Below are 56,763 nucleotides of genomic sequence, written 5' to 3'. Positions count from 1 at the left end.
GAGAGAAGCCGGTTCTGCTCGGTAAATTCGTCTTCCGTCAGCAATCCCGATTCACGGAGACTGCGGATGCGCTCAAGTTCCTCCGCAAGAAACTGGCGGTGTGCCGCTTGAAGAGGACGTGAGTGGATGTTCGACTTCCTGCTGTTCTTTCTTATGTATAACAAGGTCAGCTGCAATGATGCACAGACCACTAGGAGGACAGCGCCGAACAGAAGTGATTCCGTGAATCCCCAAGTGATTAAAAGGACGAAAATGCCAATAACAGACCAGCTCATCTAGTTCAACCTCCACTGCTTTATGAGTTCATTGTAACTAGATTTCCGGTGGGTGGTAAAGGGTCTAAAGAACTATAATGAATTGGAAGTTTAATAGGGGCGTGAAGTTCGGCGATTATCCGGTTCAGTCCAAGAACTGAGGTATTCAGAAACCATCATTGCAGACGATACTATAGACAGAGAATCAGTCAAATCGGCAACAGGGGGAAATGAATTTGATAGTTGGAAAACAGTGGTTGAAACGGCTCACAGTCCTTGCGGTGCTGGCACTTGTGCTGGCAGCGGTCATTCCGAAGTATGCAGAGGCGGATGTGTTCCGCGATGTGCCGCCGGCCTATGCGGAAGCGGTCCATTACCTGACAGACCAGCAATATACGAACGGCATCGCGCCGAACCTGTTCGGGACGGACAAAGCGATCACGCGCGGCAGTGTCGCAGTCATTCTGGCACGGGCGCTGCAGCTGCCGATGCCTGCCCCGGGCACACGTGAATTCGGCGATGTGCCGTCCCGGGCCGAACAGGCGGTGGCCGCACTGAAAAAAGCCGGAATCATACGCGGCAAGCGGCCCGGATATTTCGGCTTCGATGAGCCGGTGAAACGGGGGGAGATGGCACTCATGCTCAGTCATGAGGGAGCCTATGCACTGACAGGAAGCGGAACCGCAACGGCGTTCCGGGACGTCAGTGCACGTTATGCGGATGCAGTGGCAGGTCTCGTGAAAAGCGGGATCACCAATGGGAAATCGGAGACACGATTCGGGACGGACGATCTGCTGAAGCGCGGCGAATTCGCGGTCTTTATCTACCGGGCTGAAATGGACCGTGTGACGAAAGCGATCCCGAAAACATATTCCGTACTTGCGGACAGGCTGAACAGCGGACAGGTCACTTCCATCAAGCTGATCGGAGACAGCATCTCCGCAGGCATGGGGGCGGATGGCTTCCTGGTGCCTGATGATGGGCGCAAGATCCTTGAAGACGGCGCGGAGGTGTATCGGGAAGCGTCATCCGATGCGGCGTCGTGGGCAAATGCGTTCCGGACTTATGCCAGCCAGTACAAGTTCGGGGAGATCGACTTCTTCAACGCGGGCGTCAGCGGGAAAACCGCAAAGTGGACGCTCGACCGGGCGGATCGGCTTCTCGCATCGAAGGAGGACGTCGTTTTCGTCATGATCGGCACGAACGACCGGCTCAGCAGTACGCTCGGCGAATACGAAACGACGGTCCGGCAGCTGCTGGCAAAGGTTGACGCGCAGTCCGAGCTGATGGTCGTCATGGCGCCGCCGCCTTCCGTCAATGATATCGCCAATTACCGGTTCGCCCCGGAAGGCATCAACAACGTACTGAAGCGGATCAGCCTGGAAAATGGCTACATCTTCATCTCCCATTATGATGCGATGACCGCTTATCTGGAAGAGCATCCGGATACAGCCTATGCGGACCTGATGGAAACAGACACTCCACATCCGACGACACGCGGATACGCGGTCATGTGGGACACGATCCGCACGTCACTCCAATTGAACTGAAAAAGCGCAGCTGCGGGATCTCCCGTCAGCTGCGCTTTTTTACAAGGCGATTTCCAACACGCCGATGACAATCAGCAGTCCGCCTGCGAATGCAGCGGGATACCGGCCGATCCACGTCCGGGCAAGCAGCGTGCCGAACCGGTGGCTGCCCCCGATGGTGATGAACGAGAAGAATCCGACCGACAGAATCGTCCCGATCATCGAACTGCCGCTCACCCCCATTCCGAACCCGGCGGCCAGGCAGTTTGCCGCGAGCACGAAGCCGAGCGGAATCGCTTCCCGGACGGAGATTACACGATTCCCATCGGTATCGGCTGTTTTGGCATCCTCGTATGCTTCCACCTGCCCGAATTTCGGCTGGCACAGCATCCAGACCCCGATGCCGCACAGCAGCAGGCCGCCGATCCAGTCTGCCGCATCCGGTGTGATGAACGCTGCAATCCGGTCACCTGCAAGCATCGATAATCCGGTGACCGCCATCGATATCGCTGCGATCACCAAGTTCGAGACAATCGGGATCCTCGTCTTCTGGACGCCGTATGCCAATCCGATCCCTAAGTTATCCAAGTTGGCTGCAATGCCAAGAAAAATCACGACCAACAGCTGCAGAGCGACCGCCTCCCCGGTGTACCCTTCAGTATATGCAGGCATTGAAAGCCGGACGGGACAATTGCGGACAGTACGTCGCCGGGACCTGCCGATCAGGAGCAGGGGGGGCTCACATCTGTACAGGCGATCACCTGTCAAACGCAGAAATACTTGCCGCTCACTGGATTTATGCATTGCCGACAGTAAGGAAGTTATGATATTCTGAAAATGTGTAATCGGTTACACATGAACGCGATAAAGAACTTACTATAATAGAACAGGTGATGGAATGAGCAAACGGATTGTCGTTGTCGGCAGTTTAAACATGGACATAATCATTTCGGCTGACCGTCTGCCGCAAATCGGCGAGACGATCCTCGGGGAAAAGGTCAGCTATCTGCCGGGAGGCAAAGGTGCAAACCAGGCGGTGAGCTGTTCCCGGCTTGGCGGAGACGTTACGATGGTCGGCGCAGTCGGACAGGATGAATTCGGACACACGCTGCTCAGGCAGATGGAGGCGAACCAGGTGAACACGGAATTCATCGGCTGTACACCCGAAGTGAAGACCGGGATTGCTGACATATTCCACATAAACCACGATAACTGCATCGTCGTCGTGCCGGGCGCGAACTATTCGCTTACACCTGATACGATCACCCCGGAAATCGAACAGGCGATCAAGGAGGCGGATGTTCTGCTGGCCCAGCTTGAGATTCCTCTGGACACTGTGCAGAAAGTGACGGAAATCGCCCATGCGAACGGTGTGAAGACCATTTTGAATCCGGCACCTGCGCAGACTCTGCCGAAGCAGCTGCTCATGAATGTGGACATCCTGACGCCGAATGAGACTGAGTTTGAAATGCTCGCTGAACGCCCGTTTTCGGACGAGCGTGAACTTGCACGCCTGATGGCGGAATGGGAAGCGGCCTATGATCAGACGCTGATCGTCACGCTCGGCGCACATGGCAGTGCATATTTGGAGAACGGTGAACTGATCGTTGTGCCTGCCGAACCGGTTCAGGCAGTTGATACGACAGGGGCAGGCGACACTTACAACGGAGCACTCGCCATAGCGGCTGCGGAGGGACGTCCGCTGGCTGAGATGATCAGCTTTGCTACACGGGCAGCAGCATGTGCTGTCACGAAGTTCGGCGCGCAGGAAGGCATGCCGTACCGGAACGAACTGAATGGAGGGGACGAGTGAATGGAAACCGTAACAGTGAACTACATGGAAGAGCAGCTCGGTGGGTATCTTCGGGAGACCTACAAGCATTTGCACTAGCATCCGGAACTGAGCAAAGAGGAGCACAACACCCAGCTGTTCATCCAGCAGGAGCTTGACCGGATCGGCATCAGCCACCGGGCGATGGCAGGCACGGGGGTCTGTGCGGAAATCACGGGGGCAGCGCCCGGCCGTACGGTCCTCATGCGCTGCGACATCGACGCATTGCCGATCGACGAGGCGACCGGTCTTGACTACAGTTCCATCCACCCGGGGGTCATGCACGCGTGCGGCCATGACGCCCACACAACCATTGGTCTTGCGATCCTGACCGTGCTGAAAGAACGGCAGTCGGAATGGACAGGCACCGTCAAAATCATGTTTCAGCCGACGGAGGAAGCACAGCCGGGCGGCGCGAAGCCGATGATCGAGGAAGGGATTCTCGAAAATCCTGCAGTCGATGCGGCACTCTGCCTGCATACGAACCCGTTCCTCACACCGGGCACTTTCGAAATGAAACCCGGCTACATGCTTGCGAACACGGACAGGGTCTATTTGACGCTGACCGGAAAAGGCGGACATGCGGCGGCACCCCAGCAGGGAATCGATGCGATTGCGATGGCGGGACAGTTCCTGAGTGCAGCCCAGTCGATCGTCTCCCGGCAGATATCGCCGCTCGATCACGCGGTCATCACGTTCGGAACGATCCAGGGCGGTACCGCGTCGAACGTATTGTGCGGTCAGGTCGACATATCAGGCACGGTGCGGACGATCCTGCCGGAAACACAGGATAAGATCGAAGCGCAGCTCGAACGCCTGCTGCAGACGGTCACCGAATTTTGGGGAGGCACGTACGCGTACACGTACAGCAAAGGGTACCCCGCGAGCTGGAACGATCCGGCGCTGACAACCCGTCTGACCCATTCCCTGAACAGCGCATTCGGGGAAACGACCGTTTCTGTCAATGAACACCCGTACATGAGCGGCGACGACTTCTCGATTGTCGCAAACGAGGTGCCGTCGGTCTTCATGTACTGGGGGACCGGATCGCTCGAGAAGGAGAACTTCCCATGGCACAACGCCAATTACCATGTGAATCTGGATTCGTTGAAATACGGTGCGGCAGCCGGACTGCACTGCCTGCTTGAATTATTGAAAGAAGAAGGGGCGGAACGCGTATGAAAAAAGTGATCATCGATGTGGATACAGGAATCGACGATGCAATCGGCATCCTGCTGGCAGAAAAGAGCGGCATGGCGGACATTCTCGGAATTACGACAGTGAACGGCAATACGTCCTTGGAGCAGGCGACTATCAATACACGGAAAATCACATCGCTGCTCGGCCGGGACGATCTGAAAGTTGTCCAGGGGGCGGCCCGTCCGCTGCTGCGTCAGCCGCACTTCGAAGTGAGCGTGCATGGCAATGACGGGATCGGCGGTGCGCTGAAGGAGATGGACGTCGAAATCCGTGATGAAGGGTTCGCACCGGACTTCATCATCGAGCAGGCGGAGCAGCATCCAGGCGAGATCACCGTCATCCTGCTTGCGCCGCTGACGAACATGGCACTGGCCATCCGCAAAGAGCCGAGGCTCAAAGACTGGCTGAAGGAACTCGTCATCATGGGCGGAGCGTTCGACCACCGCGGCAACATCACGCCGACTGCGGAATACAATATGTACATCGATCCGGAGGCTGCGAAGATCGTCGTCCACTCAGGCATCCCGATCACGATGGTCGGTCTCGATGTGACGTCGGACACACTGCTGACAAAAGAGGACGTCGAGCGCATCAAACCCGGACCGGGACGCGACTTCACCGAGGAGGCGACCGTCCATTACATGAACCATTACTTCGATCTGAACGGCCGGCATGCATGCGCCATGCATGATCCGCTCGCCGTCGGTGCGGCCCTCGACCGGACGCTCGTCGAGACGGAGAAATACTATGTCGACATCGAGACGGACAGCGATCTGTGTGACGGCCAGACCGTGTGTGATTTCACCAACTGGCATAAGCAGGAACCGAACGTCGACGTCTGTGTCGGCGCAGACAGCAAGCGGTTCATCGATATGCTTGTCGATACGTTAGGGAAGTGATCGAAAGGGGGTCCGGTGCTTCGCGCGCCGGACCCTTTCCCGTTATACCACAATAGAAAGCAGGAAACCGTATGACACGTTTAACCGCCCCGGCGTTTTCGCTCGCGGGCATCCAATGGCTGCTGTTCATGGTCGTCAATACGGTCGTCGTCCCGCTGTCCATCAGCACGGCGTTCGGTCTGTTCGATGACGCAGCGGCCGGACTCATCCGGACGTCATTTGTGGTCACGGGGCTCGTCAGCCTGTTGCAGGCAAGGTTCGGACATAAGTTCCCGTTGCTGGAAGGGCATGGCGGCATCTGGTGGGGGCTGATGCTCAGCCTGAGCGCAGCCGCGCCTGCCATGGAGCTGTCCTACGTGGAAGTTGGCGGCAGCCTGGCGCTCGGCATGCTGCTCGCCGGCGTGCTGACTATCGTACTCGGAGCGGCCGGCTTCACGTCCGTCCTGCAGAGGATCTTCACACCTGTCGTCCTGGCGATCTATCTGTTCCTGCTGTCCGTCCAGCTGATCCTGTTCTTCTTCAAAGGGATGCTCGGCATCAGTGATGGCGGCAGTCTCGCCATGCCGGAGGGGCTCCTGCCGATTGCGGTGGCAGCAGCTGTCCTGCTGATGGGGATTTCACGCAGGCGGGCCATCGCGAACTTCTCCGTACTGGTCGGTCTGATCGGAGGTTCGGTGCTGTATATGCTGCTGTTCGGAGGTGCCCCGTCCGTCTCCGGCGGCGGGTCGCTGTTCCGGCTGTTCCCGCTCGGCGGGCTGCATGTGCATATCGGCATCATGCTGACCGCCTTCCTGGCCGGGCTCATCAATATGGGCAATTCGCTCGTCGCCATCTCGACTGCCGGCTGGCTGTTCGGGGAGAAGTCGGTGGATGGGCGAATAAAAGCGTCCTACTATGTGACAGGAGCAGGGACGGTGCTCGGCGGGCTGTTCGGTCTCGTGCCGTTCGGACCGTATTCTTCTTCTATCGGGTTCCTGCAGAGCACCCGGATCTTCAACCGCGGGCCGTTCATGCTCGGCAGCCTGCTGTTCGTCGTGCTGGGCCTGATCCCTGCGCTTGGCAGTTACTTCTCAGGCCTGCCCGAGCCGATCGGGGCGGCCGTGCTGTTCGTCGCCTACATCCAGCTGTTCGGAACGGCCGTGCACAAAATCCGGGAGCTGCCGTTCGAGTCGATGTCGTTGTACCGGGTGACGGTTCCGCTGCTGATCGGTGTCAGCATCCTGAACGTACCGCCGGAGACGTTCAGTGATTTCCCTGTTCTCATGCAGCCGCTCGTCAGCAACGGCCTGCTCGTCGGCGTCATGCTGTCTGTCGTGATGGAACTGGGTGCAGGACGCAAGAGGGCGCGCCGTGCATCCGTATAAAAGAAAACGCAGGACACCAAGTATAGGCAACTTGGTGTCCTGCGTTTTTGATTTTCAATCCGATTGCAGGGGAAATCCGCTGCGTCACCCGCCCGTCGACTCTCTGACAGTGAGAGTGACAGGGAACACTTTGTCGCCCGGTATATCCGGCTGTTTTGTGATCAGACCGATCAGCACGTCCATCGCTGTTTTGCCAAGCTCATAGTTTGGCTGCGCAATTGTTGATAACTCCGGAGACACCATCTCGAGCTGGATGCCATCGAACCCGATCACTTTCACATCTTCCGGAACGTTCCTGCCGGCTTCCTTAAGCGCTTTCAGGGCGCCTGCCGCCATCAGATCGTTGCTGGCGAAGACCCCGTCCAGATCAGGATGGACAGCCAGCAGCTGCTGCATCGCCGAATAGCCGCCCCGGACTGTGAAATCGCTGTAGGCGATCAGACCCGGGGTGAACCAATCCGTTCCCGTGCTCACTGTTTCGTAACCGGCTGTCCGCTCCCGTGACGATGTGATCGACAGGGGCCCGCAAATATGGGCGATCTTGCGGCAGCCGCGCTCAAGCAGATGACGCACCGCCATTTCTCCGCCTTCCTTGTTCTCCACAGTCAGAGAGACGACAGAGTCGTTTGAGAATACGTTGTCCAGCAGCACGACCGGGATGCCGGCTTTCCGGAGTCCTGTCAGATGTTCCGGCTGGATCGTATAGGAGGAGATGATCACGCCGTCCGCCTGCTTGTAGATCAGTGTATCGATATAACGCTGCTCTTTCGCAGTGTCATTATCCGTATTGCACAGCATGACAGTGTAGCCATGTTCATTCGCCGCATCTTCAGCCGCCCGGGCGATCTCCGGGAAGAATGGGTTCAGGATATCGGGGACCATAAGTCCGATCGTTGCCGTCTTTTTGCCTGCAAGACTCCGGGCAATCGTATTCGGACGGTAGTTCAGCTTTTCGATCACCTCGGCGATGGCCTGCTGTGCGTCTTTACTTACATAGCCGTTCTTGTTCAGATAGCGGGACACGGTCGCCACCGAGACTCCCGCCAGTTTGCTCACGTCCTTGATAGTCGCCATAGTCAGTGCTCCTCGTATGTTATCGTTTACACAAATATACCAAGTACAGGAATCGCTTGCAATGAAAGATCAATAGTATGTCACATTTTAGTTATTGACGCTCCTAATTCCGGTATGGTAAATTATCTGTAACCGATTACACATTACAAAAAATTCTTTTATAAGAGGAGCTGCTGATGAATATTTTAACGGGACTTCTTGGGTGCCTGGTCATCCTGTTCATAGCATTTTTATTGTCCGATAATAAGCGGAAGATCAATTTGCGCCTCGTCGGAATCGGCGTAGCGATGCAAATCCTGTTCGGGTATCTAGTTTTGAAATCGTCGGGCGGCCGGGCGGTCATCGAAAAGTTCTCCGGCGGTGTCCAGAATATCATCCATTATGGAAACGAAGGGCTCGCATTCGTCTTCGGCAGTCTGGCGGACTCGTCCGCGCCAACAGGTTTCATCTTCGGGATCCGGGTGGCAGCGATGGCGATTTTCGTCACAGCGCTCATTTCGCTGCTGTACCACTTCGGCATCATGCAGTTCTTCGTCAGGATCATTGGCGGGGGGCTGGCCAAACTTCTTGGTACGAGCAAGCCTGAATCGCTGACCGCAGCGTCGAATATCTTCCTCGGCCTGCAGGAGGCGCCGGTCATCATCAAACCGTACATCAAGACGCTGACCCGCTCGGAACTGTTCGCAGTCATGGTCGGCGGACTCGCCTCGGTCGCGGGCGGCACGATGCTTGCCTATGCGGCACTCGGCATCCCGATCAACTACTTGCTGTCCGCGAGTTTCATGGCGGCACCTGCGGGTCTCGTATTTGCGAAGATTCTCATTCCGGAAACGGAAGTGCCGGTCAATGCGATCGATGAAGCACCGGAAGAGCTGATCGGCGAAGGCGGCGTCAAGCCGGGTGCCATCGATGCAGTGACGAAAGGAGCTGCGGAAGGACTGAAGATGGCGGGACTGATCATCGCCATGCTGATCGCCTTCATCTCACTCCTTGCGATGGTCAACGGGATCCTTGGCGGAATCGGAGGCTGGTTCGGCCATCCGGATATCTCTCTCGAAATGATTCTCGGCTACATCTTCTCGCCGCTCGCCTTTGTCATGGGTGTGCCTTGGTCCGAAGCGATGACAGCCGGCAACCTGCTCGGTCAGAAAGTGATTCTAAATGAAATGGTGGCGTTCACGGCATTCCAGCCGATGATCGACGCGCTGTCCGAGAAAACGGTCGCCATCCTGACGTTCTCCCTGTGCGGGTTCGCCAACATCGGTTCCCTCGGCATCCTGATAGCAAGTATGACAGCATTCGCCGACAATCAGCGTGCCGTCGTTGCGAAACTCGGCTTCAAAGCCGTCATCGCCGGAACTCTCGCCAACCTGATGAGCGGAACCATTGCCGGTATGTTCATATAATTACGATTTTGGAAGCACCCGCTGCGCACGGGTGCTTTTTTGGCGTTGAGTTGTGTCTGGATGCCGATATATTCGGCGGAGTGTCCGATACGCTGCGCCAAATGTCCGATACTTCGGGCGAAGCGTCCGATATACACCGCCAAGTGTCCGATAAGTCCGGTGAAATGTCCGATATGCCCCGGGGGAGGGAAGGCTTGCGGGTTTGCTGCGCGGCATGGCCTTTTCATGGCGAACGGGAGCGGCCGCGGGCGGGAGGCACGACAGGAAACGAGCCGCAGGCGAGCACCATTCAGGCATTTGAATTGTGTCCGGATGCCGATACATTCGGCGAAGTGTCCGATGCATCATGCCAAATGTCCGATACCTCGGGCGAAGTGTCCGATATACACCGCCAAGTGTCCGATATACACCGCCAAGTGTCCGATATGTCCAATGATTTGTCCGATACCTCAGAAGCCCACCGAAAAGCCCTGTTGACTGCCAATAACTATTAGTGTAAAATTACACTAAATTGAACTTAAGATTATATTTCGTACCGACGATTGGCCTTTTGTGAGAACTGAACGCCGTATAAGGAGGAACAGTACATGTTCATCGTCCCGTCCATCATTTTCATTAGCATCATCGCCTTCTTCACCTTTGCCACGCTGGGGTTGTTGACACTGAACGGAACGCCCGATCTGGTGCCGTTCGTTGTCCTCGCCGCTCTGTTTGCAAGTTCTGCCGTCATCCTGTTTTCAAAAAATACTTTACAAGCTGGCGGCGCCGGGTCGGCTTCCTCGGCATTGCGGCTGCCGCACTTGCTATCAGCGGCTATGCACCACTTAAAGAGATCCATGCCGACAATCTGCCGGCTGTCGCGGAAGAAGCGAACCTCCTTGAGTATGACCCATTCTCGCCATCCACGAAAGCTGAACATCTGGAGGGCGGGGCGGCGTTCACGCTGGACGGCCGGCTGCCGAGGATGGACGGGGCGACTGCCTACTATCCGATGTACGCGGCGTTTGTGCAGGCGGTCTATTCCGAGGGGAGTTATGAACATTTCACCGGTGACGGCACTGTCCTGACCGAGCATCCCCGATATGCGTACCACCGTCTCATGACCGGTGACCGGGATATCATTTTCGCGCCGGCACCTACAGCGGCCCAGCAGAAACGGGCGGAAGAAGCAGGGTTGGAACTGAAGCTCACGCCTGTCGCAAAGGAAGCGTTCGTCTTCTATGTACCGCGCGGCAACCGTGTCAGCGGCCTGACCGAACAGGAGATTCGAGGGATTTATGGCGGCGGCCTGGCAGAGTGGAGTGACGTCGGAGGACGCAAAGAACCGATCATCACCTATCAGCGCAAGACCGGGAGCCGCAGCCAGCAGGAAATGGAGCGCATCATGGACGGAACTCCATTCGCACATCCGCCGACGGAGCCTGTTTCGGAATTCTCGAGTGGCGGCATCGTCCGGGAGCTGGCGGAATACAGGAACAGCAGGGGCGCCATCGGCTATTCGTATCGGAATACCGCGCAGCCGCTTGCGGAGAAAGGAAACGTGAAACTGCTGGAAGTGGATGGCATACCGCCGGGCACAAAGGAAATCCAGTCTGGCGCCTATCCATACATCCAGACGATCTATGCAGTGACGGCCGGATCGGACAATCCGAACACTGGGAAACTGATCGAGTGGATTTTATCGGATGAAAGGCAGCGGCTCGTGGCGCAGTCCGGGTTCACACCGATCCGCCAGACCGACTGAGACTTGTGAACTCTTTTAATGAAAGGGAGTGACCTTCAATGAAAAAATCGACAATCATCATGGCGCTCGTCCTGTTCGCAAGTCTCGCTTTGACAGCGTACCTGGCCATCGACCGTCATCTATACCGTTCATTCGCACCGAACCTCGAAGACCAGGCGATTCTCGGGGAAATGACGATGATGGTGTTGGAAACCCAGCAGTATAAGGACATCGCGGCAAAGGAAACGGTCCATGCGGTGAAACAGCAGGTGGACCGTTTCAATACAGGGAACCCCGAGTCGATTTATAACTATCAAATCACCGTCGTTACAGATCAAAACACATATGGATTCACTTGTGATGACGAAACTTGCACCAAGGTATCGAACGGCAGCTGGGGAGGGGATCTGTATCAAGACGCCCATCCGATCCTGCCGCTTGGGCATGAGGCGGGCAATTGAACCTAATGTAGGCCATTTCCTACACAATACTCAGCCGGATGGCAGGGGAGGCACAATCAGTCATGAAAACATACAGCATCGCTATTCTATTATTCATAGGGGGTGCAATACTTAGCATTCACGGGCAGGATCTAGCCTATTCGCTGAACGATTGGCTGCCTGCTGCCGACGTGATATATTACTTGATTGGACTATCCATACTGAGTGCTGTGCTTTTCATTTCATCGGTGCTCATCATCCGGCGAAACGCATGCATTGAGCATCGGACGTCATTCATCTACTTCTTCATGCTGTCTGCCACAGTTCTTGGCGGCGGCCTGATTTCTTGCTGGACGCTGCTGGTTTTGGCGTTCTGGCTATCTTGAAAATGCAGCGACACAGGCGGGCACCGCTTGATTGCATAAAAACAGCTCACCCCAAGCTTAGGAGTGAGCTGTTTTGTACGTATTCGGGAATCAGGATAGTCCCTGCAGATCCGCTTCATAATAATCCTGCTGCTGTTTCCGTTCGAAACCAATCCGCTCATACAGCTTCAGCGCATTGGCGTTGCGGGTCTCGACGTCGAGGCAGATCGTGTTGCCGGTCGGTGCTTCCTGCTGAACGACCCAGCGCAGCGCCTGGCCGCCGATGCCTTTGCCGCGCAAGCCAGGCGCGACCGCGAATCCTGAAATGTACGATTCCCCATCACTCCGCGCGACCCGGATCTTGCCTGCCGGTATGCCGTCCGCTTCTATGATATACCGGCTCTCGTCCTGACGGGCCAGCCGTGTTTCGTAATACTGCTCGGCATCGGCCTCGGTCAGCGAGAAGGCCTCGGCATCTAGCTCCACTTCAAATGCTTTGTCGGAAGGTGCGGACAGGCGCATGGTGATTCCCGGGCTATCGCCGACAGGCTGTTCGGACCATTGCATATGGAATTCCGAGAATGAATAGCGGCAGGGCTGCCCCGCGAGCCATCCTTTGGCAGACTCGGAGTCACCGGGTGCGTTCAGCAGCACTTTCTGGAATCCGCCCGCTTCAATGACGGGCTGCGCATCCTGCCACAGCCGGGTGAAATGTCCGTTCCGGCGCTCTGCAGGCGCTGTCATCCCGCACACTTCCACCGTGGAACCGAATGCATACAGCGCCAGGTATGCAATGAGGGTCCCGTCTTTCCATAGGAAAAAATCCTCCCGACCGCCTGAACGGCTCTTCAGCATATCCCAGTTCAGCTTCAGTTCCACTGAATCATGTTTCTTGCACTCCTCCTGCAGCTGCTTGATCGCAGTCAACTGTTCGGTTGTCAGCATTGTCTCGTCCCCCTGTAAGTCTCTTGTTGGCAGTCAGGAAGTCCGGACGAATTGTCTTGTGAACTGTCTGAATACTGTTTCAAATGTACAGTGTGCCCACCATACTGTCAATCTCATGATTAGCATTATGGTATACTGGCCAAAAGACTAGGAAAGCAGGGATATCCGATGAAAAAAGACATGCGCTACATCTGCTACCCGTTCATGCGGGAATCCGCCTCGACGGTCGATTTTGAAATTCGCACCGATTCACTGACGACACGGATCGGCGAAGCCCTCTCACTGACGGAAGGTATCGAGAAAGTCCATACCGATCTCCGCTGGCTGCAGCCGCTCGCCTATCACCTGAACGGCTCCGTGCGCGGCAAGCTTGCGATCACGCCGGAAGACCTGGAGAAGCTGAGCGGTCTGTACGATGACTACACCGGCGAACTCGGCGAGCTCGTCGAACAGTTCGTCCTGCCGCAGGGCACCCATGCGGCCACAGTCCTTCATGTATGTCGCAGCGAGGCGAAGAAATCCGTCCGCGCCCTTCATAAAGTATCGCTCGAGCGGGAAGTGTCGGATATCCTGTTCGATTTTGCCCAGCTCATGGCGAATGTCCTGTTCGTCATGGCGGTCTATGTGAACAAAGCACACGGGGTGGATGAAATCCCGTTTGTCAGCAAATCGTACCCGATCCGGAAGAAGAAATCCGCCGGGCATACACAATCCTCAGAGGTGTAATGGTTCATCCCATAAGAATAAGTTATTAAGAAGATTAATAACTATCAAATTAACTTATCGGCAGACCAGGCGTATACTGGAAGAAGAAAGGGGCGACAACCTATGGACTACATTCTTCTCTCCATTACTGCGATGGTCGCCATGACGCTCGGCACTCTCGCAGGCGGAGGCGGGCTGATCACCATGCCCGCCATGCTGCTGATGGGCTTTCCGATCCACTCCACGATCGGAGCCAATAAAATATCGACAACCGTCAGTTCGTTTTCGACGTTCCTGACCGTCCTGCTCAAAAAGCAGATCACCCTCCGTGAGTCCTGGTGGATCCTGCCTGTGTCGCTGACCGGCGGCATCCTCGGCGGCTTCTTCGCGACCCACATATCGGATAAAACTCTGTTCCACATCGCTATCGCGCTGCTGATCGGCGCATTCTTCACATCATTCCTCTCGAAAGCGGACTTCGCGGGAACAGCAGCACTTGAACCGAAACGCAGCGGTGTATTCGGACTGATCGGCGTCGGCCTGTATGACGGCCTGTTCGGACCGGGGCAGGGAACGCTGCTGCTGTTCCTGTTCAACCATATGAGGATCTCGTATATCCGCGCAATCGGCTTCATGCGGCTCGCGACATTCTCCAGCGGCTTCGGTGCAGCTGTCAGCTACATCTATATGGGCAAGATCATCTGGCCCGCTGCCGCTGCGCTCGTCATCGGCTCGCTTTCCGGCGCCCAGCTCGGTGTGCGGATCGCCGAAAAGCTGAATCCCCGGCATGTACAAGTCCTTCTGCGGCTCGTCATCATCGGGCTTCTCGTGCAGCTTCTCGTCAAAGCGATCATTTAGGAGCACCCGGCAGGTTGACGGAATGTGGTACACTACTTAAAGAGAAAACTACCAGTATTGACTCGAGGTGCCACTATGAAATCATACATCCTGAAATTCACCATGCTCGATATGCACGAACCCGTCTGGCGGCGGGTTGTCATGCCGGCGGGCGCGACATTCAACCGTCTGCATTCGACGATCCAGCACGTCACCAACTTCAGAAGCTATTACACGGACAGTCCGTATCACTTCTTCGAGATCGAAGTCGATGGCTTGTGCATCACGGACAACCCTGTGCGGCGCGAAGAGCTGAAAGGCAGTAAAAAGCTCAAGCCGAAGCAGCCGACCCGGCTCAAAATCGATACGTACATCGAAGACTTCAAAGAATTGATCTACGAGTATGATCTCGGTGACGGCTGGCGGTTCAAGATCGAGCTGGAGGATATCGTCGACGACTACCATTTCGGATTCCCGACTCTGCTGGATGCAGAAGGGGAGGCGCCGCCCGAAGACGTCGGCGGACCGCCCGGATTCGAAGCCTTCCTGAAGACGATCCGCAACCCGGCCGACCCGGAGCATGATCATATGCTTGCATGGGCGCGGAGCAACGGCTGGCGGCTGTATGACAAGCAGCACATCAACCGGATGCTGAAGACGATCAAATACGGCAAGACGGATTGGGATAAGATCGATCACGACAACCATACGATCCTCAGCGATCCGTACCGGGACTCCGAAGCGGAGGACACGGCTGCACCGCAAACGGTGCCAGGGACGGCCCGGGATTCCAATCCGGCTCAACCGGCCGCCCTCTCTGAAGATGAGCATGAAATCGAACAGTACATCCGTGCGATGGTCAATCTGTATGGGTTTGCAGAGGCCGAGCATGTCGCGTCGCTGTACAGCGAACAGAACGGCAAGACACTGTCCGCAGACGACCTGCTTGCTCTCGTGGCGTCATCCGGCATCGAATCGAGTCTGAAGGAAGATGTCATCTTCGTCAGGAACGGGCATTTCCTCGGACCGAAACTCGTGCACATCGATCCCGATCAGTTCTTCAAGGAGATCTACGGCAAGCCGTATTTTGAGCCGCCGAAGGAACAGCTCCTCCGCTACGCAGATTCCGGATACATCGAGCACACACCGGAAATCGAAGAGCTGGAGCGCCTGTTCCTCGAGCAGCACATTCCGCAGATGCAGATCGACCGGATGCTGCATGCGTACATGAAGGATCTGTCCGTCTGGCATGCGAACTTCATGCAGGCGGCGGTGCGCCTCATGGAGGCGGCCGGTCCACTGTCCGAGGAGAGCATCAACCGGATCATGCCGGCCGCCATCCGTGTCTCCAACACGGTCCGCATGATCGAGAACCGGGGCTATACCCCGCAGGAGCTGCATGAACTGGCGCCGGGATCCGTACAGCCTGCAGCGGCTGACGGCGAACCCGCGAAGAAGCCGGGCCGCAACGACCCATGCACATGCGGCAGCGGGAAGAAATACAAGAAGTGCTGCGGGAAATGATGAATCGAAAAAGCTTCCGTCCAATTTGGGGGACGGAAGCTTTTTCTTATTTCATTTCAACTTCTGAAGTGCCGACTCGAGAATTCCGAAGAACCGGTCGATCTCTTCGATCGTGTTGTAGTGCACAAGGCTGATGCGGAGTGCTCCGCCGCCGAATGGTCCGGCGAGCCGTTCCATCAGGCTGATCGCCAAGTAGTTGCCTGTCCGTGCTTCGACACCTGCTTCATCCAGCGCGCGGCCGAGTGCATCCGTTTCGATCCCTTCGATGTTGAATGCGAAGACAGGGAGCCGTGCTGACGGATCATCCGCCGGTCTGCCGTACAGGATCACACCGCTGACCGCCTGCAGCCGTTCCAGGAAATGGGCGGTCAGCTGCTGTTCGTAGAGCTGTGCGAAGTGCATGGCACCCGCCGTTCCCCGGCGTCCGGGAGCCGCTTCGTCAAACGGCGTGCCGCTGAGTGACAGGCCGTTCCCTTCAGCATCCCGTGTGAGCTGGGCCAGATACTCCATACTGCCGATGAACCCTTCGATCCCTTCGTGGTTCTGGGAACCGACCTCGAAGAAGTAAGCATCCTGCCCGAGCTCTTTCTGGATCTTCCAGCCGTCCAGCCGTTCCAGGCGGCCCCGGTTGAAGTAGCCGAATCCCATATGGGGACCGAAGATCTTATACGTCGAGAACGCGGCGAAATCGACATCCGCTTCCTTCACGTCCATCGGCAGGTGGCTCGCTGCCTGGACGCCGTCCGCGACGACAAGTGCGCCCGCTTCGTGAGCGAGGCGCGCAATCTCTTTCATCGGATGGACGGTGCCGGTCGCATTGGACGCCCACCCGGCCGCCACGACTTTCGGTCCGAGTTCCAGAAGTTCCCTGAACTGCTGCATATCCAGGCTTCCATATTCATCCACATTCCAGACGTGTACGCGGATGCCGCGCTCCGCCAGTTCCAGCCACGGGTTGACGTTAGCGTGGTGATCGGCCTCGGTGATGATGATATGGTCTCCTGCTGTCAGGTCCCGGCCGAGATGGTGGGCGAACAGATGGAAGAAGTTTGTTGCGTTCTGACCGAATGCGATCTCTTCATGACCTGCAGCGCCGATCAGGTCAGCCGCTAGCTGTCTCGCCTCGACGATGACCTGCTGCATGTCGGCAGTACGCTTGAAGATCGTCCCTTTCTGGGCATTGCGGTGAATGTAGTAGTCTGTCACCCGGTCGATCACGAACCGGGAGACTTGCGCGCCCGCCGAATTGTCGAAAAACAGGACGGGATGCCCGTTGTAGGTGTCCCCAAGACTCGGGAAGCAGGAGCGTGCGTGTTCGAATGTCTGCTGCAGAGCTTGTTGCTGATTCATCCAACCATCCTTTCTATGTAGTTACTATACCATGACAGCTCGGGGAATTGATTCGAAGAGGAAATCCCGGCGGTTTTCAAGTAAACTGAAGAGAGAAGGACTCGACAGAAAAGGGGATACGAGGATGACAGAGAACGAATTGCTGAAAGCTGCGAGAATAGGGGACGCTGCAGAGACAGCCCGGCTGCTCGCGGGAGGTGCCGATGTACAGGCGGCTGATGCAGAAGGGCGGACGGCACTCTTTCTGGCGGTCCAGCACGACCATCCGGCATGTGTCCGTCTGCTGCTGGATGCGGGGAGCGATCCGAACCGGCGCGATCACACGGAACTGACGCCGTTCATCTGCGCTGGCGCGAATGGATTCACGGAATCCCTGCAGCTCATGGCGGGCTCAGGGGCAGACCCGGAAAGCGTCAACCGGTTCGGCGGGACAGCCTTATTGCCGGCGGCGGAAAAAGCGTACTTGCGGACAGTGGAAGCATGCCTGGCGGCCGGAGTCCCTGTCGACCATGTCAATTACCTCGGCTGGAGTGCATTGCTGGAAGCCGTCATCCTAGGGGACGGGGGCAGGCTGTATGCTGATGTCATCCAGACGCTGGTTGACGCGGGTGCGTCTGCGCATCTCGAAGACTTCGACGGCAGATCGGCATTGCGCCATGCGGATGAACAGAAGCAGGAGCGCGTGCTTGCGATCTTGACAGACACTTTGGAAGACCCTGCCCATCCCGCTGTTGTCCAGGCGAAAGCGCTTGCCGGGGACGGGCAGTGGGCGGATGCGGCTGCAGCGGTCGAAGAGGCGCTTGCCCAAGACAGTGATAATCTCGATCTGCTCTACTATGCCGGTTATTATCTGGCTGAACAGGGGCGCTGTACAGAAGCGCTCGCCTTTTACAGACAGGCGCTCACTGTGGAGCCGGATGCCCTGGAGTTCCATTTCTATGCGGCACGGTGCTGCCGGCAGCTAGGTCTGACGGAGGAAGCGCTCCGTGAATTCGATGAAGGGCAGACACGGTCGGATGACGGAGTGTTCTTCCTTTATCACAAATCGAACTACTTGCGGGAACTCGGCCGTCACGAAGAAGCGGTGCAGGTGATGGAACAGCTCGTCGGGCGGTATCCGGACAGGTACGATTTCTGGTTCCATCTGGCGAACAGTCTGCGGTCGCTCGGCCGTCACGAAGAAGCGATCCATGCCATCAGCCATGCAGCGGAACTGCAGCCCGGCAACCCGCTGTATGTGAACCACCGGGAACAGTCGGAGAAATTGCTGGCGGACGGACGATGAAAGGAGCGGGTCCTTTGAATACATCCATAGTGGTCTACGGCGATGTATTCGTCGATTACATCGCGGAAGACGCATCCAATACATCGTTCAGGCCGTACCTCGGAGGGGCAACCGTCAATGCGGCGGCGGGGGCCGCGCGTCTCGGTGCGCCGGTTTCGTTCATCACAGTGACAGGAAGCGATGAAACGTCGGAATTCGTCCGTGCGGAACTGGAACGGGAAGGTGTCGATCTGACGCCGTCCGTCATCCGGCCCGAGAAGCGGGTGAACGGTGTCTATGTGCATCTGACAGCCGACCATGACCGCGTGTTCGCAAATTATGTGAACGACACGCCGGACATCCAAGTGACCGAAGATGACCTGGACATCGGGACGTTCAGCGGTGCCTCCATCTTCCATATGTGCTCGGGGACTATGTTCCATCCGGCTGCGCTTGCGACGACACGCCGCGCCGTCCGGCTGGCCCGGCAGGCAGATACGCTCGTTTCCTATGACGCCAACATCCGGCCGCTCCGCTGGGACAGCAAGGAACAGTGCAGGGAGGTGACCGTGTCCTTCCTCGGGCAAGCCGATGTTGTGAAAGTGACGGAAGAGGAACTGCTGTTCATGATGGAAGCGGAAGTCCTGGAAGAAGGCCTTGAACGGCTGGCGGCCTATGACATCCCTGCTGTTTTGCTGACGCGGGGTGAAGGCGGGACACTGGCCGTGATCGGAGGAGAACGGTTCGAGGTACCGGCCATGCATGTGGAAGCGGTCGACACGACAGGCGCGGGGGATGCCTTCACGGCAGGGATCCTCTGCAAGATCCATCAGCACGGCTGGCCGCAGGACATTGTAGCCTGGCGGGAGATCATCCGGTTCGGCAACCGGATGGGCGCGCTGTGTGTGACAAAGCCTGGCGCGCTGTCCGCGATGCCGCACGCCGGGGAAATCGACGGGTTGGACTGCTGAAATGAAAAGCGGCCGCTGACATTCATACAGGAATGTCGGCGGCCGCTTTTTGTGCTGGCGAAGCATTGGAGATTTCCTGAGTTGTTGAAGAAAGGCCATACTGATGTTCGATTGTTTCAGGAGGGATCGGACGGCTGAACAGATAGCCCTGCCCGAGCTGGCAGCCGCCCCTCTTTAAAAGTTCCGCCTGCTGGACGTCTTCGATGCCTTCCGCAATCAGAAGCACATCCAGGTTGCGGCCCATATCGATGATGGTCTGGACGATCGACTGCATCGGTGCATGCGTCCCCATCTCGGCTGTGAAGGAGCGGTCGATCTTCAAGTAATCGATCGGCAGGAACCCGAGTTTGCTGAGCGAGGAATAGCCCGTGCCGAAATCATCGACTGCGAATTTGACGCCGAGCGAGCGGATGTCCCCGATGACGAGCCGTGAATCGGCATCGTCCTGCATCATCGATTCGGTGATTTCCAGGATCAGCCGGTCTGCCGGGAACTGCGTCACTTGCAGCACATCCCGGACGACGCCGGGGAATTGCGGATTCCGGAACTGGCGGATCGAGACATTGACCGCCAGCCGCAGGGAAGGATCGGCTGCATGCCAGTCGGCCACTTGCCGGCAGGCGGTTTCCAGCACCCACATGCCGATATCGTCGATCAGGCTGGACCGCTCCGCCATGGGAATGAATTCTGCCGGGGAGACAAGGCCGAGTTCGGGATGCTGCCAGCGGATCAAAGCCTCGAACCCTTCCAGCCGGCCGGTCCCGAGTTCGATGACCGGCTGGTAATGGAGCGTCAGCTGGTCCGTATCGAGTGCGACCCGCAGATCACTTTCGATGCGCATCAGTTTTTCACTTTGGTCGAGTTCGGGATGCGTGAACAGCTGCGCTCTGCCGCCGCCCAGCTCTTTCGCTTCATACATTGCCTTGTCCGCATATTTGACCAATGCGGCGGCATCCGGTCCGTGGCCGGGGAACTGGCTGATTCCGATACTTGAGGACGTATAGAGCAGCGTACCTTCCACTTCAAAGGGCTCTTTGAATACGGACAGGATGACTTCAGTGACTTCCGTGATCTGGTCATTCGGCAGTTCCGACAAGACGACAAATTCATCACCGCCATGACGGTAAAGCGATGTACCGGCCGGAAGTGACTGTTTCAGCCGGATGCTGACGAGTTTGATGAACCGGTCTCCGGACAGGTGCCCCATTGTATCATTGATTGTCTTGAACCGGTCAAGATCCAGCGACAGGACGCTGAACTCTTCCTGTACCTCCGTTTTCTGTTCCAGATCGCTGAACAGCTTAAGACGGTTCGGAAGCCCGGTCAGCGCATCATGCGCCGCATTATACTCCAATTCGATGTTCGTCCGCGTCAGCTGTTTCTGAATCTCCCTGTTCTGTTCGAGCTGGCGCTGAAGATGCCATTCTGCCTGGCTGCTCCGTTTCAGTGCGACTGTCAGTGCGGGTACGGCAAACAGGAACAGGATGACTGTTCTCAGGAACACTTCACCCGACACGCTGCCTGTATACGATTGCAGTATTGCGATCAGCACTTCAGAGGCCAGGCTGGACAGGAAGATGATGGCGACCACGGATACTAGGAATCTTGGGATAGTGCCTCGCTGTGATGTCTGTTCCATGCAGCAACCGCCATTTCTTTTGTGATGTAGTTGGATTGGAAAAAATGGTAATTCACCCATTTCATCAGTCTACAGCTTTTATCGACAAAAACTGCGGATTGTAAAGGGGTGACAATTGTTTATTGTTGAAAAAAGGAGGAGAAACTGAGTGTTTTCCGGCAGTGTTCGGGGGAACTTCCAGTATGACAAACCGCGACGGAAGATTCAATGGAGAGTGGAGAGGTGGCGCCAGGCGGTTATGAGCGCTTTTGTATGGTTTATGATCACTTTCAGGGATTTATGAGCACAATTCAGGGTTTATGATCATTTTCAGGGTTTTATGAGCAAAATTCCTGTTTTATGATCACATTTCCTGTTTTATGAGCGGAATGCGGAATTTATGAGCACTTCTTGTGATTGATGGACCGAACTGCAGATCGATGGACTCATCCAGGGGGCTGAGGAACATTTTGCAGCACAAAATGAACCCCCGGCTTCGCGGGAAGCCGGGGGTGTTCATCATGAAAATAGATTGATGGTGGTGATGATGATCGGCATCGAGACGACGTCAATCAGGAATGCGCCGACGATCGGGACGATCAGGTAGGCCGTGCGTGACGGGCCGTATCGTTCTGTGACGGCAGCCATGTTGGCCATGGCGTTCGGCGTGGCGCCGAGTCCGTGGCCGGCGAATCCGGCACACATGACGGCGGCGTCGTAGTTCTTGCCGAGAATGCGGAACAGGACGAAAATCGCAAACAGCACGAGGAAAACGACCTGGACGAACACGATCACAAGAAGCGGCAGCGCAAGGCCGGCGACTTCCCAGAGCTTGATGCTCATGAGGGCCATCGACAGGAAGATGCCGAGTGCGACATCACCGATGAGGGTGATGCTCTTCATATGGATGATGTTGCCGTTGAACCGGTCGATGACATTCCGGATGATGACCGCGACGAACATCGCGCCGACATAGTTCGGGAGGGCTATCCCATCTGTCAGTCTGCCGAACGCTTCCCCGAGCAGTGATCCGCCCGCCATGGAAGCGACGATCAGAAATGCCTGCATCGTGAAGTTATCGACCGAAATGGCAGGCTCATGCAGCTCCGCATTGTATTCGTACGTATCTTCTGCGCCCGCGGCTTCATTGGATTTCAGATTGTATTTGTTGATAAGGAACTTGACGAGCGGACCGCCGATAAGACCGCCTGCCACCAGACCGAACGTGGCCGCGGCGATGCCGATCGAGAATGCGGAGTCGATGCCCATCGCTTCGACGGTTGTCCCGTAGGCAGTGGCGCCACCATGGCCGCCTTCCATCGAGACCGCACCCGCCATCATACCGATCAGCGGATGGATATCGAACAGGTACGACATCGACACGCCGATGACATTCTGCATGAGTGCAAGGAATGCACAGGCAATCCAGTAGATGATCAGCAGTTTGCCGCCCAGTTTAATGAGGGCGAAGCTTGCGCCAAGACCGACTGTTGCGAAGAACGTCAGCATGAACAGGTTCTGCAGTGACGTGTCCAATGTGAAGGAGACAATGCCCGTCGTTTTCAAAATTGTGGCGAGTATCGCGAACAGCAGTCCGCCGACTACCGGCGCGGGGATACAGAACTTCTGGAGGATCTTCGACTTGCGGACGAGCAGATTTCCGAGAAGTAGAAGGGCCATCGCTAAGAACAGCGTGGTCACCTGGTTCAATTCAATCGTCATACAAAGTACCTCCAAGCAGTGATACGATCGCTTCGTTCGTCAGATAGGCGCCGAGCTTCACAGTGCGGCCGCCTTCGTCGAGTGAAGGGTTCACTTCAGATATATCAAATGAAAGCGTTTTCGGAGAGGACGCAGCAAAGCGGATCAGCTCCCGGACCTGTTTCGGTGAAAGACCGAACGGGGAAGGTGCGCTGACGCCCGGTGCCGCGGCTGCATCGAGGACATCCGAACAGAGCGTCAGCATGATGACGTCATGCGCGTCGATGAACTGCTGCAGCCGGTCCGCAACTTCCGGAAACGGAAGCGATTCCAGCTCCCGCTCCGTGATGTACTGGACGCCGAGACGGTCCGCTTCGTTGAACAGGAGGGACGTGTTGCCGAACTCCTGGATGCCGGCGACGAAGTAGGAGACCGGTGCACCGTCTTCGAGCATCTGCTTGAACATCGTGCCGGAGGACGGCTGTTCCGCATAACTTCTAAGATCGAAGTGGGCATCGATATTGACGACACCGACACTGGCATCAGGGCCAGCATACTTGCGGACGCCTGAATAATGGCCGAAAGCGGTTTCATGTCCGCCCCCGAGAATGACCGTCTTCTGATTGGCGGAAAGGCTCCGGCAGACCGCCTCGCCGAGCTCGGCCTGGGCTTCTTCGAGCCGGCCGCCTTCGCAGACGACGGTCCCGAGGTCGATCAGCCGATCGGTCTCCGGCTGGTGCCACGGCAATTTTGCGAGCTCTTTGCGGAGGGCATCAGGCCCGTCGGCAGCGCCGGTCCGTCCATTGTTGCGCCGTACGCCTTCGTCGGATGAAAACCCGAGCAGTGCCAGCGTCCTTTCATTGGGAACGCTTTCTTTCCGTGGCGTAAGCTGGACAATCTGGTGAAAGCGGTATGCGGCACGGTTCGACGCGTCGTCAACGCGGCCACTCCAATTTCGCGGATCTGCTGGTTGCAACATGGTGATCACCCTTTCGTTTTTCGTAGCAATACCCCCCATTATACGAGCGCTCATTTATTAATTCAAATACCTATCATTCATTTACTTATGCATTCAGGTTATAATGAAACGAAAAGGGAGGGGAGAGTATATGGATATCAAGCAGCTCAGGTACTTCACCGCCGTCGTCGCAGAAGGGGGATTTTCCGGCGCGGCAGCGAAACTTCACCTGTCCCAGCCGTCACTCAGCAAGGCGGTGCGGACGCTCGAAGATCAGATCGGATTCCAGCTGCTGGAGCGCACGACGAAACGTGTGGACCTGACGGAATCCGGCCGTGTGTTCCATGAACGGGCCCTGCAGGTGCTGGCGGAGATGGATCTGTTCGAAAAGGAAGTCGGGGAAGTGAAAATTGCGGGAAGCGGGGAAGTCCGTATCGGGATGATCGAATCCGTGAAAAATTGGATTCCGGGTGTATTGAGCTGGTATCGGCAGGAGTTCCCGGACATGCATGTCGCCTTGAAAGAGGTGCTCACCCGGCCGGATATCGAGCATGCACTCCGCAATTATGACGTACACGCCTGCCTCACGAATGAATATATCGAGGAAGATGATATTGTGTCACAGCCACTATATGAAGAGAAGCTTGTACTCGTCATGAGTACCGCTCACCGGTTCGCCGGGTTGGAGGATATACGGCTGGCGCACATTGCAGACGAACCGTTCATCATCACAGGCAAAGGGTTCCAGACGAGGGCGAATATCCTGCAGGCGTTCGAAGCGGAAGGGCTTGTGCCGAATATCTGCTCGGATGCCGACCGGTTCGAGACGATCCTCACACTGGTGGAAGCCGGTATCGGCATCTCCATCATCCCCCGGAATTATATCGGCGGCACAGTACCGGAAACGCTCGCCATCAAGGAATTGGACAGTGCCAGTCTCAACCGCACCGTCTATCTGGCCAGCATGAAGAACCGCTACCGTCCGCCGGCGATCGAAATGCTCCTGTGCCGGATGAAAGCTGGGGAACCGTATTTAACGGATTGAGGGAAGCTGTGTCAGCGTCCTGTCTCGATACTGTCAACAAGTTTGCTGAATTCATGTAAAAAAAGCAGTACGGGTGCCGATATAGTCGGAAAGACCACAAGGAAGAAGGAATCATCGTGTCCAAGCCCCGTTTTCTGCTGACATCCCTGCTGTCCGTGCTGCTGTTATCCGGTGCCTATCCCCTTGCTGCCCCGTCTGCTGCGGCGGCGGAACAGTCAGCTGCTCCAAAAGATCATGCGCAAGATACACACGAACTGCTCGTCCAATATAAAGAACTTCCCCGTTCCATCGCCTCGGTCCCGTCACTTCCTGCTGATACCGAGGAGATCGAAGACGTGGCCCCTTCTGTCCAGCTATTGACGTTCGATACTCCAGAAGCTCTGAGCAAAGCCGAGACGAAGCTGCAGCGCAATCCGCTGGTGGAAACAGTTGAACCGAATTACGAAAGAGCTGTCGATATGACGGTCAATGACCCATTCTACGGACAGCAATGGTGGGTGGACCACGTCCAGGCACCTGCTCTCTGGGCGCATGCAGGCAAACAGGCCAAGTCCGTCACAGTAGCCGTGATCGACTCGGGAATCGACAGTGCAATCCCTGACTTTGCCGGACGCATTGCCCAAGGTGCCTATAATTTCACGGACGGCACATCGGATGTACAGGACGTGAACGGTCATGGAACCGCGGTGGCCGGTGTCATCGCAGCTGCGCTGAATAATAGATACGGCATCACCGGCATCGCCGGCCCATTCGATGTGAAGATACTGCCGCTGAAGACCATCAAGGCAGACGGGACAGGCACCGTGTCGATGAATGTCCAGGCGATCGACTATGCGATCCGCCGCGGCGTCGACGTCATCAATATAAGCCAGGGCGGTCCAGCTGCGTCCGTCATCGAAAAGGATGCAATCCGGCGGGCGGAAGATGCCGGCATCCTGATTGTCGCGTCCGCGGGGAACGACGCCGGCAAGGGCAATCCTGTCATGTATCCGGCAGCCTATGATAAGGTGCTGTCCGTTGCATCTGTCGACCAAAGGAATCAGCACTCTGCGTTCTCGACGTACAATGACCAGGTCGATCTCAGCGCGCCGGGTGAGCGGATTGCCACGAATGCACCTGGCGGCGAGTTCGTCTTGATGTCCGGCACTTCATTTTCCGCGCCGATTGCTGCGGGTGCGGCGGCTATGGTGCAGGCTGAGTACCCCGGACTGTCCCCTGCCGAGACGAAGGCATTGCTGATGGAGACGGCGAAGGATCTCGGGGCGCCGGGACGGGATCCGCTGTATGGAGCAGGCGTGCTCGATCTGCGGAAACTGGCTGCTTCACTTGATGTGGAAATCGAGAAAGCGCGGATTATCCGCGTATCAGGAATCGAGCTGGACCGGAGGACTGCGAGTCTGACAGTCGGGAATCCGGCGACTGTTTCGGCAATCAGGCTGACTGCGCGTGTCCTGCCTGAAACGGCTGCAGACCGCACTGTCACCTGGGCGACTTCCGATCCGCGTGTCGCTGTCGTGGATCAGAACGGTCAGGTGACTGCCGTCGGCAAAGGGAAGGCGGTCATCACTGCGACGACTGCAGACGGCAGCTACACAGCAGCGGCCGATATATCCGTTGCATTCATCGCTCCATTCACTGGGGATTTCCCGGATATGGACATTGATCAGACGAAGATTTTCGCCGTGAAATTCAACACACCGCTGAAGCGGGACATCGATTATAGAGGGTACATCCGCATTTCTTCAGATCCTGATGGTAAAGGTGCTGCAGAAGAGGCGGCCGTCCAGCTTGACCCGGCCGATCCGCGGCTCCTGTACATTGCTCCTCTGAAGGATTGGAAAAACGGAACTTCCTATCTGACGATCAAAAAAGGGCTGCCGGCAGATTCCGGTAAGATACTGAACCGCGATACAAAACTGAAATTCACAGTCCGCTGAGCCCGGACTGACAGCAGCGCCGCGCATCCATGAGATGTGCGGTTTTTTTATTGGAGTGAACCGGCGTCCGAGACAGGTGCCCATCTTAAGGAATTCTTCAGAATTATACTGATAGAGCGGAAAGAAATGGCTGTCATACTGAACATGTTCGATTGTCAGAAGAATGGGTAAAAGATAGTATACGAGAAAAGCAAAAGGGGAGAGACGCATGGAACGGAAGTGCTGGCGGATTGCAGCCATCCTGACAGTCATCTACGGTTTTTATACAGCAGGATCCACACTGTTCATGCGGCTGACGGGAACAGGGATACGTAAAAAAGCCGCAGGCCGGCGCGGCATTGCACTGACGTTCGATGACGGACCGAATGCAAAGTTCACACCGCAGCTGCTTGACCTTCTATCACACTATCGCATAAAAGTGGTGTTCTTCGTGACAGGACGCCATGCCGAGCAGCATCCTGATCTGCTCCGGCGTATGCATGCGGAAGGGCATGCCATCGGAATCCATCATTACGATCATCACTCGCTCTGGCGCCTGACGCCGCGGCAGGCCCGCCGGGAAATCCGCCGGACGGCTGTGGCCATCGAGCGGATCACAGGAAGCCGGCCGCGATTTTACCGTCCGCCGTACGGACGTCTGACGGCCGCCCTGCCGGTGGTTGCGAGATCATATGAAACAATTCTTTGGACACATATACTCGGTGACTGGAAAACGGCGATGTGCGATTCGAAACTTTTACAGAGGCTGCGTGATGTGCCGGATGACGGATCGATCGTCGTCCTGCACGATGACGGCAGCAACAGTGGCGCGGATGACGAGGCACCCGGCCATATGCTCCGGGTCCTCAGGGAGTACCTTCAGGAAAGTGCGGAGCGGGGAATCGTTTTCCTCCCGCCCGACTGCATTGCCGATTGTGACGAGGACGGTCCATGAGCATCGAGTCGCTGACAAATACCATCCTGCAGTATGGCAGCATCATCATCTTCGTCCTGCTGTTCTTCGGTATCGTCGGCATCCCGTCTCCTGAAGAGTCCCTGACATTCCTGATCGGCGTGCTGATCGCCGGTCATCAGCTGTCCGCCATTCCGTCTGCGGCAGCTGCGGTGGCGGGTGCCTGGACGGGGATGCTGACCGCGTATGCGGGAGGCCGGTATATCGGCTATCCGCTCCTTCACAAAATCGGGAAGTTCATCGGTCTCACGAAGGAACGGTGGGCGAAAGCGGAGCAGTCCTTCAAGCGGAAACGGAAACGCACCATCCTGTTCGGGATCTACATGCCGGGCATCCGGCAGATCAGCCCTTATTTTGCAGGTCTTACTAAAATGCCGTTCCTTGAGTTCACACTGCTCAGCGGCGCTGCCTCGGCAGGATGGGTGCTGCCGTTTCTCGCTGCCGGCTATTTTCTCGGCAGATCATTCAAAGTCAATCCGAGTTACGCCGCTCTGGTCGGATTTGTATTTCTGCTCATCATGATCGGGCGGTTGCTCTTTAAAAAATGGAAGACGAAAAAAGAATATGCAAATTGACGAACGGGAGGTGCAGTTGTTGATGAAAGTATTGTTTTTTCCACACTTGCAAATGCAATCAGGCCACCATCAGGCCGCCGAAGCGCTGATGGATCTGATCCACCGGCAGTATCCCGAGGCGGAAGTGAAAAAGATCGATCTGCTGTCGGAAACAAACCAGCTGCTCGAGAAAGTGATCAAAACCGGCTATTTACAATGGATCAAACTAGCCCCGCGTCTGTACAGCAGGGCCTATAAGAAGCTGTACTTCAGCGAAAAGCCGCTCGACGAACAGTATATATGGCATCAGCCGCTGTTCCTGCACAAACTGAAACAGCTCATGAAGGAGGAGCAGCCGGATCTGATCTTCTGCACACACAGCCTGCCGTCCTGCATGCTCAGCAAACTGAAGATCGCCGGCCAGTGTGACGTGCCGGTCGTGAACGTCTATACGGATTTCTTTGTCCACGACTACTGGGGGCACCGCGGCATCGATGCGCATTTCCTGCCGACCGCAGAAGCCTGGCATCAGGTGTTGGACGATCCGAACGTCCCGGGACGGCTGTTTGTCACGGGCATCCCCGTGCACCGTAAAATCCGCCGGCCAGCAGAGCGGCCGCTGAAGAAGACGGCGGGACACAAACCGGTGATCCTGCTGGCAGGCGGCAACAGCGGACTCGGCTGTCCGGCCCGGATGTTCCGGGAGCTGAAGGAGGCGGACGATTTCCGGTTCATTGTCCTGTGCGGCCATAACCAGAGGCTGTATCAGAAAGTATTGTCATGGAACTTGCCGCATGTGAAGGCGCTGCCCTATGTCGCCCTGCGCGAGGAGATGGACGCCATCTACGACGATGCCGATGCCATCGTCACCAAGCCGGGCGGCGTGACTGTCAGCGAGGGGTTGCGGAAACGCCTGCCGATGTTCATCCATTCTGCACTGCCCGGCCAGGAGGAGATGAACCTTGAGACCCTGATCCCAAAGGGGCTTGTCGAACGGCTGCAGCCCGGACGGCCGCTCGCAGTCCAGCTGCGTGAAGTGCTCGCGGATGACCTGCGGCTCGCCCAATGGAAGCGGGCGATGGACCGCTATTCCGATGAACTCGCCGCTCAGTCAGATGAAGAACTGGTGTCGATCATCAGTGAACTGCTGCCATCCCTCGCAGCCCGGCCGTCTGAGAAAAAGGAAACAGAAGAGAAGCATTCGTTTGCAACCACTTGACCACTTCATATCCATACAGCAATCATAGCAGCACCCGCGTGAGGACCATGCGGGTGCTTTTTCGCGGTGCGGCAGATGACGGTGGATATGACGCCGCTGTGCTGGGGGAAGGAGAGGGGGCTCGCCGAGGGCAGGATGTGATCATAAATTGCTGGAAATGATCATAAAACTGTGAAAGTGATCATAAATCGCAGAAAGTGATCATAAAAACGCAAAAGTGATCATAACCCAGCAAAATCGCTCATAAACCTCCTCAAAGCGCTCATAACTTCACAAACTTATAAGGGGCCAGGCACAGACGACGCTGGGCAGCGGGCCGGGATGCGTCCTCCGCTCACAAAGTTGGCCGGCCGGCAATGGAAACCTAAGAACCAGCTTGTGTGCTCCGCTGCCGCTCCGCATTTTCTGCTAAACCAACCAAGCTAGCTGAAAAAATAATAGAAAACTGAAATCCCGGCTCATCAGGGAAGGAAGCGGTTACAAGGTGATTCAATTGAGAGAAAGTTCGAAAGTAATCAAAATAAGTTGTTTACTCAGCGGTTCTGTGATGATATATTGCATACAAAATACAATTTGAATTGTATAAAAACTACACAACCGGGAAAGGACTGAGCGATTTGCTGGCAAATCCATTGATTGCAACTGTACTGATTTTAGCGCTTATTGCCTTCGGCGAATGGCTCTCCATCATCTCGAGAGCACGGATTCCGATGCTGCTCACGGCGATGGTCGGATTTTTGGTCCTGACCTGGACAGGCATTTTTCCGAAAGACATTCTTGAGAAATCACAATTTGCCGCGCTTGGAGCGATTCTGATCGGCCCGGCAATTGTCCATATGGGCACGATGATTCCGCTGTCCTTAGTGAAAACCCAATACAAAGCGGTGCTGATCGCACTGGGCGGTGTCGTGACATCGGGCATCCTCATCCTGCTCATCGTACCGCTGCTGTTCGACTATCCGACTGCTGTAGCGGGTGTCGGCCCGGTGAGCGGAGGGATCATCGCGCTGCTCGTCACGTCCGAGCGGCTGGAAGAACTCGGTCTGACGTCGATCGTCGTCATTCCGGCACTGGTCGTCGCATTCCAGGGGCTGGTCGGCATGCCGCTCGCCCTGCATTTCATGAAGAAATATGCAGGTGTCATGCAGGGGCAGATCGATGACGGATCATTCGTGCCGATGGCAGGGGAGGCTGAAGAGGACGGTGAACTGCCGAAGAAGAAGGCCGGCCCGCTGCGGTCAAGTGCTGTATTGAAATTGTTCTTCGTCTTCGCAGGCGCTGCTGTCGGCACAATGCTCGGCATGGTGACGCCGATCCACTACACGTTGTGGTGCCTGCTGATCGGTATACTCGGCCTGAAAGCCGGAATCTTCCAGTCAAGCGAGCTGCAGCGTGCGAACTCCTTCACGATCGCCATGCTCGGCATCATCTTCGTCGTGATCGGAACGATGGCAGGCGTGACACCGGGTCAGGTGCTCGACAACCTGCCGGCGATCCTCGCCATTCTCGGCATCGGCACAATCGGAATTTCCACCGGGGGCTACGTGATGGCAAAACTCGTAAAGTGGCACCCGTTCAAGGGGATGCCGGTCGCATTGACTGCATTGTTCGGCTTCCCGGGCGACTATATCCTCTGTGAGGAAGTGAGCCGGAGCTGTGCCCGCAATGAAAAAGAGGAAAAACTGATTTTCAATGAACTGCTCGCACCGATGATCATCGGCGGATTCACAACAGTCACTGTCGCGTCGGTCGTCATTGCAGGTATTCTGATCAAAACATTATAAACCGGAGGGATTCATATGACGAAAACCATTATCAAGAACGGACTGCTGATTGACGGCACGGGGAAAGAGGCGCAGCAAGACCAGGTGGTTGTCGTGGATGGCAGCCGCATCACCTATGTCGGCGGCGAGAGCGGCTATGCGGCGTCCGGTGAGGAAACTGTCATCGATGCCGGTGGGAACACGATTGTACCGGGATTCATCGACACCCATGTCCATATGATGATGGAATACGCGTCTGTCGCTGAACGGCTCGCGACGCCGTTCTCGTTCATGTACTACCAGGCGATGAAGTACTTGAAGACAACACTCGAAGCGGGGGTGACATCAGTCCGCGATGCGCTCGGCACCGATCTTGGCGTCAAGAAAGCGGTCGAGGACGGCCTGATCTCAGGGCCGCGCATGCAGCTGAGCATCAACGCTCTGACGACGACGGGCGGGCACGGTGACGGCTATACGGTATCGGGGCAGACGGTGGAGCTGCTGCCGTCCGGCTATCCCGGCATGCCGCACGGAATGTGTGACGGGGTGGAGGAAGTACGCAAGAAGACGAGGGAAATGCTGCGGGCCGGGGCGGAAGTCATCAAGGTTCACGCGACCGGCGGTGTTCTGAGCGCGACAGATCATCCCGAATTCACCCAGTTTTCATTGGAAGAACTGAAAGTGATCGTCGAGGAAGGGAAGTTCCGCAAAAACACACGTGTCATGGCGCATGCCCAGGGAGCGGAAGGCATCAAGAACGCCGTGCGGGCAGGGATCCATTCGATTGAGCACGGCATCTTCATCGACGACGAGGCGATCGAGCTCATGCTTGAGAACGGCACATTCCTCGTACCGACACTGCTCGCGCCGGTCGCGGTGCTCGAGACGGCCGAAGAAACCGGCATGCCGGAGACCGCTGTCCGGAAATCCGAGGAAGTCATCGACCACCATATCGCCAGTTTCCAGAAGGCGTACAAAGCCGGCGTCAAGATCGCGATGGGTACGGATGCCGGTGTATTCAAGCACGGCACGAACCTGCGTGAACTGGAACTGATGTGCAATGCGGGCATGACCCCGATGGATGCGATCGTCGCCTCCACGAAAACGGCTGCCGAGTGCCTCGGGTGGGAGGAGCAGGTCGGAACAATCGAGACCGGCAAGCTTGCAGACATCGTCATCGTCAAAGGCAATCCGCTGGAGGACATCGCGTCACTCTCCAGCCATGAAACGATCCAGGTGGTCATGAAAGACGGCAAGATCGAAAAAGATATCCGCTGATCAGCAGAATCCCCTTCTTCACCGCATAAAGTGAGGAAGGGGATTTTAATTTCCCTTGGTAAAAATGCTGTCGACTATTGACGGATTCTTGGATTCTATTTACGATGTAATCAGTCTATTGTTTATATTCAATATATTAGGGGGTAATGCGGGTGAGTCTTCAGGAGTTCACGAAACGGTATCTGGATGAACACAGGGCCTATTTCGAGGAAGTGAGCGAGTACATTTTCCGGCATCCGGAAACACGGTTCGAAGAATACGAGTCTGCGAAGTATTTGGCGGATCAATGCGAAGCGAAAGGTTTCACGGTCGAGCGCGGTGTCGGCGGTATTGGAACCGCCTTCACGGCGACGTTTGGTGAAGGCCATCCGGTCATCGGATTTCTGGGGGAATTCGATGCGCTGCCGGAACTGAGCCAGGAGCCGAACAGTATCACGGAGCAGCGGTGGGAGCGGCATATCGGTCACGGCTGCGGGCATAACCTTCTCGGAACCGGAGCATTCGCGGCCGCCTGTGCGGCGAAAGCGTATCTGGAAGAGACCGGCCAGACCGGCACCGTGAAATTCTTCGGCTGTCCCGGGGAGGAAGGCGGCTCCGGCAAGACATTCATGGCGCGGGAAGGTGTCTTCGACGGTACGGATCTCGCGCTGACCTGGCATCCGTCACCGACAAACAGCATCATGAGCCTCAGCACACTGGCGAACATCCAGGTGTTCTACCGGTTCAAAGGGGTGCCGTCCCATGCGGCCAATTCACCGCATCTCGGACGCAGTGCGCTCGATGCCGTGGAACTCATGAACACAGGGGTCCAGTATTTGCGGGAGCATATGCCGGATCAGGCGCGCATCCACTACGCCATCACGAATACGGGCGGGTTCGCGCCAAACGTCGTACAGGCGAATGCCGAAGTGCTCTATCTCATCCGGGACGTCGATACGGAGCGTGTCATGTCACTGTTCGAACGCGTGAACAAAGTCGCGGAAGGGGCGGCGCTCATGACGGAGACGGACGTGACCGTCGAGATCGACAAGGCGTGTTCGAACTACATCCCGAACCGGGCGCTCGAGCGCATCCTGTATGACAGCCTGTCCGAAATCGGCATCGAGCCGCCGACTGAGGAGGAGAAAGAGTTTGCCCGGGGCATCTTCGAATCCCTCTCGGAAGCGGAGCGGAAAGATTACCTCGGGGTCATGAAAGGGTTCGGCTATGTCGGGGACGGCTCGGAGTTCGAGGGCAAATATGTCTCGGACTGCATCTCGCCGTATGAGGTGCTGCCGGATATCCTGACGGCTTCGACGGACGTGTCGGATGTAAGCTGGATCATGCCGACCGCCCAGCTGTCGACGTCGACCTCCGCGCTCGGCACGCCGCTCCATACGTGGCAGATGACGAGCCAGGGGCTGTCGGCGAACGCGCATAAGGGGATGCTGCGGGCGGGCGGCGCCATGGCGCTGACCGCACTCAAAATCTTTGGGAATACGGATCTGCTTGCACCGATCCGTGATGAGTACACAGCGTTTGCACAGAAGAATCCTTACAATTGTCCGATTCCGGCGGATGTCAGTCCGTCGCCGCTCGGCAAGTAAATCGATTTAGGGGGAATGGGGATGGAAACGAAAGCATCGAATCGGGGGTTCTTCAACAAAGCATTGAATGGGATCGAGCGGCTCGGAAACCGGCTGCCCGACCCGTTCATCCTCTTCGTCTTCATGGCGGTCGCCGTCATGGTGGCGTCACTGATCTTCAGCTTGTTCGATGCCCAGGTCAAACACCCGGGCACCGGGGAAACACTGCCGATCAACAACCTGCTCTCGGGAGCGGGACTGCAATATATCCTTGAATCAATGATCACGAACTTCACCGGATTCGCACCGCTAGGCATCGTCCTGGCGATGATGCTCGGGATCGGGCTGACGGAGAAAGTCGGCCTGCTCGACTATGCGATCCGGAAAACGATCTTGAAATCCCCGCCGTGGCTGCTGACGTACGCCGTCGCCTTCGTCGGTATCATGGGGAATATCGCGTCGGATGCTGCGATGCTGCTCATTCCGCCGCTCGCTGCGATGATCTTCTATAAGGTCGGCCGCCATCCTCTTGCGGGACTCGCCGTCGGCTACGCATCCGCAGGCGCCGGGTTCACGGCGAATCTATTCATCGTCGGAACCGATGCATTGCTCTCCGGGATTTCCACGGAAGCAGCGAAGATTGTCGATGACTCGATCGTCGTGACGCCTGTCGATAACTGGTATTTCAATATCGTATCCGTCTTCATGCTGACGTTGCTCGCAGGTTTCATCACGACGAAATTCATTGAGCCGCGTCTCGGGAAATATGAGGGGGATGCGGTCGACGTCGATATGGAAGAAGACGATCCGCGGGCCGGAAAGGCATTCCTGTTCGCCGTCATTGCGGGTCTGCTGTATCTCGCAGTGCTCGTCGTCGGGATCTTCTGGCCGGACAGTCCGCTGCGCGGTGAGGGCGGTACGATCATCCCGTCGCCGTTCATCAGCGGCATCGTACCGATCATCCTGTTCCTGTTCCTGACTGTCGGTGTTACGTACGGAATCACTGTCGGTAAGATCAAAAGCGGGAAAGACATCGCCGGCTACATGGCCGAAGCGATGAAAGATATGGCCGGCTACATCGTCCTCATCTTTGCAATCTCGCAGTTCATCGCCTATTTCAACTGGTCGAACATCGGCACGTGGATTGCGGTCAACGGGGCGGAGTTCCTCGAATCCATCAACTTCACGGGCATCTGGCTGATCATCGGCTATATCATCTTCACGGCGCTCATGAACTTCCTGATCACGTCAGGGTCGGCGAAGTGGGCGCTCGAAGCGCCGATCTTCGTGCCGCTGTTCATGCAGCTCGGTTATCATCCGGCGTTCACGCAGGTGGCCTACCGTGTCGCGGATTCGTCGACGAATATCGTGACACCGCTGCTGCCGTACATGGTCGTCGTGCTGACGTTCATGCAGAAGTATGATAAGAAAGCGGGAATCGGGACGCTCATCTCGCTCATGCTGCCGTTCTCGATCTGCTTCCTCATTTCCTGGATCCTGCTGATCCTCGTATTCTTCTATGCAGGCATCCCGTTCGGACCGGGCATTACACCATTCTTGAAGTAAACGACAGGAGGGAGATCATTGGCCTATCAATTGGAAGAGAAAGTGAAAGCATGGCGCCGCGACCTGCACCAGCATCCGGAACAGGGATTCCTGGAAATGCGGACGGCGTCCAAAGTGGCAGCTGAAGTGACGCGTCTCGGTTTCAGGGTGCGTCTCGGGAAGGAAGTCATGACGGAAGATGCACGGATGGGCGTGCCGGAACAGCGGGTGCTCGATGCGCATTATGACTGGGCAGTCGCCCATGATGCGGATCAGGACTTCCTGCCGCAGCTGACAGACGGATTCACCGCGGTTGTCGCCGACTGGGACACAGGCCGGCCCGGCCCGGTGACGGTGTTCCGTGTCGATATGGACGCGCTGCCGATCCATGAATCGGAACATCCCGAACACCTGCCGGGACAGCTCGGCTTCCGGTCGCTGAATGACGGCTCCATGCATGCATGCGGGCACGACGCGCATACGTCGATCGGCATCGGGCTCGCGACACGGGTGGCGGAAGACCCGGATGCATTGAATGGCATCATCCGGATTATCTTCCAGCCTGCCGAGGAAGGGACGCGCGGTGCGAAATCGATGACGGAAGCGGGTGTCGTCGATGACGCGGATTTCTTCATCGCCTCGCATATCGGCACCGGCGTTCCTCATGGGGAGTTCGTCGCCGCAGCGAACGGCTTCATGGCGACGACCAAGATGGATGTCACATTCCGCGGCCGGGCCTCTCATGCCGGCGCGCAGCCGGAAGAAGGCCGTAATGCGCTGCTGGCTGCAGCCAATGCACTCGTCAATCTGCATGCGATCTCAAGGCACTCCGGCGGGACGTCCCGTGTGAATGTCGGTGAATTGACGGGCGGCGGCGGCCGCAATGTCATTGCGGACACCGCCTATATGAAGGTGGAGACGCGCGGCGAAACGTCCGTTGTGAACGATTATGTGCGCAGCCAGGCGGAGAATGTGATTCGGGGCGCCGCGATGATGACCGGAACGGACTGCACGATCGACATTGTTGGTGAGGCGATCAGCTGCGCCTGCTCGGAAGGCCTTGCTGCAATGGCCGGAGCAGTCGCAGAGACGGCGGCCGGCATCTCGAAAGTGCATCGCGCGGACAATGCATCGGCAGGATCCGAAGACGCTACGTATTTTATGGAACGTGTGAAAGAGAAGGGCGGCCAGGCGACCTACTGCATCTTCGGTACGGAGCTTGCGGCCGGCCATCATAACGAACGGTTCGATATCCATGAAGACACCCTGCTCGTTGCGGTGAATGTGCTGTATGACACGGCACTTGCGCTGAACGGCAGGGAATAGGAAAAACCCCCGATCGCTCCAATTTGTGAAGGATCGGGGGGTTTTTGGGTCAGAACGTCAATTCATCCGTGACATTGTGATCCTGATCGAGCACTTTCACGACGCTCGGCGTATTCTCTTTGGCGAGACGCTTCGCTTCGTCCAGTGCTTCGTCCTTTGAGCCGTACTGCTGTTCCGGCGCGACGTCTTCAAGTTTCACGAGCCATCCGGTCATCTCGGGGTTCGGCACGACACTGTACATATTCATACTGCAAAACTCCTTTGTAAATGTAATGGTTATAGTTTGTATGTTCCCCATTGCGGGGAAATGAAACACACGGCGCATACGGGCTGAATTGTGCGTGGATGCCGATGAATTCAGCGGAATGCCCGATACCTCGGCTGAAATGTCCGACAACTCTGCCTAAATGTCCAATACATCACTTCAAATGTCCGATATGCCGGGCGATCTGTCCGATACTTCACGAACTGCAGACTGCCGCCCGCTCATCATGGCGCCGGCAGTCATGCTTCGGGTACACTGAAAGTAGAATGGAAGACAACGAATTGGAGAGGGGGAGGCCTATGGACCTCTGGCTGGAAGTCGAAATGCTGACGAAGCTGAGCATTTCCGCTGTGCTGGGTTTGATCATCGGGCTGGAACGGGAACTGAAGAGGAAACCGCTCGGCCTGAAAACGAGCCTGGTCATCAGTATCGTCAGCTGCCTGCTGACCATCGTCTCCATCGAGTCGGCATACTCGTTCCCGGACAGCGCGAGCGGCGTCAAAATCCAGATGGATCCGCTTCGGCTTGCGGCTCAGATTGTCTCAGGCATCGGCTTCCTCGGCGCCGGCGTCATCTTGCGCCGCGGCAATGATCAGATCTCCGGACTGACGACTGCTGCAATGATCTGGGGGGCGGCCGGTATCGGGATCGCGGTCGGAGCCGGCTTTTTCGCAGAAGCCATTTTCGGCGTCCTGCTGCTGATACTCAGTGTCGAACTTGTGCCGTATTTCGTCATTAAATACGGGCCGAAACGGCTGAGGCGTGATGAGATGGGCCTCCGCATCAAAGTGAATGACCAGGCAAGCATTGAGCTGGTGCTGACAGAATTGCGGCGTCAGCGTTTTCATATCTATCAATCCCGCATCAAGGATCTTGATGATGAAAAGCTGCTTCTTCTGGAAATCAAAGCTCGTGTGCCGGCGAACCGTCCGCTGCCCGATATCTATCGGTCCATAAAAGAAATAGACGATGTCCATACTGTTGAAGTGAACGGCTGAAGAGGCGGTGCCGACCGCACATTCCAGGAAAGGATTTGACTGCAGATGATCTCTTTTTCGCATGAAGACCGGAGCCGCCTGCTTGGCCGGCTCTCTGCTGAACGGTACGATCTCATTGTGATCGGCGGGGGCATCACGGGTACGGGGATTGCGCTGGATGCAGCGTCCCGGGGCATCCGGACGCTGCTCGTCGAGATGCAGGACTTTGCGGCAGGGACGTCCAGCCGCTCGACGAAACTCGTCCATGGCGGACTCCGCTATTTGAAGCAGCTGGAAGTGAAGCTCGTCTCGGATGTTGGGAAGGAGCGGGCGGTCGTGTACGCGAATGCTCCGCATGTCACCCATCCTGAATGGATGCTGCTGCCGTTCTACAAGAATGGATCGTTCGGCAGTTTTTCTACGTCACTCGGCCTTCAAGTATATGACTTTCTGGCCGGTGTGAAAAAATCCGAACGGCGCACGATGCTGACGAAGACAGAAGTGATGGAGCATGAGCCGCTGCTGAAACGGGATGACCTGCTCGGCGGCGGGGAGTATGTCGAGTATCGGACCGACGATGCCCGTCTGACGATTGAAGCCGCAAAGAAAGCGCGCGAAGAAGGTGCGGATCTGCTCAACTACACGAAGGTCACCGGGTTTTTATCCGATGAAGGCGGCAGCGTGACCGGCGTCGAACTGGTAGATGTCCTGACAGGCCGGCAGTATGACGCGCATGCACCGGTCGTCGTCAACGCGGCAGGTCCGTGGGTTGAACAAGTGCTGGAACTGGACAGGCCTGGTGAGTCGGGACGGCTGCTGCTGACGAAAGGCGTCCACCTCGTGTTTGATCGGAACAGGCTGCCGCTCCATCAGCCCGTCTATTTCGATACGCCGGACGGCCGGATGATCTTCGCGATTCCGCGTCTTGACAAGACCTACGTCGGCACGACCGATACGGTCTATGAAGAGGACCTGATACATCCGGGCGTGACGGAGGAGGACAGGCGGTACATCCTCACCGCCATTTCGGAGATGTTCCCGCAGGCGGGGATCCGTCCGGCGGATATCGAGTCGTCCTGGTCCGGCGTGCGGCCGCTCATCCGGCAGGAAGGGAAAGGGCCGTCCGAGATTTCGCGCAAGGATGAGATCTGGGAAGCGGACAGCGGCCTGCTGACGGTGGCGGGCGGCAAACTGACGGGGTACCGCAAGATGGCAGAGGACGTCACCGACCTCGTCAGCCGGAAACTCCGGAAATTCGGCATCCAGGCAGGCCCTTGCATGACGGCGACGCTTGCATTATCCGGCGGCGCGTTCAGTCGGCCGGAAGACTATCCGGTCTATGTTGAAGACCGGGCACGGGAACTTGTGAAACTCGGCATCTCATATCAGGACGGGCTCAATATTGCCTCGATGTATGGCACAAACACGAACCAGGTGGCGGAAGGCATCACCCGGGTACAGCCGGCGCATGGGCTGCCGCTCGCCATCCGGCTGACGCTCCAGTATGCAATCGATTTCGAGATGGCAATGACACCGTCCGATTATTTAATCCGCCGGACGGGCGCGCTATACTTTCATATCGACTGGGTCAAGAAGTGGAAAGAACAGGTCACCGCCTACATGGCCGAACGCCTCGGCTGGGACGATGGCGAACGCCGGCAGCACATGAGGGAGCTCGATGACCGGATTTCTGACGCGATCGGGAAATAACAGGTAGATATCACTCGGACAGCACGGGAAACGGAAGAGAAACTGAAACCATGCATCACACCGGCAGCCGACTGACTGCCATCTGAAGTCCCCGTCCTCATTATCAGCGGACGGGGTTTTCGCATGCCGGCAGGATCGTGGAGCAACGTGATTGACAGGGTGGGGATGACGCTGTAGTATACGGGGTGGGGTATGAACCTATATTTTTTTAAGTGAATTTATACCCGCAGGGGTAAATAGGAGGAGAACAAATGAAAGAAGTGACAACCACGGAAGTGGAGCAGATGCTGGCCGCCCGGCAGCCTGTCCGGCTGATCGACGTCAGGGAGACCGAGGAATTGCAGGAAGTCAAGATCCCGGGGGTCATCCACATTCCGCTCGGCCTTCTGGAATTCAAGCTCCAGGACCTGCCGAAAGAGGACACATACGTGCTTATCTGCCGATCGGGCGGACGCAGCGGTCGCGCTGCACAACTGCTCGAAAGCCGGGGGTACGATGTCATGAATATGACAGGCGGCATGCTCGACTGGAACGGACCTACAGAATAAAACAGATAAAAGAAATGAGGAATCATCATGACAAACCGCACAGCCATCATCGCGTCGAACGGCAGCCTGTTCGATGCGTACAAAGTATTCAATATCGCAACCGCTGCAGCTGCGAGCGAGCACGAAACAGCAATCTTTTTCACTTTCGAAGGACTGAACTTCATCCACAAACAGGCGTCCGCACAGCTGCCGATGCCGGAGGGGAAGGAGCATTTCGCGGAAGGGTTCGCGAAGGCGAACGTGCCGGGAATCCCTGAACTGATCGCGATGGCACAGGAGCTGGACGTGAAGTTCATCGCCTGCCAGATGACGATGGATGTCATGGGACTGACGGAAGAGGATATGGTCGATGGGATACAAGTGGGCGGTGCCGCAGCATTTTTGGAGTTCGCCAAGGATGCGGACGTCACCCTTGCATTCTGATATGGAAAGGGGAAGACGGATATGACAGTAACAGCCATGAGTCCGAAAGAGGCGGCTGCACGGAGCATCGGAAAACAGCCGCTCCATATCGTGGACGTCCGGAACGAAGAAGCGTTCGCCGACTGGAAACTGGAGGGGGAAGCGTTCACGTACGTGAACAGACCCTATTTCGATCTGCTTGACGGTGTGGAGGAATTTGCCGCCGCGCTGCCGGAGGACCGCGAGCTGCTCGTCGTCTGTGCGAAGGAGGGTTCTTCCAAGCTGATTGCCGAAATGCTGTCGGAGGCAGGCCGTGATGCCGCCTATCTTGAAGGTGGTATGAGTGCGTGGAGCGAGTACCTTGCGCCAGTGAAAGTGGCGGACCTTGCGAGCGGCGGTTCGCTGCACCAGTTCGTCCGGCTCGGGAAAGGGTGCCTGTCGTACATGGTGATCGACGGAGGGAAAGCTGCCGTGATCGATGCAGTCCGTGTGACCGATGTGTTCACCGGGTTTGCGGAAGAACGCGGAGCCGTCATCGAACACGTGCTGGACACCCATCTGCATGCCGACCACATTTCGGGAGGGCGGGCGATTGCCGAAAAGACCGGCGCCGTCTACTATCTGCCGGAAGCGGATGCGGGTGAAGTCGTCTTTGACTACCATAAGCTTGAAGACGGTATGCAGCTGCAGGTCGGAAATACGATGATCGAAGCAATATACTCGCCGGGGCATACGAACGGCTCGACGTCCTTCATCGTGGATGGGTCATATTTGCTGACGGGGGACATCCTGTTCGTGGATTCCATCGGCCGTCCGGACCTCGCGGGCAAGGCGGACGACTGGGTCGGTGATCTGCGCACAACATTGTACGAACGATATAGGAATCTGTCCGGTGAGCTGACGGTGCTGCCGGCCCACTTCATGGAGATGAACGAAGTGAATGCAAATGGAACGGTGGCGAAGCGCCTGGACTCGCTATTTTCGGATAACCACGGATTGGCTGTCGATGAGGAAGCGGAGTTCCGGAAACTCGTGACAGAGAACCTGCCGCCGCAGCCGAATGCCTATCAGGAAATCCGGAAGACCAACATGGGGATCCTATCCCCGGGCGAAGAGTTGCAAAAAGAAATGGAGATCGGGCCAAACCGCTGTGCGGTCCGGTAACAAAACCAATCGAGGAGGAATTCAATATGGAAGCGAACTTATTTTTGGATGCAACAGGGCTGTCGTGCCCGATGCCGATCGTCAAGACACGTAACGCGATGAAAGAACTGCAGGCGGGGGAAATCCTGGAAGTCCGGACGACGGACAAAGGGGCGATTGCAGACCTGACGGCATGGACGCGCTCCGGAGGGCACGAACTGCTCGAACAGACGGAAACTGACGGCGTGCTGACGTTCTTCATCCGAAAAGGAAACTGATGACAAGCAGCTGACAGGAAAGGGGAGGGGACGATGACAGTTACACTGATTGCCGTGCTGTTCGTGATCGGGTTCGCCGGCTCATTCCTGTCCGGGATGGCGGGGATCGGCGGTGCGATCGTGAAATATCCGATGCTGCTGTACATCCCGCCGCTGTTCGGATTGTCCGCGTTCACCGCACATGAGGTGAGCGGCATCACGGCGGTGGAGATCTTTTTCGCCTCCATCGCGGGTGTGTTCGCCTACCGCGGAACGGGGCTGCTGCACAGACAACTGATCCTCTGGATGGGGGGCGCCGTCATCCTCGGCAGTTTCCTCGGCGGTTTGGGGTCCGGTTATTTGTCGGAGCAGACGGTGAATCTCGTCTACGGCGTCCTGGCCGCAGCGGCTGCCGTGCTGCTGTTCATCCCCCGGAAGAAGACCGAGGACCGGCCTGCGGAGGAGGTCACGTTCAATAAGTGGCTGGCCGCCGGTATTGCGTTCGTGATCGGTGCGGCTTCCGGGGTTGTCGGGGCAGGCGGGGCGTTCATCCTCGTACCGGTCATGCTGGCGGTGTTCACGGTGCCTGTCCGGATTGCGGCAGCTTCGTCGCTTGCCATCACATTCTTGTCGTCGATCGGCTCGGCGGCCGGTAAGATTGCAACCGGCCAGATCCTCTGGGGGCCCGCAGCGGTGCTGATCGCCGCAGCGCTCATCGCGTCCCCGCTCGGTGCGAAAGCCGCGCGGAAGACGGATCCCCGTATCATCAAATGGATCCTCGCGGTACTGGTGCTGGCGACAGCGGTCAATATATGGAGCGGTTTGCTGTAACTGATGCCGGCTGACTGGTAGACTGGAACACGGAATTCATCCAGACCGGAGGCCATTATGACGAATCGCAACAAAGGGATCTTACTATTGCTCGCATCGGCGTTCGGCTTCTCCCTCATGACGGCGTTCGTCAAGCTGTCGGGGGATGTGCCGACGATGCAGAAAACGATTTTCCGGAATGGCGTATCCATGGTGATTGCCTTCTTTTTTGTGGTCCATTTCAAGGAGCGGCTGTTCGGCCGCCGTGAGAACCAGGGCCTGCTGTTGCTGCGTTCCGCACTTGGTGCGCTCGGCATCATCCTGTTCTTCTATGCTATCGACCATCTCGTGCTGGCGGATGCAGACATGCTCAATAAGATGAGTCCGTTCTTCACGATCATGTTCGCGGCGGTCTTTTTGAAGGAGCACGTCAAACCGTTCCAGGTGTACAGCATCCTCGTAGCGTTCCTCGGCACGCTGTTCATCATCAAACCGTCATTCTCGCTCGACATCGTGCCGTATGCGGCCGGCATTTTGTCGGCTGTGTTTGCAGGAGCTGCGTATACGGTGCTCCGCGCACTCGGCAGCCGGGAGCAGTTCTATACGGTCGTGTTTTACTTCTCAGGTTTCACGACAGTTGTGCTGCTGCCGTTCGTGCTGTGGACGTATGAGCCGATGAGTCTGCAGCAGACGATCTATCTGCTGCTGGCCGGGGTGTTCGCGACGATCGGCCAGTTCGGGATCACGCTCGCCTACAAGTTCGCACCGGCGAAGGAGATTTCGGTGTTCAACTATTTCACCGTCGTGTTCTCGGCGATCCTCGGCTTCTTCCTGCTCGGCCAGATCCCCGATTTGTACAGTTTCATCGGCTACTTCATCATCTTCGGTGCGTCGCTGTACATGTTTTTACGGAACCGCGGCGGCGAGGAAGTGCCGGCGGAGCTTGCGAAGAAATGACGCGATGCAATTGATAAACCCCCGTTCTGTGGAATCGATCCACGGAACGGGGGTTTTTCTGTTCATTTCTTCAGCTGTTCGGCGGCTGTCCCGAAGACGTCCTGCAGAAGGTCATTTTTGCGGCGCTCGATTTCCCGCTGGAGGTCGTCCGCCTGCTGCTGCAGCTCGGTGATCTTTTCCAGTTCTTTGCGGATCGCTTTCTTCGACAGCAGATCGCCCTGATCGAAATAGTCGATGTCCGCCTGCACCCGGGCGAGCGTCTGGTGGCGTTTCATGGCGCCGGCCATGCTCGTCGGCTGCTTTCGCTGCGCCTTCTCCTTTTCTGCGTACAATTCCTCGATCGTCATCATATCGGTCACTCCTTCTGGATTTGCTGAACAAAAAACCCTCCCCCCGAAAGAGAAGAGCTGCAGTGTGCGCAAATTCCCCTCATCGGCCAGGTTTCCCTGTTGGCAGCAGCACCTTGCGCAAGCGCAGGTTGCTGAGACGTCATCGGGCCAAGTCCCTCGGTCTCTCTGGATAAGAAAAGAGTCGTTCATTCAGTTGGGTCCAGTGTAACACGGATTTGCGCGGGCGACAATGGGGCTGCCCGCTGGCATATCGGACAGATCGGGTGGTGTATCGGACATTTGGCAGAAAGTATCGGACAGATCACCGGGAGTATCGGACAAATGGCGCTGTATATCGGACATTTCGCTGAATTCATCGGCATCCGGACACAATTCAAGTGCCGGCTTGTGCTCGCTGGCGCTCGTTTCCTGCAGGGCACCCTGTCCCGCGGCAGCCCGCCACCTCCATGACGGCTCCCGAGACGCGCAGCAAACTGACAAGCCAGTCCGTCTCCCTGGGCATATCGGACAAATCGGATGGAGTATCGGACATTTGGCGGAAGGTATCGGACATTTAACAGAAGTATCACATGGATGGCGCTGCATATCGGACACTTCGCTGAATTCATCGGCATCCAGGCACAATTCAGAGGGGAATCCCTTGCTCGCCGGCGACTTGTTATGATGGCGAACTCAGCAAACAGCAGGCATGGCTCCTAAGCACTAATTCTGAAAACTTAATTGACAACGATTCTCATTATCAATTATACTCTCAATTATTGAGATTCATTATCAATTACATAATAGGGGGAATGGAAATGAGGAAAACACTATTGGCAGCAGCCACCGCTGCAGGGCTGTTATTGCTTGCGGCGTGTGGTGCTGCGGACAACAGTCAGGACAGCGGGAGAGAGCCGGATGTCTCTGCTGAAACAGCAGCCGCATCTGTACAGACTTCTCAATCTCTAGATGTAAATGAGAATGGAACGATAGAATTCCAGGATGCAGCAGGCGAGACGGTTTCATTCGAGGAGGCACCGGCATCTGCAGCGGCACTCAGCGGAGGGGATCTCGACATGCTGCTTGCGCTTGGCGCGAATGTCGTCGGCCGCCCGTCTTCCCAAGGGCCGGCTGCTGATGAGCTGAAGGATATCCAGGAGATCGGCAATCCGCACCAGCCGAACTTCGAGAAGATCGCGGAAGTGCACCCGGACGTGCTCGTCGCGTCCGCGAGTTTCAAGCAGCATGCGGCGAGTCTCGAAGCACAGGGAACGAAAGTTGTCTACACAGCGGCCAATTCGGTCGATGACATCCTGCAGACGATCGGCAACTTCGGTCAGATGCTCGGCAAACAGGACGAAGCGGAGGAGCTGACAATGCAGATCGAGGATAAGATGGACCAGGCGGCGGGTCAGGCTGAGAAGAGAGGTGTCAAGACGCTGCTCGTGTACGGTGCGCCAGGCTCCTACCTCGCTGCGCTTCCGAACTCCCTGTCGGGGGATCTGCTGGAACGCGCAGGCGGGGAGAATATCGCTTCCGATTTGCCGAAAGAGGACAACTACCCGCAGTATGCGAGCCTGAGCACGGAAAAGATCATCGAGCGCAACCCGGAAGCGGTCATGCTCATCACGCACGGGGATCCGGAAGCGGTGAAGTCCGCATTCGAAGGGGAGATGGCGAAGAATCCGGCATGGAAAAACCTCGATGCAGTTAAGAACGGCAAGGTGACTGTACTGCCATCCCATCTGTTCGGCACGAACCCGGGGACGAAAGTGGCGGACGCGTTTGACGTGATGATTGAAAGCCTGAAGGAAGCGGAAGCCAAATGATCGCAGCCGGAGAACAGCGGACCGCCTGTAGTCCCGCACGTATCCATCCGCTCGCAAAACGGCGTGCAGCCGTACTGATCTCAGGGGCTGTCCTGCTCGTCATCGCGGCAGCGGTCAGCCTGATGGTCGGATCGGTATCGTTTACTTTCTCAGAGATCATGAACGGCCTGCTGAATGCGGATGACTCTCTGGAGCGGCGTATCGTCTGGGAACTCCGGCTGCCCCGGCTGCTGATCGGGCTGATCATCGGCATGTGCCTCGCCGCTTCGGGATCGATCCTCCAGGGGATCATGCGGAACCCGCTCGCGGACCCCGGCATTATCGGAGTATCGTCTGGAGCCGGCCTTGCCGCGACAATCATCATGATCATCTACCCGGCGTACATCATGCTGCTGCCCGCCGCGGCATTCCTCGGCGCGCTCATTACGGCTCTCGTGATCTATGCGATGTCCTGGAAAGGCGGGGCGTCGCCGGTCCGCATCATTCTCGTCGGCGTTGCTGTGAACGCAGTCATCGGCGCAGCGATGAGTGCGCTCATGCTGCTGTACAGCGACCGGGTACAGTCCGTGCTGCCGTGGCTCGCGGGCGGGATTGCGGGTGCAGGATGGGTGCAGCTCGGCTCCATCATCTGGTATGCACTGGCCGCGCTCGTTCTCTCGGTATTCGCCATTCCGCATATCCGGATTTTACGGCTCGGAGACGAAGTTGCAAAGCTGCTCGGCCACAAAGTCGAACGGAGCCGGTTTTACCTGATCATCCTGAGCACCCTGCTTGCGGGGATCGCAGTCAGTGTCGCCGGACTGATCGGTTTCGTAGGGCTTGTCGTGCCGCACATCATGCGCTCGCTCGTCGGAGGCGACCACCGGTACTTGCTGCCGGCGTCAGCGATCGGCGGGGCGCTGCTCGTCATCACGGCGGACACGGTCGCCCGGACGGCATTCAATCCGATCGAACTGCCCGTCGGCATCCTGCTGTCGTTCCTTGGCGGGCCATTCTTCCTGTACTTGATTCAGAAACGGAGGGGTTCTTTTGCTGACAGCTGAACAAGTGTGCTACCGGCAGTCCGAGACGTTTGCGCTGGAGGATATCAATCTGACGGTCCGGGAGGGGGAGATTGTGAGCCTGATCGGTCCGAACGGGTCGGGGAAATCGACATTCCTCCGGGTCATCTCCCGGCTGCTGTCTCCTGATGAAGGGGCCGTCGTCCTTGATGGTCAGAAGATTTCGCAGCTCGATACACGAACGATTGCGAAGACACTGGCCATGCTGCCGCAGATGCATGACCACCAGCTCGATCTGACCGTCGGGGAACTCGTGGAATTCGGCCGGCACCCGCACCGCAGCCGGCATGGGCGGCTGTCTGCCGAAGATCGGGAGGTGGCGGAGTGGGCACTCGGGGTGACCGGAATGGACAAGTTCCGGGACCGGCTGCTCAACTCGCTGTCCGGCGGTGAACGGCAGCGTGCATGGATTGCGATGGCCGTGGCGCAGCGGCCGAAAGTCCTGCTGCTGGATGAACCGACGACGTACTTGGACATCGCCCACCAGCTCGAAGTGATGGAATTGGTCAGGGAGCTGAACGGGCAGTTCGGTATGACGGTGATCATGGTGCTGCACGACATCAACCAGGCCGCGCGCTACAGTGACCGGATCATCGTGCTGAAAGACGGGACGGTGCGGTTCGACGGGATCCCGCAATGTGTATTGTGCAAGGACATGTTCAAATCCATCTTTGAGATCAACGCAGATATCTTCACACGGAACGGCACGTGTTTCTTTACGCCGACTAAACTGGAAAAGGGTGATTGAGATGAGGCAGGAAGGGGAACGGAAAGGACAGCTGGACGCGGGGCTCGTCCGGGAATTCATCATCGCGGCACACGGCAATCTGTCGGAGGTGCGGGCACTCGTTGCTGCAGAACCGGCGCTCGTCCACAGTGTCATGAACTGGGGCGGGGACGACTGGGAAAGCGGTCTCGGGGCAGCTGCCCATACAGGGAACCGCGACATCGCGGAATTCCTGCTGTCGAAGGATGCACGGATGGATATCTTCACCGCCGCGATGCTCGGGGAACTCGATATCGTGCGCAGTCTGGTGGAACGGTATCCGCTCATGATCGACGCAAAAGGGGCGCATGGCATCCCGCTGCTCCGTCATGCGGAACGCGGAGGGGAGCATGCGCGTCCTGTTGTCGAGTACTTATTATCGAAAAGGGAGGCGCTCGTATGACACAGATGATCGCAGTCAACGTTATCAGCATTGAAAAAGGCCGGGCCAAGGAGGTCGCGGACCGTTTCGCGAACCCGAAATCGGTCCATACGTTCCCGGGGTTCATCCGCATGGAAGTGCTGCAGAAGGAGAATCTCGAGGACCACGACGAGCTCCACATCTGCACGACATGGAATGAGGAAGCCGATTTCAAGAACTGGCTCGAGAGCCGGGCGAACGGCAAGGCCCATGGGGAGCAGCAGGAGAAGAAGCCGGCAGCGGACGGGGAGGGCAAGTCCAATCCGATCCTCGGCGCGGAATTGTCGACGTATACGGTCGTACACCGGCATCTGCCGGCTGAATAAGATGCAGGATGCGGACACTTCGCCTTTGGGCGGAGTGTTTTTTGGTGTGGATGAATTGAGCGAGGACGTCGCTGTTGCTGGCGGCCAGGTGAGCGGGTGAATGGGCGCAGCGGACCGCGGCAGATGTGAAGTTATGAGCGCTTTGGAGAGGTTTATGAGCGGAAATTCGTTTTTATGATCATTTACGCCGGTTTATGAGCGGAATCCGGAGTTTATGATCACTTTCCGGGTTTTATGAGCAAACTTTGATATTTATGATCACTTTTCATGATTTATGAGCGGGCGCAGTACAAATGCATCAAGACGGCACAGGGTTCATCCGCAATCTTGACAGGAGGGGCTATAATGGATAAGTTACTAGTTCGATATGTTAGAATTATTGAGAAAAGGAGAGTGATGTGGTATGAAAGTGTTCGATCTGCACTCCGATCTGTTCACGGATATCGCATTCCGTCGGGCGGCCGGGGAGCGGAACGTGTTCGATCGGCTGCATGCGCCTGTGCTGCGGGCGGGCGGCGTGACGGCGGTCATCTGTGTGTTCTGGACGGAACCTGCTTTCGCAGACCGGCCGCTCGTGCGCTTCCGGGAACTGGCGGAAGCGGCGATGGCTGATCTTGCGGAGTCCGAAACGGCGGTGATCCGTCCGTTCCACGGCGGGCCGGACGAGCCATCCGGCGATAAGATCACCCTCTATCTCGGGCTGGAAGGCATCACGTTCGTACATACGCTCATGAAGGAGTCCGGTGAGCCGCTCGCAGATATCCTGGAAGATCTGAAAAGCCGCCAGATTCAGCATTCGATCCTCGCGTGGAATGAAAACAACGCCTTTGCATCCGGCACGGGAGAAGCCGAGCCGTCCGCAGAAGCGGGCCTCACTGCGCTCGGAAAGGAATGGATCCGGAAATGCTCCGCAGACGGCGTGCTCATCGACGTCTCCCACTTGGATGAACCGAGTTTCTGGGACGTCCTGGCGACGGCGGATGGACCCGTGATCGCCTCCCACAGCAACGCGCGCGCGTTGTGCGACCATGACCGCAATCTGACGGACGGGCAGATCAGGGCGATTGCGGAAACCGGCGGCTTGATCGGGCTCAATGCCTATGGGGAGTTCGTCGATGCGGCCGAACCGACGGTGGATCGGTTCATCGACCATGCAATTCATCTGAAAGAGACTGCAAGCATCGAACACGTGGCGTTCGGGTTCGACTTCATCCAGTACCTCGAAGTCCATCCGCTCGGCGATGACATGAACATCTACACGGACGGACTGACATCGGCGTCGGACGTGCCGGCCCTTCTGAAACGGATGGCGGAACGCGGCTTTACGGAAGAAGAGATCGAAGCGATCAGTTTCAGGAATGCGGAGCGCTTCCTGCATAGGATGGAGGAAAGGAGGAGGAATTTGTGACGAATACATTGATCCAGCCGGATGACACGCTGACGCTCTGGGGTATCATCGTCGTCTGGGCGTCTGTCAGTATCTATCTGGAACAGCGCTACAGCTGGGCGTCGAAAGTGTCGGGGGCCATCATTGCGCTCGTCGGGGCGATCGCCTTGTCCAACTTCAAGATCATCCCGATGGAATCACCGGTCTATGACGCGGTCTGGGCGGTCATCATTCCGCTTGCGATCCCGCTTCTTCTGTTCCATGTCAACATCAAGAAGATCTGGACGGAGAGCGGCCGGCTGCTCATTCTGTTCCTGATCAGTTCAATCGGTACGGTGGCGGGAACCATCCTCAGCTTCTTTCTGCTGAAAGACCATATTCCCTACCTGGATAAAATCGGGGGCATGATCAGCGCCTCGTACGTCGGTGGAGGTGTTAACTTTGCGGCAATGACAGCGAAATTCGATGCGCCCGAAGATATGGTGTCCGCGACGGTTGTGGCGGATAATCTGATGATGGCCATCTATTTCGTCATCCTCATGCTGATTCCGACGATCGGTTTTTTCCGCAAACGCTACACGACACCGCATGTCGAAGCGGTGGAGAGCGGCGCAGGGCAGGAGGAAGGGAAGACACTCGCGGAAGGGTTCTGGAAGCGGAAGGATATCTCATTGAAAGATATCGCGATGGCGGTCGGCACGGCATTTTTCCTTGTCATCGTTTCGTTCAAACTGGCAGACTTCATCGATGGCCTGTTTCCTGCAGAAGGTGCGGATTCCGGGGTCATGACGGTTTTCCAAGCCATCCTCGGCGACCGGTATCTGGTGCTCACGACTCTTACATTCCTCGTGCTGGCCTTGTTCCCGCGCTATTTCGAGCGAATCAACGGCAGCCAGGAACTCGGGACATTCCTCATCTACCTGTTCTTCGTCGTGATCGGGATACCGGCATCGATCCTGTTCATCATCAAAAATGCGCCGCTGCTGCTCCTGTTCGTGTTCATCATTGTGATGATCAACATGGTCGTGTCACTCATCGGCGGCAAGCTGATGAGAGCGAATCTCGAAGACATCCTGCTTGCGAGCAATGCCAATATCGGCGGTCCGACAACCGCGGCGGCGCTGGCGATCGCCAAAGGCTGGAAAGATCTTATCGGCCCGATCCTCGTCGTCGGCACGCTCGGCTACATCATCGGCAACTATGTCGGCACCATGCTCGGCCTCTGGTTCTCCACAATCATCTGACGGACACACTGCGCTTCTCCTTCCGGGAGGAGCGTTTTTTTATTGGACGGAGCATGCTTGTGTCCAACGAGGGGCAGCGCCTTCGCAGTCTCCGGAATAAAATGCGAAGCGGAGCGGAGCCGGCAAGCTAGTCTTTTGACTTGCCCCCTTTTCGCGCGGCCCGGGGCGCGGTGGGCCCGGCAGCCGGCCGCGGTAATTGTGAAGTTATGATCATTTTTTCGCCTTTATGATCACTTTCCCGTGTTTATGAGCGGAAACCGGAGTTTATGATCACTTTCCGCGGTTTATGAGCAGAATCCGAGATTTATGATCACTTTCCGAAATTTATGATCACTTTCCAAGAGTTCCGCCTGATCATCACCCACCGGGGGCCGCATCATATGACAAGTGTCATATGGATCGATGACAGAATGGACTGCCGCGGCTCTTCCGCATCCGGTACGATGAAGTCAAGGGAGTGATCGACATGATTGAATTCCGCCAAGTGGGAAAGTCCTTCAAACGGAAAGACGCGGTGAGCAATGTCAGTTTCGGCATCCAAGCAGGTGAAGTGGCGGCACTGCTCGGACCGAACGGGGCGGGGAAGAGCACGATGATCCGGCTGCTGCTCGGACTGCAGAAAGCTGATGCCGGCACGATAACCGTGTTCGGACGGCAGCCTGGGACACACGCCGTCCGTGAACAGACAGGCGTCATGCTGCAGGAAGTGAGCGTGCCCAATCTGGTGAGCGTCCGTGAAGTGCTCGAGCAGGTGAGGGGGTACTACGCCGATCCGCTGCCGCTTGAGGAACTGGCGGAGCTCGCGGGCCTGGAACAGGAGCTGCTCGGTGTGCGCACAGAAAAGTTATCCGGCGGTCAGAAACGGCGTGTCAATTTCGCGCTTGCCCTCGCCGGCAATCCGGAACTGCTCGTGCTGGATGAACCGACGGTCGGGATGGATGCCCCTTCCCGAAGACGGTTTTGGGAAACGGTCTCACGGCTCGCAGGGCAGGGGGTGACCGTCCTGTTCACCACACATTACATCGAGGAGGCGGAGCAGGCGGCCACCCGCATCCTGCTTGTGGAAGACGGCGAGCTCACATACGACGCGCCGCCAAGCGAACTGAAACAGCAGCTGAGCGTGCAGCAGATCAGTTTCCGCCATGCGGGCTCACTGACGGATGAACTCCTTGGACAGCTGACGGTTACGGACGTCCGGACAGACGGCCCGCTCGTCACCCTGTTCACACCGGATGCCGACCGTCTGCTGAACGAGCTGCTGGCGCACGGCGTGGAACTGCGGGAGCTCACCATCCGCCGGGGCACGCTGGAAGACGCATACACAGCATTGACCATGCGGAAGGAGGCGGGCTGAGTGAAGACCTTATGGAACGAATGCCGGCTTGAAGCACTTCGCGTGTTCCGGAACCGCTACTTCGTCTTCTGGTCGCTTCTCATGCCGATCTTCTTCTATGCGCTTTATACGAAGATCATGGTTCAGGACGTCGGCGATCAGGCCGCGTGGGCCCGTCATTTCCTCATGTCGATGGCCGTTTTCAGTGTGATGGGCAGTTCGATCATCACGCTCGGTCTCCGGCTCGTCCAGGAACGGAACCAGGGATGGACGGTCTATCTCAAGACGACACCTGTCTCCGGACCTGTCTATTTCATCGCCAAAATGGCGGGGCAATCCGCTGTCCATGTCTTCAGTATCACGGTCATTTTCGTCAGCGGCGCCCTGCTGAACGGTGTGTCCATGAGTATCGGGGAATGGCTCTCTGCAGCTGCCTGGATTGCGCTGGGGGCCCTGCCCTTCCTCACGCTCGGCACCCTGCTCGGAACAATGGAAAAAGCCGACACCGCTTCAGGGATCGGCAACCTGCTGTATTTGGCGCTCGCCATCGCGGGCGGATTGTGGATGCCGGCGGAGCAGCTGCCGGCTATCTTCCGCTTCATCACCAGCTGGCTGCCATCCTATCAGTACGGTGCCGGTGCCTGGTCGATCGCGGAGGGCCGTGCGCCGGAATTGTCCGGCATTTTGGTGCTGATCGCCTATACAGGACTTTTCATGATACTATCGATACAGCGAAGACGGAGGCAGGAGGCGGTCTAGACGATGAAACCGATAGAACTATTCCCGAAACGGTTCGGCTTGATTCCATATGTATTCCTTGCCTATCTGACGCTGCCTGTCATTACCGTGTTGAATGAAACAGGCTGGAAACGGGGGGCCGGCATTGTCTGCCTGCTCGTCTTTCTCGCTGCCTACCGGAAGGCGTACTGGACGGAAACCGATCGGGGCCATCTCGTCTGGTCCGCTGTACAGCTGGCAGTCATCCTGCTCTTGTCAGTCAGTTATCAGCCGTACAACCTCCTCCTTGCGTTCTATGTGTCGAACTTCATCGGCTGGATCCGGGATGACCGGCTGTTCCGTATCGGGATCACCGGATTCGGCGCAGTGCTCGCGGTCATCACGTTCTACTTCTTTTCCGAATATGGGGCGTCCGCGAACTTGACGATGCTGCCATTCGTTGTCGTGATGGCGCTGACGCCGATTGCGGTCCGCGGCAACATGCTCCGCGGGCAGCTCGAAGAACAGCTTGACGAGGCGAATGAACGCATCCGGCAGCTGAGCCGGCAGGAGGAACGCGTACGGATCGCGCGGGATCTGCATGACACGCTCGGTCACACGCTGTCGCTGATCACCTTGAAAAGCCAGGTCATCCAGCGGGTGAAACAGGATCCCGAACGGGTTTCGGCTGAAGCGGCGGGGATCGAGGAAACGTCGCGCGCGGCGCTGACGCAGGTGAGGGAGCTTGTCACCGATATGCGCGGCGGCACGATCGGCAGTGAGTTGGCCGCCATGGAGGAGCTGCTCGGGGCCGCCGGGATCCGATTGGAGATCGAACAGGAAGCCGGACTGCCGGACCTGCCGCCGCTCAAGCAGAACATCCTCGCGATGTGCCTGCGTGAAGCGGCGACCAATATCGTCCGGCACAGCGGCGCAGATGCGTGTACGGTGTCGATGGCTCAGGATGAAAGAGGAATCGCCGTACGGATCATCGATAACGGCATTGGGATGGACGGCGCGCAGTGGGGCAACGGACTGGCGGGCATGCGGGAGCGTCTGGCGCTCATCGAAGGGACGATGGCTGTGACGGACTGCGGAGGTATGCAGTTTGCCCTGCATGTACCGCTGCCAGTCACTGCAGAAGGGATGGGAACCGTATGATCCGATTAGTCATAGCGGAAGACCAGAGCATATTACGCGGCGCGCTCGGCACGCTTCTCGGATTCGAGGAGGACTTCAGTGTCGTCGGGGAAGCCGGGGATGGCAGAGAAGCGCTCCATCTGATTGAAACGCTGCAGCCGGATATTTGCCTGCTCGATATCGAGATGCCACAGATGAGCGGGCTGGAAGTCGCGGATTCATTGAAAGCAAAAGGGCTGGACTGCAAAGTTGTGATGCTGACGACATTCGCGCGGCCCGGCTATTTTGAGCGGGCGCTCGCTGCGGACGTCCGGGGCTACCTGCTGAAAGACGGCTCGGTCGATGAATTGGCCGGAGCCATCCGCAAAGTGATGGACGGTAAACGGGAGTATGCATCGGAACTCGTGATGGGACAGTTTGCGGACACGAGCCCGCTGACCGGACGGGAACGGGAAGTGCTGGAGCTCACAGCGAAAGGGAAGACGGCGAAAGAGATCGGCGCCGACCTGTTTTTGTCACCCGGGACAGTCCGCAATTATTTGTCGGACATCCTGCAGAAAGTCGGGGCGAAGAACAAAGTCGAGGCGCTTTCGATCTGCCGGAAGAAAGGATGGCTGGATTGACTGTTTTGTGAAACTTTTCGTGAGACCGGCCGTAGAACAGTCATCAGGAAGTGACAGGAAAGGGGGGCGGTCCGCATGCAAAAGAATCCGATTGCGGTTGAAACGGAAAAAACGGTGCTGGATCGTATGTGTGATGCGGTCGGACTCGTGCTGTTCGCTGGATCGATCATCTATTCTATTGTCATGTGGCCGCAGCTGCCGGAGAATGTGCCGATCCATTTCAACGGGGCGGGCGAGGCGGACGGGTATGGATCAAAATGGATCCTGATGCTCATGCCGCTTCTCGGGATCGGCCTGTTCGCACTGCTCGGATTTCTCGAGCGGCATCCGGAATGGCATAATTATCTGAAGCCTGTGACAGAGGAAAACGCAGAGCGGCTCTATACGGCGAGCCGGACGCTGCTCAACCGCATCAAGAATCTGACCCTCGTGCTGTTCGCACAAATCCAGCTCGACATAGTCCGGGTGCCGCTCGGCAAATCCGCCGGGCTCGGCATCTGGGCGACCGGCACGATCATCGGTCTGATGCTGGCAGTGACAGTTTTCGGTATAGTGAAGCAGGTGCGCATAAAGTGAAAAGAAGCATGTCCCGTCATGGGGCATGCTTCTTTTTCAATCCGGATCAGCGTTCGCACGCGATGCCGTCTTTGTCACGGTCCATCTTGCTATTGGCGTTATAAAGGGCTGCATTGACAGTCGGTGCATATCTCGTCTTGCCGCCTTTGTTGCGGACTTTGGCATCCCTCGCCACGCCGCCTTTGTACGTCTTGTTCAGCATTTTGCAGTTCTGGAATTTGGCGGGGGCTGCGTCGGCAGGCTGAACAGGAACCAGCGCGACACCAAGGGCCAGGACAGCGGCGGAAATAAAGGCGATTGTACGTTTCATCGGGAGTGCTCCATTCTGTTAGAGGATTTTTCATCAGTATACAATAACAGGCAATTGACGGAAAGCTTTTTTTTGCGTCCAATTGTGCCCGGATGCCGATAAATTCGGCGAAGTGTCCGATACCCTGCACGAAGTGTCCGATACTTTCGGTGATCTGTCCGATACCGCACGCCAAGTGTCCGATACTTCGCGCGATCTGTCCGATACCCTCCGAGCGCGTGCTGGCTTGTCCCTTTTCAGCGCGGCAGGGAAGATCCATGGACCTGGCAAGCCGCCGCGGCCAAAATGATACCACAGAAAACGAGCAGCGCGAGCACAAGCCAGGCCCTTGAATTGTATCCGGATGCCGATTAATTCGGCGAAATGTCCGATACCTTGCGCCAACTGTCCGATACTTCCGGCGAAGTGTCCGATACCGCACGCCCAGTGTCCGATACATCGCGCGATCTGTCCGATACCCCCCGAGCGCGTGCTGGCTTGTCCCTTTTCA

General features: G+C 57.0%; 58 protein-coding genes and 1 riboswitch (1 of these 59 only partly in view). Of the genes, 46 read left to right on the top strand and 12 right to left on the bottom strand.

The genetic code is table 11. From position 1 onward, the window contains the following. Window positions 1-275 carry the 5' portion of an SHOCT domain-containing protein gene (locus BN1190_RS12805; protein ID WP_040287403.1) on the bottom strand. The gene continues 28 nt to the left of window position 1, outside the view, so the window shows 275 of its 303 coding nt (coding positions 1-275); it begins with the start codon at window positions 273-275; its stop codon lies beyond the left edge, outside the window. Window positions 276-490: 215 nt separating this feature from the next. Here BN1190_RS12805 and BN1190_RS12800 point away from each other — a divergent pair, with 215 nt between their 5' ends. After that, on the top strand, window positions 491-1,804 hold the full coding sequence (locus BN1190_RS12800) for an S-layer homology domain-containing protein (RefSeq protein WP_179860790.1): 1,314 nt from the start codon (window positions 491-493) through the stop codon (window positions 1,802-1,804). Window positions 1,805-1,843: 39 nt separating this feature from the next. Here the strand turns inward: BN1190_RS12800 and BN1190_RS12795 are convergent, their stop codons facing one another. Next, window positions 1,844-2,455, bottom strand: coding sequence for a manganese efflux pump (locus tag BN1190_RS12795; RefSeq protein ID WP_052461869.1), 612 nt, complete (start codon window positions 2,453-2,455; stop codon window positions 1,844-1,846). Between the two features lie 226 nt (window positions 2,456-2,681). Between BN1190_RS12795 and rbsK the strand changes: the two genes are divergently transcribed. The 4 genes from rbsK to BN1190_RS12775 all read left to right on the top strand — a co-directional run bounded on the left by rbsK (window position 2,682) and on the right by BN1190_RS12775 (window position 7,077). Further along, the gene (gene rbsK, locus BN1190_RS12790; protein ID WP_082023406.1) at window positions 2,682-3,596 is read left to right on the top strand and encodes a ribokinase; all 915 of its coding nucleotides are present in this window, start codon (window positions 2,682-2,684) and stop codon (window positions 3,594-3,596) included. An 87-nt stretch (window positions 3,597-3,683) separates the two neighbouring features. Then, window positions 3,684-4,796, top strand: coding sequence for a M20 metallopeptidase family protein (locus BN1190_RS12785; protein ID WP_082023405.1), 1,113 nt, complete (start codon window positions 3,684-3,686; stop codon window positions 4,794-4,796). Further along, window positions 4,793-5,713, top strand: a complete 921-nt coding sequence (locus tag BN1190_RS12780; protein ID WP_040287401.1) for a nucleoside hydrolase — start codon at window positions 4,793-4,795, stop codon at window positions 5,711-5,713. Before BN1190_RS12785 ends, BN1190_RS12780 begins: the two co-directional genes overlap by 4 nt. A gap of 71 nt (window positions 5,714-5,784) precedes the next feature. Next, the gene (locus BN1190_RS12775; RefSeq protein WP_040287400.1) at window positions 5,785-7,077 is read left to right on the top strand and encodes a uracil/xanthine transporter; all 1,293 of its coding nucleotides are present in this window, start codon (window positions 5,785-5,787) and stop codon (window positions 7,075-7,077) included. Between the two features lie 84 nt (window positions 7,078-7,161). Here BN1190_RS12775 and BN1190_RS12770 read toward each other — a convergent pair whose 3' ends face one another. Further along, on the bottom strand, window positions 7,162-8,151 hold the full coding sequence (locus BN1190_RS12770) for a LacI family DNA-binding transcriptional regulator (protein ID WP_040287399.1): 990 nt from the start codon (window positions 8,149-8,151) through the stop codon (window positions 7,162-7,164). Between the two features lie 176 nt (window positions 8,152-8,327). Here BN1190_RS12770 and BN1190_RS12765 point away from each other — a divergent pair, with 176 nt between their 5' ends. Continuing rightward, complete coding sequence (locus BN1190_RS12765) at window positions 8,328-9,557, top strand: NupC/NupG family nucleoside CNT transporter (protein ID WP_040287398.1); 1,230 nt, start codon at window positions 8,328-8,330, stop codon at window positions 9,555-9,557. Window positions 9,558-9,751: 194 nt separating this feature from the next. After that, window positions 9,752-10,051, top strand: coding sequence for a hypothetical protein (locus tag BN1190_RS12760; RefSeq protein ID WP_144036103.1), 300 nt, complete (start codon window positions 9,752-9,754; stop codon window positions 10,049-10,051). A gap of 29 nt (window positions 10,052-10,080) precedes the next feature. On the opposite strand, the gene BN1190_RS12755 is transcribed toward BN1190_RS12760, so the two are convergent. Further along, on the bottom strand, window positions 10,081-10,395 hold the full coding sequence (locus BN1190_RS12755; RefSeq protein WP_144036102.1) for a hypothetical protein: 315 nt from the start codon (window positions 10,393-10,395) through the stop codon (window positions 10,081-10,083). A gap of 126 nt (window positions 10,396-10,521) precedes the next feature. Between BN1190_RS12755 and BN1190_RS12750 the strand changes: the two genes are divergently transcribed. The 3 genes from BN1190_RS12750 (at window position 10,522) to BN1190_RS12740 (ending at window position 12,106) form a co-directional block, all read left to right on the top strand. Then, a complete protein-coding gene (locus BN1190_RS12750; RefSeq protein WP_052461866.1) occupies window positions 10,522-11,301 on the top strand; it encodes a PstS family phosphate ABC transporter substrate-binding protein in 780 nt (259 codons plus the stop codon). 38 nt (window positions 11,302-11,339) lie between these two features. Continuing rightward, window positions 11,340-11,741, top strand: a complete 402-nt coding sequence (locus BN1190_RS12745) for a hypothetical protein (RefSeq protein WP_040287396.1) — start codon at window positions 11,340-11,342, stop codon at window positions 11,739-11,741. A gap of 62 nt (window positions 11,742-11,803) precedes the next feature. Then, complete coding sequence (locus BN1190_RS12740) at window positions 11,804-12,106, top strand: hypothetical protein (RefSeq protein ID WP_040287395.1); 303 nt, start codon at window positions 11,804-11,806, stop codon at window positions 12,104-12,106. 90 nt (window positions 12,107-12,196) lie between these two features. On the opposite strand, the gene BN1190_RS12735 is transcribed toward BN1190_RS12740, so the two are convergent. Then, complete coding sequence (locus BN1190_RS12735) at window positions 12,197-13,030, bottom strand: GNAT family N-acetyltransferase (protein ID WP_040287394.1); 834 nt, start codon at window positions 13,028-13,030, stop codon at window positions 12,197-12,199. A gap of 168 nt (window positions 13,031-13,198) precedes the next feature. Here BN1190_RS12735 and BN1190_RS12730 point away from each other — a divergent pair, with 168 nt between their 5' ends. The 3 genes from BN1190_RS12730 (at window position 13,199) to BN1190_RS12720 (ending at window position 16,096) form a co-directional block, all read left to right on the top strand. Continuing rightward, the gene (locus BN1190_RS12730) at window positions 13,199-13,756 is read left to right on the top strand and encodes a hypothetical protein (RefSeq protein ID WP_040287393.1); all 558 of its coding nucleotides are present in this window, start codon (window positions 13,199-13,201) and stop codon (window positions 13,754-13,756) included. 102 nt (window positions 13,757-13,858) lie between these two features. Next, window positions 13,859-14,593: a sulfite exporter TauE/SafE family protein gene (locus BN1190_RS12725; protein WP_040287392.1), complete on the top strand. Its 735-nt coding sequence runs from the start codon at window positions 13,859-13,861 to the stop codon at window positions 14,591-14,593. A 75-nt stretch (window positions 14,594-14,668) separates the two neighbouring features. Next, window positions 14,669-16,096 (top strand): plasmid pRiA4b ORF-3 family protein, encoded by a 1,428-nt coding sequence (locus BN1190_RS12720; RefSeq protein ID WP_052461865.1) that lies wholly within the window; start codon window positions 14,669-14,671, stop codon window positions 16,094-16,096. 51 nt (window positions 16,097-16,147) lie between these two features. Here BN1190_RS12720 and BN1190_RS12715 read toward each other — a convergent pair whose 3' ends face one another. Then, complete coding sequence (locus BN1190_RS12715) at window positions 16,148-17,446, bottom strand: aminotransferase class V-fold PLP-dependent enzyme (protein ID WP_040287391.1); 1,299 nt, start codon at window positions 17,444-17,446, stop codon at window positions 16,148-16,150. 124 nt (window positions 17,447-17,570) lie between these two features. On the opposite strand from BN1190_RS12715, the gene BN1190_RS12710 reads away from it, so the two are divergent. Both BN1190_RS12710 and BN1190_RS12705 read left to right on the top strand, forming a co-directional pair. After that, window positions 17,571-18,731 carry a tetratricopeptide repeat protein gene (locus tag BN1190_RS12710; protein ID WP_040287390.1) on the top strand — a complete coding sequence of 387 codons (1,161 nt, stop codon included), beginning with the start codon at window positions 17,571-17,573 and terminating at the stop codon, window positions 18,729-18,731. A 14-nt stretch (window positions 18,732-18,745) separates the two neighbouring features. Next, window positions 18,746-19,681 (top strand): carbohydrate kinase family protein, encoded by a 936-nt coding sequence (locus BN1190_RS12705; RefSeq protein WP_244898714.1) that lies wholly within the window; start codon window positions 18,746-18,748, stop codon window positions 19,679-19,681. 22 nt (window positions 19,682-19,703) lie between these two features. Here BN1190_RS12705 and BN1190_RS12700 read toward each other — a convergent pair whose 3' ends face one another. The 3 genes from BN1190_RS12700 to hutG all read right to left on the bottom strand — a co-directional run bounded on the left by BN1190_RS12700 (window position 19,704) and on the right by hutG (window position 23,979). Then, window positions 19,704-21,320, bottom strand: a complete 1,617-nt coding sequence (locus BN1190_RS12700) for a putative bifunctional diguanylate cyclase/phosphodiesterase (RefSeq protein WP_179860789.1) — start codon at window positions 21,318-21,320, stop codon at window positions 19,704-19,706. A 498-nt stretch (window positions 21,321-21,818) separates the two neighbouring features. Next, complete coding sequence (gltS, locus tag BN1190_RS12695) at window positions 21,819-23,021, bottom strand: sodium/glutamate symporter (protein ID WP_040287388.1); 1,203 nt, start codon at window positions 23,019-23,021, stop codon at window positions 21,819-21,821. Further along, window positions 23,011-23,979: a formimidoylglutamase gene (gene hutG / locus BN1190_RS12690; RefSeq protein ID WP_040287387.1), complete on the bottom strand. Its 969-nt coding sequence runs from the start codon at window positions 23,977-23,979 to the stop codon at window positions 23,011-23,013. The genes gltS and hutG overlap by 11 nt, the downstream gene beginning before the upstream one ends. Before the next feature lie 130 nt (window positions 23,980-24,109). Between hutG and BN1190_RS12685 the strand changes: the two genes are divergently transcribed. The 10 genes from BN1190_RS12685 to BN1190_RS12640 all read left to right on the top strand — a co-directional run bounded on the left by BN1190_RS12685 (window position 24,110) and on the right by BN1190_RS12640 (window position 37,142). Further along, window positions 24,110-25,003, top strand: a complete 894-nt coding sequence (locus BN1190_RS12685) for a LysR family transcriptional regulator (protein ID WP_040287386.1) — start codon at window positions 24,110-24,112, stop codon at window positions 25,001-25,003. Window positions 25,004-25,119: 116 nt separating this feature from the next. Further along, window positions 25,120-26,940, top strand: coding sequence for a S8 family peptidase (locus BN1190_RS12680; protein WP_052461863.1), 1,821 nt, complete (start codon window positions 25,120-25,122; stop codon window positions 26,938-26,940). Between the two features lie 208 nt (window positions 26,941-27,148). Beyond that, a complete protein-coding gene (locus BN1190_RS12675) occupies window positions 27,149-27,874 on the top strand; it encodes a polysaccharide deacetylase family protein (protein WP_052461862.1) in 726 nt (241 codons plus the stop codon). Next, window positions 27,871-28,467, top strand: a complete 597-nt coding sequence (locus tag BN1190_RS12670) for a DedA family protein (RefSeq protein WP_040287385.1) — start codon at window positions 27,871-27,873, stop codon at window positions 28,465-28,467. Before BN1190_RS12675 ends, BN1190_RS12670 begins: the two co-directional genes overlap by 4 nt. 22 nt (window positions 28,468-28,489) lie before the next feature. Beyond that, window positions 28,490-29,665 (top strand): MGDG synthase family glycosyltransferase, encoded by a 1,176-nt coding sequence (locus BN1190_RS12665; RefSeq protein WP_244898735.1) that lies wholly within the window; start codon window positions 28,490-28,492, stop codon window positions 29,663-29,665. 617 nt (window positions 29,666-30,282) lie between these two features. Continuing rightward, window positions 30,283-31,449: a hypothetical protein gene (locus BN1190_RS12660; RefSeq protein ID WP_040287733.1), complete on the top strand. Its 1,167-nt coding sequence runs from the start codon at window positions 30,283-30,285 to the stop codon at window positions 31,447-31,449. A 15-nt stretch (window positions 31,450-31,464) separates the two neighbouring features. Next, entirely contained in the window at window positions 31,465-32,706 is a 1,242-nt protein-coding gene (locus tag BN1190_RS12655) for a metal-dependent hydrolase family protein (protein WP_040287383.1), read from the top strand. 146 nt (window positions 32,707-32,852) lie between these two features. After that, complete coding sequence (locus tag BN1190_RS12650; protein ID WP_040287382.1) at window positions 32,853-34,292, top strand: amidohydrolase; 1,440 nt, start codon at window positions 32,853-32,855, stop codon at window positions 34,290-34,292. A 21-nt stretch (window positions 34,293-34,313) separates the two neighbouring features. After that, complete coding sequence (locus BN1190_RS12645; protein WP_179860788.1) at window positions 34,314-35,837, top strand: AbgT family transporter; 1,524 nt, start codon at window positions 34,314-34,316, stop codon at window positions 35,835-35,837. Between the two features lie 18 nt (window positions 35,838-35,855). Then, window positions 35,856-37,142 (top strand): amidohydrolase, encoded by a 1,287-nt coding sequence (locus tag BN1190_RS12640; RefSeq protein ID WP_040287380.1) that lies wholly within the window; start codon window positions 35,856-35,858, stop codon window positions 37,140-37,142. 49 nt (window positions 37,143-37,191) lie between these two features. Here the strand turns inward: BN1190_RS12640 and BN1190_RS12635 are convergent, their stop codons facing one another. Continuing rightward, window positions 37,192-37,389: a DUF2188 domain-containing protein gene (locus BN1190_RS12635; protein ID WP_040287379.1), complete on the bottom strand. Its 198-nt coding sequence runs from the start codon at window positions 37,387-37,389 to the stop codon at window positions 37,192-37,194. Between the two features lie 317 nt (window positions 37,390-37,706). On the opposite strand from BN1190_RS12635, the gene BN1190_RS12630 reads away from it, so the two are divergent. From BN1190_RS12630 to BN1190_RS12595, 8 genes are all read left to right on the top strand, one after another. Continuing rightward, window positions 37,707-38,405, top strand: a complete 699-nt coding sequence (locus BN1190_RS12630) for an MgtC/SapB family protein (RefSeq protein ID WP_040287378.1) — start codon at window positions 37,707-37,709, stop codon at window positions 38,403-38,405. Between the two features lie 45 nt (window positions 38,406-38,450). Beyond that, entirely contained in the window at window positions 38,451-40,094 is a 1,644-nt protein-coding gene (locus BN1190_RS12625; RefSeq protein ID WP_040287377.1) for a glycerol-3-phosphate dehydrogenase/oxidase, read from the top strand. A 251-nt stretch (window positions 40,095-40,345) separates the two neighbouring features. After that, a complete protein-coding gene (locus BN1190_RS12620) occupies window positions 40,346-40,642 on the top strand; it encodes a rhodanese-like domain-containing protein (protein ID WP_040287376.1) in 297 nt (98 codons plus the stop codon). A 27-nt stretch (window positions 40,643-40,669) separates the two neighbouring features. Further along, a complete protein-coding gene (locus BN1190_RS12615) occupies window positions 40,670-41,065 on the top strand; it encodes a DsrE/DsrF/DrsH-like family protein (RefSeq protein WP_040287375.1) in 396 nt (131 codons plus the stop codon). Between the two features lie 21 nt (window positions 41,066-41,086). Further along, on the top strand, window positions 41,087-42,208 hold the full coding sequence (locus tag BN1190_RS12610; RefSeq protein WP_040287374.1) for an MBL fold metallo-hydrolase: 1,122 nt from the start codon (window positions 41,087-41,089) through the stop codon (window positions 42,206-42,208). A gap of 26 nt (window positions 42,209-42,234) precedes the next feature. Further along, window positions 42,235-42,465: a sulfurtransferase TusA family protein gene (locus BN1190_RS12605; RefSeq protein ID WP_040287373.1), complete on the top strand. Its 231-nt coding sequence runs from the start codon at window positions 42,235-42,237 to the stop codon at window positions 42,463-42,465. Between the two features lie 33 nt (window positions 42,466-42,498). Then, the gene (locus tag BN1190_RS12600) at window positions 42,499-43,275 is read left to right on the top strand and encodes a sulfite exporter TauE/SafE family protein (protein WP_040287372.1); all 777 of its coding nucleotides are present in this window, start codon (window positions 42,499-42,501) and stop codon (window positions 43,273-43,275) included. A 57-nt stretch (window positions 43,276-43,332) separates the two neighbouring features. Beyond that, window positions 43,333-44,211 carry a DMT family transporter gene (locus tag BN1190_RS12595; RefSeq protein WP_040287371.1) on the top strand — a complete coding sequence of 293 codons (879 nt, stop codon included), beginning with the start codon at window positions 43,333-43,335 and terminating at the stop codon, window positions 44,209-44,211. 62 nt (window positions 44,212-44,273) lie between these two features. Here BN1190_RS12595 and BN1190_RS12590 read toward each other — a convergent pair whose 3' ends face one another. Further along, window positions 44,274-44,561: a hypothetical protein gene (locus tag BN1190_RS12590; RefSeq protein ID WP_040287370.1), complete on the bottom strand. Its 288-nt coding sequence runs from the start codon at window positions 44,559-44,561 to the stop codon at window positions 44,274-44,276. Between the two features lie 76 nt (window positions 44,562-44,637). Next, a riboswitch (SAM riboswitch) is annotated at window positions 44,638-44,737 on the bottom strand. Window positions 44,738-44,840: 103 nt separating this feature from the next. Here BN1190_RS12590 and BN1190_RS15075 point away from each other — a divergent pair. From BN1190_RS15075 to BN1190_RS12530, 13 genes are all read left to right on the top strand, one after another. Next, a complete protein-coding gene (locus BN1190_RS15075) occupies window positions 44,841-45,011 on the top strand; it encodes a hypothetical protein (protein ID WP_179860787.1) in 171 nt (56 codons plus the stop codon). A gap of 347 nt (window positions 45,012-45,358) precedes the next feature. Further along, window positions 45,359-46,369 carry an ABC transporter substrate-binding protein gene (locus BN1190_RS12585; RefSeq protein ID WP_040287369.1) on the top strand — a complete coding sequence of 337 codons (1,011 nt, stop codon included), beginning with the start codon at window positions 45,359-45,361 and terminating at the stop codon, window positions 46,367-46,369. Then, a complete protein-coding gene (locus tag BN1190_RS12580) occupies window positions 46,366-47,412 on the top strand; it encodes a FecCD family ABC transporter permease (protein ID WP_052461861.1) in 1,047 nt (348 codons plus the stop codon). The genes BN1190_RS12585 and BN1190_RS12580 overlap by 4 nt, the downstream gene beginning before the upstream one ends. After that, complete coding sequence (locus BN1190_RS12575) at window positions 47,399-48,178, top strand: ABC transporter ATP-binding protein (RefSeq protein ID WP_040287368.1); 780 nt, start codon at window positions 47,399-47,401, stop codon at window positions 48,176-48,178. The genes BN1190_RS12580 and BN1190_RS12575 overlap by 14 nt, the downstream gene beginning before the upstream one ends. A 1-nt stretch (window position 48,179) precedes the next feature. Then, window positions 48,180-48,599 (top strand): ankyrin repeat domain-containing protein, encoded by a 420-nt coding sequence (locus BN1190_RS12570; RefSeq protein WP_040287367.1) that lies wholly within the window; start codon window positions 48,180-48,182, stop codon window positions 48,597-48,599. Next, window positions 48,596-48,943 (top strand): antibiotic biosynthesis monooxygenase, encoded by a 348-nt coding sequence (locus BN1190_RS12565; RefSeq protein ID WP_040287366.1) that lies wholly within the window; start codon window positions 48,596-48,598, stop codon window positions 48,941-48,943. The genes BN1190_RS12570 and BN1190_RS12565 overlap by 4 nt, the downstream gene beginning before the upstream one ends. Window positions 48,944-49,346: 403 nt before the next feature. Next, a complete protein-coding gene (locus BN1190_RS12560) occupies window positions 49,347-50,351 on the top strand; it encodes a dipeptidase (protein WP_040287365.1) in 1,005 nt (334 codons plus the stop codon). Continuing rightward, window positions 50,348-51,574: a DUF819 domain-containing protein gene (locus tag BN1190_RS12555; protein WP_040287364.1), complete on the top strand. Its 1,227-nt coding sequence runs from the start codon at window positions 50,348-50,350 to the stop codon at window positions 51,572-51,574. Before BN1190_RS12560 ends, BN1190_RS12555 begins: the two co-directional genes overlap by 4 nt. A gap of 466 nt (window positions 51,575-52,040) precedes the next feature. Beyond that, window positions 52,041-52,928: an ABC transporter ATP-binding protein gene (locus BN1190_RS12550; protein WP_040287363.1), complete on the top strand. Its 888-nt coding sequence runs from the start codon at window positions 52,041-52,043 to the stop codon at window positions 52,926-52,928. After that, complete coding sequence (locus BN1190_RS12545; RefSeq protein ID WP_040287362.1) at window positions 52,929-53,666, top strand: ABC transporter permease; 738 nt, start codon at window positions 52,929-52,931, stop codon at window positions 53,664-53,666. It begins immediately after the preceding gene. Between the two features lie 3 nt (window positions 53,667-53,669). Then, entirely contained in the window at window positions 53,670-54,785 is a 1,116-nt protein-coding gene (locus BN1190_RS12540) for a sensor histidine kinase (RefSeq protein ID WP_040287361.1), read from the top strand. Beyond that, window positions 54,782-55,387, top strand: coding sequence for a response regulator transcription factor (locus tag BN1190_RS12535; RefSeq protein ID WP_040287360.1), 606 nt, complete (start codon window positions 54,782-54,784; stop codon window positions 55,385-55,387). Before BN1190_RS12540 ends, BN1190_RS12535 begins: the two co-directional genes overlap by 4 nt. A 75-nt stretch (window positions 55,388-55,462) precedes the next feature. Further along, window positions 55,463-55,963 (top strand): DUF1648 domain-containing protein, encoded by a 501-nt coding sequence (locus tag BN1190_RS12530; RefSeq protein WP_040287359.1) that lies wholly within the window; start codon window positions 55,463-55,465, stop codon window positions 55,961-55,963. Window positions 55,964-56,009: 46 nt separating this feature from the next. On the opposite strand, the gene BN1190_RS12525 is transcribed toward BN1190_RS12530, so the two are convergent. Beyond that, window positions 56,010-56,273 carry an excalibur calcium-binding domain-containing protein gene (locus tag BN1190_RS12525; protein ID WP_040287358.1) on the bottom strand — a complete coding sequence of 88 codons (264 nt, stop codon included), beginning with the start codon at window positions 56,271-56,273 and terminating at the stop codon, window positions 56,010-56,012. Between the last annotated feature and the right edge of the window lie 490 nt (window positions 56,274-56,763).

It is taken from the genome of Sporosarcina koreensis, assembly GCF_000826145.2.
Taxonomy (GTDB): Bacteria; Bacillota; Bacilli; order Bacillales_A; family Planococcaceae; genus Sporosarcina; species Sporosarcina trichiuri.
Note: the sequence above shows the minus strand (reverse complement) of the source record. Positions and strands in the feature narration are given on the sequence as shown.

Coding starts and splice junctions, on each gene's coding strand:
- BN1190_RS12795 (WP_052461869.1), bottom strand. CDS start 2,455: ATGCCTGCATATACTGAAGGGTACACCGGGGAGGCGGTCGCTCTGCAG.
- rbsK (WP_082023406.1), top strand. CDS start 2,682: ATGAGCAAACGGATTGTCGTTGTCGGCAGTTTAAACATGGACATAATC.
- BN1190_RS12780 (WP_040287401.1), top strand. CDS start 4,793: ATGAAAAAAGTGATCATCGATGTGGATACAGGAATCGACGATGCAATC.
- BN1190_RS12775 (WP_040287400.1), top strand. CDS start 5,785: ATGACACGTTTAACCGCCCCGGCGTTTTCGCTCGCGGGCATCCAATGG.
- BN1190_RS12770 (WP_040287399.1), bottom strand. CDS start 8,151: ATGGCGACTATCAAGGACGTGAGCAAACTGGCGGGAGTCTCGGTGGCG.
- BN1190_RS12765 (WP_040287398.1), top strand. CDS start 8,328: ATGAATATTTTAACGGGACTTCTTGGGTGCCTGGTCATCCTGTTCATA.
- BN1190_RS12755 (WP_144036102.1), bottom strand. CDS start 10,395: ATGGATCTCTTTAAGTGGTGCATAGCCGCTGATAGCAAGTGCGGCAGC.
- BN1190_RS12750 (WP_052461866.1), top strand. CDS start 10,522: ATGGACGGGGCGACTGCCTACTATCCGATGTACGCGGCGTTTGTGCAG.
- BN1190_RS12745 (WP_040287396.1), top strand. CDS start 11,340: ATGAAAAAATCGACAATCATCATGGCGCTCGTCCTGTTCGCAAGTCTC.
- BN1190_RS12740 (WP_040287395.1), top strand. CDS start 11,804: ATGAAAACATACAGCATCGCTATTCTATTATTCATAGGGGGTGCAATA.
- BN1190_RS12735 (WP_040287394.1), bottom strand. CDS start 13,030: ATGCTGACAACCGAACAGTTGACTGCGATCAAGCAGCTGCAGGAGGAG.
- BN1190_RS12730 (WP_040287393.1), top strand. CDS start 13,199: ATGAAAAAAGACATGCGCTACATCTGCTACCCGTTCATGCGGGAATCC.
- BN1190_RS12725 (WP_040287392.1), top strand. CDS start 13,859: ATGGACTACATTCTTCTCTCCATTACTGCGATGGTCGCCATGACGCTC.
- BN1190_RS12720 (WP_052461865.1), top strand. CDS start 14,669: ATGAAATCATACATCCTGAAATTCACCATGCTCGATATGCACGAACCC.
- BN1190_RS12715 (WP_040287391.1), bottom strand. CDS start 17,446: ATGAATCAGCAACAAGCTCTGCAGCAGACATTCGAACACGCACGCTCC.
- BN1190_RS12710 (WP_040287390.1), top strand. CDS start 17,571: ATGACAGAGAACGAATTGCTGAAAGCTGCGAGAATAGGGGACGCTGCA.
- BN1190_RS12700 (WP_179860789.1), bottom strand. CDS start 21,320: ATGGAACAGACATCACAGCGAGGCACTATCCCAAGATTCCTAGTATCC.
- gltS (WP_040287388.1), bottom strand. CDS start 23,021: ATGACGATTGAATTGAACCAGGTGACCACGCTGTTCTTAGCGATGGCC.
- hutG (WP_040287387.1), bottom strand. CDS start 23,979: ATGTTGCAACCAGCAGATCCGCGAAATTGGAGTGGCCGCGTTGACGAC.
- BN1190_RS12685 (WP_040287386.1), top strand. CDS start 24,110: ATGGATATCAAGCAGCTCAGGTACTTCACCGCCGTCGTCGCAGAAGGG.
- BN1190_RS12675 (WP_052461862.1), top strand. CDS start 27,149: ATGGAACGGAAGTGCTGGCGGATTGCAGCCATCCTGACAGTCATCTAC.
- BN1190_RS12670 (WP_040287385.1), top strand. CDS start 27,871: ATGAGCATCGAGTCGCTGACAAATACCATCCTGCAGTATGGCAGCATC.
- BN1190_RS12665 (WP_244898735.1), top strand. CDS start 28,490: ATGAAAGTATTGTTTTTTCCACACTTGCAAATGCAATCAGGCCACCAT.
- BN1190_RS12655 (WP_040287383.1), top strand. CDS start 31,465: ATGACGAAAACCATTATCAAGAACGGACTGCTGATTGACGGCACGGGG.
- BN1190_RS12650 (WP_040287382.1), top strand. CDS start 32,853: ATGCGGGTGAGTCTTCAGGAGTTCACGAAACGGTATCTGGATGAACAC.
- BN1190_RS12645 (WP_179860788.1), top strand. CDS start 34,314: ATGGAAACGAAAGCATCGAATCGGGGGTTCTTCAACAAAGCATTGAAT.
- BN1190_RS12635 (WP_040287379.1), bottom strand. CDS start 37,389: ATGAATATGTACAGTGTCGTGCCGAACCCCGAGATGACCGGATGGCTC.
- BN1190_RS12630 (WP_040287378.1), top strand. CDS start 37,707: ATGGACCTCTGGCTGGAAGTCGAAATGCTGACGAAGCTGAGCATTTCC.
- BN1190_RS12625 (WP_040287377.1), top strand. CDS start 38,451: ATGATCTCTTTTTCGCATGAAGACCGGAGCCGCCTGCTTGGCCGGCTC.
- BN1190_RS12620 (WP_040287376.1), top strand. CDS start 40,346: ATGAAAGAAGTGACAACCACGGAAGTGGAGCAGATGCTGGCCGCCCGG.
- BN1190_RS12615 (WP_040287375.1), top strand. CDS start 40,670: ATGACAAACCGCACAGCCATCATCGCGTCGAACGGCAGCCTGTTCGAT.
- BN1190_RS12610 (WP_040287374.1), top strand. CDS start 41,087: ATGACAGTAACAGCCATGAGTCCGAAAGAGGCGGCTGCACGGAGCATC.
- BN1190_RS12605 (WP_040287373.1), top strand. CDS start 42,235: ATGGAAGCGAACTTATTTTTGGATGCAACAGGGCTGTCGTGCCCGATG.
- BN1190_RS12600 (WP_040287372.1), top strand. CDS start 42,499: ATGACAGTTACACTGATTGCCGTGCTGTTCGTGATCGGGTTCGCCGGC.
- BN1190_RS12595 (WP_040287371.1), top strand. CDS start 43,333: ATGACGAATCGCAACAAAGGGATCTTACTATTGCTCGCATCGGCGTTC.
- BN1190_RS12590 (WP_040287370.1), bottom strand. CDS start 44,561: ATGATGACGATCGAGGAATTGTACGCAGAAAAGGAGAAGGCGCAGCGA.
- BN1190_RS12585 (WP_040287369.1), top strand. CDS start 45,359: ATGAGGAAAACACTATTGGCAGCAGCCACCGCTGCAGGGCTGTTATTG.
- BN1190_RS12580 (WP_052461861.1), top strand. CDS start 46,366: ATGATCGCAGCCGGAGAACAGCGGACCGCCTGTAGTCCCGCACGTATC.
- BN1190_RS12570 (WP_040287367.1), top strand. CDS start 48,180: ATGAGGCAGGAAGGGGAACGGAAAGGACAGCTGGACGCGGGGCTCGTC.
- BN1190_RS12565 (WP_040287366.1), top strand. CDS start 48,596: ATGACACAGATGATCGCAGTCAACGTTATCAGCATTGAAAAAGGCCGG.
- BN1190_RS12560 (WP_040287365.1), top strand. CDS start 49,347: ATGAAAGTGTTCGATCTGCACTCCGATCTGTTCACGGATATCGCATTC.
- BN1190_RS12550 (WP_040287363.1), top strand. CDS start 52,041: ATGATTGAATTCCGCCAAGTGGGAAAGTCCTTCAAACGGAAAGACGCG.
- BN1190_RS12540 (WP_040287361.1), top strand. CDS start 53,670: ATGAAACCGATAGAACTATTCCCGAAACGGTTCGGCTTGATTCCATAT.
- BN1190_RS12535 (WP_040287360.1), top strand. CDS start 54,782: ATGATCCGATTAGTCATAGCGGAAGACCAGAGCATATTACGCGGCGCG.
- BN1190_RS12530 (WP_040287359.1), top strand. CDS start 55,463: ATGCAAAAGAATCCGATTGCGGTTGAAACGGAAAAAACGGTGCTGGAT.
- BN1190_RS12525 (WP_040287358.1), bottom strand. CDS start 56,273: ATGAAACGTACAATCGCCTTTATTTCCGCCGCTGTCCTGGCCCTTGGT.